We start from the raw sequence: 57671 nt of genomic DNA on the forward strand, positions 1-57671 counted from the left end.
ATCTGGTGCAAACCGACACCATTAAGAACAGCCTGACGCTCGGCTCGCATATTCTGAAAAAGATTAAGCCGGTGCATAAGCTGCACAGCCGCAATACAGAACAGGCGGCCTTTGTGGTGCTGAAGTCACCTTCCATTCCCTCGGTGCTGGTCGAAACATCGTTCATTACCAACCCAAATGAAGAAAAGCTACTCGGCACAACCGCTTTCCGCCAGAAGATCGCCAACGCTATTGCTTCCGGTATTATTAGTTATTTCCACTGGTTCGATAACCAGAAAGCGCATTCGAAGAGACGTTAATGAAACCCGATGTACAGCAGGTCAAAGCCTTCCTTCTTCAGCTGCAGGATGCCATTTGCGCCAACCTCTCCGCCGTTGACGGCAAGGATTTTGTCGAAGATAGCTGGCAGCGCGAAGGCGGCGGCGGCGGACGCAGCCGGGTTTTACGCGACGGCGGCGTCTTTGAGCAGGCCGGGGTTAACTTCTCTCACGTCCACGGCGATGCGATGCCTGCATCGGCAACCGCCCACCGCCCGGAGCTCGCCGGGCGCAGCTTTGAAGCGATGGGCGTTTCGCTGGTGGTGCATCCGCGCAACCCCTATGTGCCGACCAGCCACGCCAACGTCCGCTTTTTCATTGCCGAGAAGCCCGGCGCCGACCCGGTGTGGTGGTTCGGCGGCGGGTTTGATTTAACGCCTTATTACGGATTTGAAGAAGACGCCATCCACTGGCATCGTACCGCCCGCGATTTGTGCCTGCCGTTCGGCGACGAGGTCTATCCGCGCTATAAAAAGTGGTGCGATGACTACTTCTACCTCAAGCACCGTAACGAACAGCGCGGCATTGGCGGCCTCTTCTTCGATGATTTAAATACCCCGGACTTTGACCACTGCTTCGCCTTTATGCAGGCGGTGGGCAACGGCTTTACTGACGCCTATCTGCCAATCGTTGAGCGCCGAAAAACCACGCCTTATGGCGAACGCGAGCGCGATTTCCAGCTTTATCGCCGCGGGCGCTATGTGGAATTCAATCTGGTGTGGGATCGCGGCACGCTGTTCGGCCTGCAGACCGGCGGGCGTACGGAGTCTATTCTGATGTCGATGCCGCCGCTGGTGCGCTGGGAATACAACTTCCACCCGCAGGAAGGCAGCCCGGAAGCCGCGCTGAGCGAGTTCATCAAAGTGAAAGAGTGGATCTGAATTTAGCCACCTGAGACAAAAAAGCCCCGGAATACCGGGGCTTAATTTTTTGCGTTTACAGCGGCTGGGTCTGCGCTTCCACGACCGCCAGCGCCACCATGTTGACGATACGGCGCACGGAGGCGATAGGCGTCAGAATATGCACCGGCTTAGCGATACCCATTAGTACCGGCCCGACGGTGACCCCTTCCGAACTGGAGACGCGCAGCAGGTTGTAGCTGATACGCGCGGCTTCCATATTCGGCATCACCAGAATATTGGCCGCCCCTTTCAGCGGGCTATCCGGCATACGGTCATTACGGATGCTTTCGACCAGCGCGGCATCGCCGTGCATTTCACCGTCAATCATCAGATCCGGCGCGCTCGCCTTCACCAGCTCCAGCGTTTTACGCATTTTGCTGGCCGACGGGCAATCGGCGGAACCGAAGTTGGAGTGCGACAGCAGCGCCACGCGCGGTTCGATACCAAAACGACGCACGCTTTCCGCCGCCATCAGGGTGATCTCCGCCAGCTCTTCCGGCGATGGATCGTGATTGACGTAGGTGTCGGCGATAAAGGTGTTACCGCTTGGCAGCAGCAGCGCGTTCATCGCCCCGGCGGTGCTGACGCCGTCGCGGAAGCCAAACAGCGGCTGTACCACGCGATAGTGCTCATGATAATCGCCGATGGTTCCGCAGATCATCGCATCCGCCTCACCGCGATGAACCATGATCGCGCCAATGACCGAGGTGTTGCTAATTACTGCCCGTTGCGCCTGCTCCTGGGTAATGCCGCGACGCTTCATCAGCTGATAGTACTCGCTCCAGTACTCTTTAAAGCGCGGATCGGATTCATTATTGACGATTTCAAAGTCCACGCCCGGTTTGATCTGCAGACCCAGTTTCTGGATGCGCATTTCAATCACGCTCGGACGACCGATGAGGATTGGCTTCGCCAGCCCCAGCGATACCAGCTCCTGCGTGGCGTGCAGCACGCGGGTCTCCTCACCTTCCGCCAGCACCACGCGCTTCGGCTCTTTGCGCGCCTGGGAGAAGATCGGCTTCATAAACAGGTTGGTTTTATAAACGAACTCGCTCAGCTTCTCGATGTAGGCATCGAAGTCGGCAATCGGCCGCGTCGCCACGCCGGATTCCATCGCCGCTTTGGCAACCGCTGGCGCGATCTTGACGATCAGGCGCGGATCGAACGGTTTCGGAATAATGTACTCTGGGCCAAAGCTGAGATCCTGGTCGCCATAGGCGGAAGCCACGACTTCGCTCTGTTCGGCATGCGCCAGCTCGGCGATAGCGTGAACCGCCGCCAGCTTCATCTCTTCGTTAATCGCCGTCGCGCCAACATCCAGCGCGCCGCGGAAAATGAACGGGAAGCACAGCACGTTGTTGACCTGGTTTGGATAGTCGGAACGGCCGGTACAAATAATCACATCGTCGCGCACTTCCTTCGCCAGCGGCGGCAGGATTTCCGGCTCCGGGTTCGCCAGCGCGAGGATCAGCGGCGAGCGCGCCATTTTCTTGACCATCTCCGGAGTCAGAACTTTCGGCCCGGAGCAGCCGAGGAAAATGTCCGCGCCATCGATGACATCGTCGAGGGTACGTTTCCCGTCGTCTTCCACCGCGTAGGCCGCTTTGGTTTCCGCCATGTTGGCTTCGCGATCTTTATAGATTACGCCTTTCGAGTCGCAGACCACGATATTGTGTTTCTGCATTCCCAGCGCCACCAGCAGGTTCATACAGGCGATTGCCGCCGCTCCCGCGCCGGAGACCACCATCCGCACATCGGAGAGATTCTTCTCAACCACCCGCAGACCGTTGAGAATTGCCGCGGTGCTGATAATCGCCGTGCCGTGCTGATCGTCGTGGAACACCGGAATATTCATGCGTTCACGCAGTTTCTGCTCAATATAGAAACATTCCGGCGCTTTAATATCTTCGAGGTTGATGCCGCCAAACGTCGGCTCCAGGGCGGCGACGACATTAATGAATTTGTCAGGATCCAACTCATCGACTTCAATATCAAACACATCGATGCCGGCGAATTTCTTAAACAGAACGCCCTTTCCTTCCATTACCGGTTTTCCGGCCAGCGCGCCGATATTGCCTAAACCGAGGACGGCGGTACCGTTGGAGACCACCGCTACGAGGTTGCCGCGAGCGGTGTATTTGTAAGCGGCCAAAGGATCCTTCTCAATTTCCAGGCACGGCGCGGCAACGCCCGGCGAATATGCCAGCGCCAGATCGCGTTGGGTCGCCAGGGGTTTGGTCGGCGACACCTGAATTTTCCCGGGCACCGGGAACTCGTGGAAATCGAGGGCGCTTTGTTTCAACTGCTCATCCATTTTATGGTTCCTTTCACGTATCGAATCGTAGGGGGTGAAGCGTGATGGCGAGCCGTCGGCCCGCCTTAAGGCGATGCTTAGTATCGCGCCTGACGGCGGTTTAAACTTTGAAGGCCGCCATACTCTTGCCATCACAAAGGTCTGGTTGTTATCAATTTATAATATTTATGTAACCTAGTTTCACGGTCAATGATAGCCCCGTCTGCTATGCTTTTTAGTTATGTACCTCATCACCATCTCTACCGCATAACGACAAGAACTCATGCAACTTATTGTTCCAGGAGTACTTTTTAATGAATCAGCTAGACAGTATCAAACAATTCACCACCGTGGTCGCCGACAGCGGCGACATTGAATCTATCCGCCACTATCAGCCGGAAGATGCCACCACCAACCCTTCGCTGCTATTAAAGGCTGCCGGATTGGATAACTACGCCGGGCTTATCGATGATGCCCTCGCCTGGGCCGCGAAACAGGGCGGCAACCGCGAGGCGCAGGTCGCTAATGCCTGCGATAAGCTGGCGGTCAATTTCGGCGCGGAAATACTCAAAAGCATTCCAGGGCGCGTCTCTACCGAAGTCGATGCCCGCCTCTCCTTCAATCGTGAAAAAAGTATTGAGAAAGCGCGCCACCTGGTCGCTCTCTATCAGGAAATGGGGATCGATAAGTCGCGGATCCTGATCAAACTGGCCTCCACCTGGGAGGGGATCCGCGCCGCGGAGGTGCTGGAAAAAGAAGGGATCCACTGCAACCTGACGCTGTTGTTCTCATTCGCCCAGGCTCGCGCCTGCGCCGAAGCCGGCGTGTTTCTGATTTCGCCCTTCGTCGGGCGTATTTACGACTGGTATCAGGCGCGTCAGCCGTTAGAGCCTTACGTGGTTGATGAAGACCCGGGGGTGAAATCGGTGCGCAATATCTACGACTATTTCAAACTCCATAAGTACAACACCATCGTGATGGGCGCCAGCTTCCGCCGTACCGAACAAATCCTCGCGCTGGTCGGCTGCGACCGCCTCACCATCTCCCCGGCCTTGTTACAAGAGCTGCAGGCCAGCGACGCGCCGGTAATACGTAAACTCATCCCCGCTCATCAGATACTTCCGCGCCCGGTTCCGCTAAGCGAAGCGGAATTCCGCTGGGAGCATAACCAGGATCCGATGGCGGTAGAAAAGCTGGCGGAAGGTATTCGCCAGTTCGCCGTCGATCAGCGCAAACTGGAAGATCTGCTAGCAGCCAAACTGTCATCCTTTGTCACGGAGTAAACGACTATGTCCCGAAGAGAGCTTGCTAACGCCATTCGCGCCCTGAGCATGGACGCCGTCCAGAAAGCCAACTCCGGCCACCCCGGCGCTCCGATGGGGATGGCGGATATTGCCGAAGTGCTGTGGAACGATTTTCTCAAGCACAACCCGACAAATCCGCACTGGTACGATCGCGATCGTTTCATTTTGTCTAACGGCCATGCTTCGATGCTGCTGTATAGCCTGCTGCATTTGACCGGCTACGATCTGCCGATGAATGAGCTGAAAAACTTCCGCCAGCTGCATTCGAAAACGCCGGGCCACCCGGAACATGGCTATACCCCCGGCGTGGAAACCACCACCGGGCCGCTCGGCCAGGGGCTGGCTAACGCCGTCGGGATGGCTATCGCCGAACGTACGCTGGCGGCGCAGTTTAACCGTCCCGGCCACGACATCGTCGATCACTACACCTGGGTGTTTATGGGCGATGGCTGTCTGATGGAGGGGATTTCACACGAGGCCAGTTCGCTGGCGGGCACCCTGGGATTAGGCAAGCTGATTGGGTTCTACGATCACAACGGTATCTCTATTGACGGCCACGTTGAAGGCTGGTTCACCGACGATACCGCCGAGCGCTTTCGCGCCTACCACTGGCACGTGATTGGCGATATCGACGGTCACGATCCGCAGGCGGTGAAGCAGGCAATCCAGCAAGCGCAGGCGGTAACAGACAAACCTTCGCTGATTATTTGCCGCACCATAATCGGTTTTGGTTCACCGAATAAAGCCGGTTCCGAAGAGTCGCACGGCGCGGCCTTGGGGGAAAAGGAGGTCGCGCTGGCCCGCGAACAGCTGGGCTGGAAATATCCGCCGTTTGAAATCCCGAAAGAAATTTATCAGGGCTGGGATGCGCGGCCGCGCGGCGAGAAAGCAGAACATGCGTGGAATGAAAAATTCGCTGCTTACCAGCAGCAGTATCCAGAACTGGCGGCTGAACTGAAACGCCGCATGGAAGGTGAGCTCCCGGCTGACTGGCAAAAAACGGCCCGCGATTATGTGGCGAAGCTACAGTCGGAACCGGCGAAAATAGCCAGCCGTAAGGCTTCGCAAAATGCGCTTAACGCCTACGGCCCGGATTTGCCTGAGCTGCTCGGCGGTTCCGCCGACCTGGCGCCCAGTAACCTGACGATCTGGTCCGGCTCGAAGTCGATCAAAGAGGATCAGGCGGGTAATTATATCCACTACGGCGTACGCGAATTCGGTATGACCGCGGTGGCTAACGGCATCGCCCTGCACGGCGGTTTTATTCCCTATACCTCGACCTTCCTGATGTTCGTCGAATACGCGCGTAACGCCGCACGCATGGCGGCGCTGATGAAGGCGCATCAGATTATGGTCTATACCCATGATTCAATCGGCCTTGGCGAAGATGGTCCAACGCACCAGGCGGTAGAGCAGCTGGCAAGCCTGCGCCTGACGCCCAATTTTAGTACCTGGCGGCCGTGCGATCAGGTGGAAACCGCCGTCGCCTGGCAGGCGGCCATCGAGCGCAATGACGGCCCTACCGCGTTAATCCTTTCGCGACAGAATCTGGCGCAAATGGCCCGTACGCCGGAACAGGTGCAGGAAATTGCGCGCGGCGGTTACGTTCTGAAGGATGCGGGCGGCAAGCCGGATCTCATCCTTATCGCCACCGGTTCGGAAGTCGAGATTACCGTTCAGGCGGCGGAGACGCTGCTGGCCAGCGGCGTAAACGTGCGGGTGGTGTCGCTGCCCTCCACCGACGTTTTCGATGCTCAGGATGAGGCCTGGCGCGAGTCGGTGCTGCCTTCCGATGTTAGCGCCCGCGTCGCTATCGAAGCCGGTATCGCCGACTACTGGTATAAATATGTCGGCCTGAAAGGCGCAATTGTTGGTATGACCCGCTACGGGGAATCGGCGCCCGCCGACAAGCTGTTCCCGTTCTTCGGCTTTACCGCTGAACATATTGTCGAAGTCAGCCGCAAAGTGCTTAACGGGTGATCCATAATGTGGGCCAGGCGTCTGGCCCCTGCCAGTTATCGCACTGCGGTTGCTGAGCGTAGCGGGTCAAATTAAACCGCTGGCCGTCATAGCGCCAGCGGGTTTGGATCCCGCAATCGCCCGGCGCGCGGCCTTTATCGAATGTCACCAGTTCATGACGCTGCTCATCGAAGCTGGCGTTAATCAGTTCTATATCTCGCGGCGCATTGCCGGGCGGCTGGAATGGCAGCGCCAGCCGCACCTGACGGGCAAGATGAGGCGTTTTGCGCGACACCAGCCACGCCAGCCAGACGGTGTTATACGCGCCCGCTTCACAACTGGTCATCAGCAGAACTTTCTCATCGGTTAGCGCGGTGACGCGGATTTCCCGGCGGAAAGGATCGAGCGAACAGGGGCTGGCGTTCATCCGCTCATTGCCGTAGTCGATCAGCTCATTAAGTTCGTCGCGGCTGAGCGGCGACTGCGCTACTTCCGCTTTACCCACGGTTCGCAACGCCGGTGCCGGCGGTACGCTGAGCGGCGGTTCTTCACCTTTGCCGACCCACGCGGTTTCGCTGCCGACCCGCTTTTGCCGATTATCAATAAATAGCAGCGCGGCCTTCAGGCCCTTCAATGAAATGCTTTGCAGACCGTTTTGCAGGGTAATCTCTTTCCCCTCCTGGGCCTGCTGCAGGAAAGCGTCGATACTGACGCTATCGCCGGTTTTAATCAGCTTATCGGCAATCTGCCAGTGTTTGCCGTCAAAATGCAGCGGTTTACCATCTAGCTGCAGCCGCGGGCCGATGGCCGCCAGCGCGGCGACCGGATTACCAACGCCGCCAAGTTCAATGCGCAAAGCGGCATCGGTGGCCGCTCCCGCGCTCCGGCTTAGGGTCATCACCAATCCATGATGCAGCCCGACATTACGCGTGACGCAATAATTTTGATTGTTGCAGGTGACAAGCCAATCTCCAAACAACTGCTGGGCTGGCGCCGCCCACGCCAACGACGTCGGCAGAAAACCGAAAAAAAGCAGTATTAAAACCCGATAAAGCATGAGCGGCACAATCCCGAAGTATGACTGACAGAGTGATTTCTAATTCATCATTATCATCAGCACTGGCGGGGTTTTGCTCAATCAGATTTATCAGAGATCCCGCGACATGAGGCCGGAATTTTGTAGGTATTGCAGCAGGATCACCGCTTTGCCATCCTGGATTTCACCGCTGGCGACCATTTCCAGCGCCCGGACGAACGGCAGTTCCAGCACCTCAATATCTTCATCATCTACGCCGCCGCCCCGGTTAGCGCGCTGCGCCTCGCTGTATTCGGCGATAAAAAAGTGAATCAGTTCGGTCACGCCGCCGGGCGACATATAGAGTTCGAAGACCTTGCGCGCCTCGCCGACCTGATAACCGGTCTCCTCGATCGCCTCCTTGCGGATGCATACCTCTGGCGCGTCGTTATCCAGCAGTCCGGCGCAGGTTTCAATCAGCATGCCATCCGGGTTGCCGTTAACCCAGGTGGCGACGCGGAACTGGCGCACCAGTACCACGCTTTGCTTGCCAGGGTTGTAAAGCAAAACCGTGGCGCCGTTGCCGCGATCGTACACTTCGCGTTTGTGACGCACGACGCTGCCGTCGCGGCGCGTCAACTCATAGGTCATGTTGCGCAGCACGAAGTAGTTTTCGGAGAGGATTTTATCTTTAATGACGTGGATATTAAGTGACATGCAAACTCCGCAGCGTGAAATAACCCGGCCATACTACGCCGCGGAGCCTGCTTTGTCGTTAGTGCGTCAGTGCGGAAGCGACGCCCAGGTAGTCCATGATCCCCTGCGCGGCATGCCGCCCTTCCGCCATCGCCGTCACCACCAAATCCGCGCCGCGCACCGCGTCGCCGCCGGCGAAGATCTTCTGATTACTGGTCTGGTAACGATAGCGGCTCTCCACGTTCGCCTTGATCCGCCCGCGGCTATCCAGCTGTACCCCCGCGGCTTCCAGCCACGGCATTGAATGCGGGTGGAAACCAAACGCCATAATGACCGCGTCGGCAGGCATCACAAATTCGCTGCCGGGGATCGGCGACGGGCTGCGGCGGCCCTGAGCGTCCGCTTCGCCAAGCTGGGTGCGCAGAAAACGCACGCCGCTGACCCGGCCATCCTCACCGAGCTCAAGGGTGATCGGCTGAACATTGAATTCAAAACTCGCCCCCTCTTCACGGGCATTTTTGACCTCTTTTTTCGACCCCGGCATATTGGCTTCATCACGACGATAGGCGCAGGTGACCTGTTGAGCGCCGTGGCGCAGCGCGGTACGCACGCAGTCCATCGCCGTATCGCCGCCCCCCAGCACGACCACCTTCAGCCCGGCGGTATCGATATAAGGTTCATCGGCCAGCGCCTCCAGCCCCATCACCTGTTTGGTGTTGGCAATAAGGAACGGTAGCGCCTCATACACGCCCGGCGCCTCCTCGTTAGGCAGATCGGCTTTCATTGAGCGATAGGTACCAGCGCCGACGAAAACCGCGTCATAGTCTGCAAGCAGTTGTGCGAGTTTGATGTCTTTACCCACCTCGCAGTTCAGCTCAAAGCGGATGCCCATCTGGCTGAAAATCTCGCGCCGACGGGCCAGCAATGATTTATCCAGCTTGAAAGGCGGGATGCCGAACGTCAGCAGGCCGCCGATTTCCGGGTGGCGATCGAACACCACCGGCGCCACGCCGCTACGCGCCAGAAGGTCGGCGCAGGCCAGGCCTGCAGGCCCGGCGCCGATAATCGCCACTCTCTTACCGCTGGCTTTTACCGCCGAAAGGTCCGGGCGCCAGCCGCCGGCCAGCGCCTGGTCGGAGATATAGCGTTCGATATTGCCGATCGTCACCGAGCCGCTCTCATCGCGCAGCGTGCAGGCCCCCTCGCACAGACGATCCTGCGGGCAGACACGACCGGTGATTTCTGGCAGGCAGTTGGTTTGATGGGAAAGCTCAACGGCGCTGGCGATGTCGCCGGCCTTTACCCGCTCGATCCACTGCGGAATATGGTTATGCAGCGGACAGGTCCACTCGCAGATGCTGCGATCGCCGCATTTCAGACAACGTTGCGTTTCCCGCTGCGCCTGCGCCGCGCTGAACGGCAAATAGATTTCGCCAAAGTGCTGTTTACGCGCATCAGCCGCCAGTTTATCCGCCTCGCCTCGGAGGGGCGTGGCCGCCATCTGGCTAGCCTTATCGTCGGCGGTTGACGCTAAAGCGGTCAAAGTCCGATGTTGCCAGGACGCCGCATCCGCACGCGCCGCCCGCAGCCGCCGCGCTTTCGCCATCTCGCTTAACGCGGAATCGTTCGCCATCTGTAACGCCTGCGCCGGACAATTCTGCACGCAGGCTGGCCCGGCTTCGCGACCATGGCATAAGTCGCATTTGTGCGCCGTCGCTCTGCCGTTTGGCGTGACGACGATTTGCATCACGCCAAAGGGACAGGCCACCACGCAGGATTTACAGCCGATACATTTTTCTTCCTGCACCAATACGCTGTCTTCCTGCCGGCTAATGGCGCCGTTAGGACAGCTACGCGCGCAGGGCGCGCCTTCACAGTGACGACAGGTTACCGCGTTACGCTGTTTCTGGTTTTTAATCACGGTAATGCGCGGCAAAAAGCGCTGTGGGGTCAAGACATGTTGTTCGCCATTATGCGCCATCACGCAGGCCACTTCGCAGCCCCTGCATCCGATGCATTTGCGACTATCGCTCATAATAAAGTGGTTCATACATCCTTCCGGCTTATCGCTAATAACCCCTCATTTAGTATGACTGTTTATTACCTGACATCATGACCGTGGGACAATGGTCGTTTGCCCAGAAATCGGCTTTTCTCACCAGAATCCGGTTTAGATCAAAAATATTGACCTGAATGAAATTTTGTTTCATTTAGCTGAGTAATAATAAGCGGCTTTGACGGAATGACAGAAAAGACGTGATAAGCGCATATAAATTCAGAGAGGAGCGGCAGACGTTTCTTTACGCTCTCATAAAAGACACATGATAAATTACACTATCTCCTTAATTTCTCCACGATTGCCTGCGGGGTTATCTATAAAGTATCACAGGCTGCGAAATAACAAAAAATGTACACAATGAGGTCCTGATTCCGATGGCGAATTTCTTTATCGATCGCCCCATCTTTGCCTGGGTTTTGGCTATTTTATTAGTCCTGACCGGCACGCTGGCAATTTTGTCGCTCCCCGTAGAACAATATCCGGATTTGGCGCCGCCTAACGTCCGAGTGACGGCCAATTATCCAGGCGCTTCGGCGCAAACGCTGGAGAATACCGTCACCCAGGTTATCGAACAGAATATGACCGGCCTTGATAACCTCATGTACATGTCATCGCAGAGTAGCGCCACCGGTCAGGCAACGGTTACCCTGAGCTTTACCGCCGGTACCGACCCGGATGAAGCCGTACAGCAGGTACAAAACCAGCTGCAATCGGCGATGCGTAAACTGCCGCAGGCGGTACAGAATCAGGGGGTCACGGTGCGCAAAACCGGCGACACCAACATTCTCACTCTCGCGTTTGTCTCTACCGACGGCAGCATGGATAAGCAGGATATTGCCGACTACGTCGCCAGTAACGTGCAGGATCCTCTAAGCCGCGTCAACGGCGTCGGCGATATCGACGCCTATGGTTCGCAGTACTCAATGCGTATCTGGCTCGATCCGGCGAAACTCAACAGCTATCAGATGACGGCGAAAGATGTAACTGACGCCATCGAATCGCAGAACGCGCAAATTGCCGTCGGCCAGTTGGGCGGTACGCCATCTGTTGATAACCAGGCGCTGAACGCCACCATCAACTCACAATCGCTGCTACAAACACCGCAGCAGTTCCGCGATATTACCCTGCGCGTTAATCAGGATGGTTCGGAAGTCACGCTGGGCGACGTCGCCAGCGTCGAAATGGGCGCAGAAAAATATGATTATCTGAGCCGCTATAATCGTCAGGCCGCTTCGGGGCTGGGGATTAAGCTCGCCTCGGGTGCCAACGAAATGGCCACCGCCGAGCGCGTTATCGCCCGTCTTAATGAACTGTCGCAATATTTCCCGCACGGACTGCAGTATAAAGTCGCCTACGAGACCACCTCTTTTGTAAAAGCCTCGATTACCGATGTGGTGAAAACGCTGCTGGAGGCGATTCTGCTGGTGTTCCTGGTCATGTATTTGTTCTTGCAGAACTTCCGCGCGACCCTGATCCCGACCATCGCCGTGCCGGTGGTATTGATGGGCACCTTCGCCGTGCTCTACGCCTGCGGCTACAGTATTAACACCCTGACGATGTTCGCGACGGTGCTGGCTATCGGCCTGCTGGTCGATGACGCCATCGTCGTCGTCGAAAACGTCGAGCGCATTATGAGCGAAGAAGGTCTTTCGCCGCGCGAAGCGACGCGAAAATCGATGAAGCAGATCCAGGGGGCGCTGGTCGGTATCGCCATGGTCCTTTCGGCGGTATTCGTCCCTATGGCCTTCTTCGGCGGCACCACCGGCGCCATTTACCGCCAGTTCTCCATCACCATCGTTTCAGCAATGGTGCTGTCGGTGCTGGTGGCGATGATCCTCACCCCGGCGCTCTGCGCCACGCTGTTAAAACCGATTCACAAAGGCGAGGAGCATGGTCAAAAAGGGTTCTTCGGCTGGTTTAACCGCACCTTCAACCGCAGCGCCAGCCGCTATGAAACTTTCGTGGGCAAAATTCTCCATCGCTCGCTGCGCTGGATTTTGATTTACGTCCTGCTGCTCGGCGGCATGGTGCTGCTGTTCCTGCATCTGCCGACTTCGTTCCTGCCGCTGGAAGACCGCGGTATGTTCACCACCTCGATACAGCTCCCGAGCGGCTCCACCCAACAGCAGACGCTGAAAGTGGTGCAAAAAGCGGAAGATTATTTCCTCAATAACGAGAAGAGTAACGTCGAGTCGGTGTTTGCTACCGTCGGCTCCGGCCCCGGCGGCAACGGCCAGAACGTCGCACGTATGTTTGTCCGCCTGAAAGACTGGGACCAGCGCGACCCAAAAACCGGCTCCTCGTTCGCTATCATTGAGCGTGCGACCAAAGCCTTCAATAGAATTAAAGAAGCGCGCGTGTTTGCCAGCAGCCCACCGGCCATCAGCGGCCTTGGCAGCTCCGCGGGCTTCGATATGGAGCTGGAAGATCACGCCGGCAACGGCCACGAGGCGCTGATGTCGGCGCGCGACAAACTGCTGGAGCTGGCGGCGAACAACGACCAGCTCACCCGCGTACGCCACAACGGCCTGGACGACAGTCCGCAGCTACAGGTTGATATCGACCAGCGTAAAGCCCAGGCGCTGGGGGTCTCCATTGATGATATTAACGATACGCTGCAGACCGCCTGGGGTTCGAGCTACGTGAACGACTTTATGGATCGCGGACGCGTGAAGAAGGTCTACGTCCAGGCGGCGGCGAAATATCGCATGCTGCCGGACGATATCAATTTGTGGTATGTGCGTAACAGTAGCGGCACCATGGTACCGTTCTCCGCCTTCGCCACCTCGCGTTGGGAAACGGGTTCGCCGCGCCTCGAACGTTACAATGGCTACTCAGCGGTCGAGATCGTTGGCGAAGCTGCGCCTGGCGTCAGCACCGGAACCGCCATGACCATTATGGAAGAGTTAGCCAAACAACTCCCGAACGGTTTCGGCCTGGAATGGACGGCGATGTCCTATCAGGAGCGTTTGTCTGGCGCTCAGGCGCCTGCCCTGTATGCCATTTCTCTGCTGGTGGTCTTCCTGTGTCTGGCGGCGCTATATGAAAGCTGGTCGGTACCGTTCTCGGTGATGCTGGTGGTGCCGCTGGGGGTTATCGGCGCGCTGCTGGCGACCTGGATGCGCGGCCTGGAAAACGATGTCTACTTCCAGGTAGGTCTGTTGACGGTCATCGGCCTGTCGGCCAAGAACGCCATCCTGATTGTTGAGTTCGCCAACGAGCTGAACCAGAAAGGCGAAGATCTGCTGACCGCCACCCTATCGGCCTGCCGCCAGCGTCTACGCCCGATACTGATGACCTCACTGGCGTTTATCTTTGGCGTGCTACCAATGGCCACCAGTACCGGCGCGGGCTCCGGCAGCCAGCACGCTGTTGGTACCGGCGTCATGGGCGGCATGATCTCCGCCACCGTGCTGGCCATCTTCTTTGTACCGCTGTTCTTCGTGTTGGTACGCCGCCGCTTCCCGCTGAAAGAGAGGCCGGAATAAACCGTCAAATAACAGAAAAGGCGACTGTCACAGTCGCCTTTTTCATGGGTCAAACATTGTCTTCAGTACCGACAAAGCCAGATTTTATTTACGCAGCATATCTTCGATAAAATCTTTCCAGTTCCCCAGTTCATGTTCAATCATAATAGCCTCTCTTATTATTATGGCGATTTTAGATAAATTCCCCGCTCAGGAGAAGTTCGTCCGACCTATCGCTCTAATCGCTTTTCTTGTCACCGCAAGCCTTGAATACTCTGGCTTGCGGCTACCATAAGCCGGTTCATGTAAATTTAATGTGACATAGAGCAACATTACGCAACATTTTGTTAATATCAGAATTCCTGTAATTCATTATCTTAGTCTGTCGCGAAAAAGAACAAATTTTAATCAGACAAGGCTGAAAAGTTATATTTATCCAGCCGATTCACGTATTATTTAACAAAGCTTATATATTCGGAAAAAACTGAGAAACATATTCTTTTAACGTGAAGGTTTAATTATGTTGACCATGTATGGCATCAAAAACTGCGACACCATTAAAAAGGCCCGCCGCTGGCTGGAAGCCCATCAGATAGACTATCGCTTCCATGATTATCGTGTTGACGGACTGGACCGCGAATTGCTGAATACCTTTATTGCCGAATTAGGCTGGGAAGCGCTGCTTAACACCCGCGGCACCACCTGGCGCAAACTCGATGAATCGGTCCGCACTGGGATCGATAATGCCGATGCGGCGGCGGCGTTGATGCTGGAAATGCCGGCAATTATCAAACGCCCATTGCTCTGCGCGCCCGGTCAGCCTATGCTGCTGGGCTTTAGCGAAGCAAACTACGAAAAATTTATTAACGAGGTGTAGTCTATGTCTTGCCCGGTCATTGAGCTGGCTCAGCAGCTTATTCGCCGCCCTTCCCTTAGCCCCAATGATGCGGGATGCCAGGCGTTAATGATTGAACGCCTGCGGGCGATCGGCTTTACCGTTGAAGCGATGGACTTCGGCGATACGCAAAATTTCTGGGCCTGGCGCGGACAGGGTGAAACGCTGGCCTTTGCCGGCCATACCGATGTGGTGCCGGCCGGCGACGCCGACCGCTGGATCAACCCGCCGTTTGAACCAACTATTCGCGATGGCATGCTGTTTGGCCGCGGCGCGGCGGATATGAAAGGATCGCTGGCGGCAATGGTTGTCGCCGCCGAGCGCTTTGTCGCGCAGTATCCGGATCATAAAGGACGCCTGGCGTTTCTCATCACCTCTGATGAAGAAGCCAGCGCCACCCATGGCACGGTAAAAGTGGTCGAAACGCTGATGGCGCGTAACGAGCGCCTTGATTACTGCCTGGTCGGCGAACCTTCAAGTACCGAAGTGGTCGGCGATGTCGTGAAAAACGGCCGCCGCGGTTCACTCACCTGTAACCTGACGATTCATGGTGTCCAGGGCCACGTCGCTTATCCGCACCTCGCCGATAACCCGGTGCACCGCGCCGCGCCGATGCTGGCGGAGCTGGTGGCTATCGAATGGGATAAAGGCAACGAATACTTCCCGCCGACCAGCATGCAAATCGCCAACGTGCAGGCTGGCACCGGCAGTAACAACGTCATCCCTGGCGATATGTTCGTTCAGTTCAACTTCCGTTTCAGCACCGAGCTGACCGATGAGATGATCAAAGCACGCATCATCGCGCTGTTGGAAAAATATCAGCTGCGCTATACCGTCGAATGGTGGCTTTCCGGCCAGCCGTTCCTGACCGGTCGCGGCAATCTTGTCGATGCGGTCGTGAACGCCATTGAGCACTATAATGAAGTAAAACCGCAGTTGCTAACCACCGGCGGTACCTCTGACGGACGCTTTATCGCCCGCATGGGCGCGCAGGTGGTGGAACTGGGCCCGGTGAACGCGACCATTCACAAAATTAATGAATGCGTCAATGCCGCCGACCTGCAGCTGCTGGCGCGGATGTATCAACGCATCATGGAACAACTGGTCGCCTGACGACAATAACGATTACCCTGCAGCGCCGCTGCGGGGTAAAAAGAGGACACAGCATGGAATGGCTTATCAACCACTGGTGGATTCTGGTGTTGGTATTTTTAGTCGGCGTGATGATCAACGTGATTAAAGATCTTAATCGCGTCGACCCGAAAAAATATCTCGACAACAAACCGGATCTGCCGCCGCATCGCGACTTCAATAGCAAGTGGGATGACGACGACGACTGGCCGAACAAAGACCAGCCGAAGAAGTAAATCTGCGTTCCCCGTCATCACGCGGGCTGGATGCATTCCCGGGTAGCGGCTGACGCCTTACCCGGGCTACGGCCCGTACCATTGCGAGCTGAAGTTCTCAATTTTACCTCTGTACCCGTGGCTACTGAAACTGCTGGTGTTGGTGGCCTCAAAATTCCCCGGTGGCGCTGCCGCTTACCGGGGCTACAGCGCTGTGCGATTTGGTAGCCCGGAGAAGACGCAACGCGCCGCGTCCGGGAAAACCCTTAAAAAAGTTGTAAACCGATAACAGTATCTACCTATACCAGCCGACGTTGTGCCGCGGGGCCATTACAGCATTTCGATTATATCGTCATCTTTCGGCGTACCGCCGCTCAACGCTTCATCAAAATAGTGCTTCGGTACGGTGTAACGCAGCCGATCGAGGGCAAACTGCATGCTCCGGTCATCAATGGCATGTCCGAGATCTTCAACGATATCCAGCGTGACATCTCCACCCAGCTCCTGCAGCCGCTCCTGCGCGGAGACCGCCCACGCCAGATCGATCACCCGATCCTCGCCGCCGTGGATCAGATGCACGGTGGTTTGCGTGGTCGCCGTTTGCGGCAGCGTCGCGTAACGGCCGTTAAAGGCAATTACCCGCGACGCCAGTCCTGGCTCGGCTTTAATACTCTCGAGGGACATAATCGCCCCCTGCGAAAAACCGATCAGCGCCGTCGCCTGCGCACCCAAACCGCTCTGTTTTTGCCAGTAGCGTACCGTTTCAATAAAGGTCGGCATAATGGCATCAATGCGCTGCTGACGATTCTCTTCCGTCACGCCTTGTACCGAAAACCACTGGCGCGCCGGCGCCGGACCGCAGGGTTCCGCGCCACCGATACTGACAATGAGCGCGTTGGGAAACAGCGGCGCAAACCAGCTACCTATTTGCCCCATCGAAACCGGATTATCGCCCACGCCATGAAACAGCAGCAGCAACTGTTGCGCAGGCGTCGCCGGGCTCTGAACAATAAAGTGATCGTGTTTCATGGTTATCTCCTGATGTCTCAGATAAACAGGAATCGGGCTCCTGATTGATGCAAGGCAGTTTACGCCGCGCAGAGAATATGACCATGCCATTTAACTGAATGAGTTAGTTAAAAAAATTGCAGCTTCCTGACCCACTCTTCCAGCCGCTGCGCGCGGGCAGGATCGAGTCCCGCCATGGCCGCAGCCGCCTCTTCCCGCAGTCGCGCCAGTAGCGCCTTGCGACCGGATAAACCGAGGTCCACGCATAGCGCTGCTTCATCCTGCTGCGCTAAGCGCGCGCGTAGCGCCACTAACGGCAACGGCGTCGCCTGCAGAAGCCGGTTCAGACTCCCGACCGCCGTCAACAGCGGACGATGCGCAAAGGCAAAACCGGCGACCTCCAGCCAGTCCTCCTCATTAAGCATAGCTGTTTCATCCATCGTCACCGGGGCGCGTTCATCACGCCACTGACTCAGCCAGCGTTCATCCCGCGCCAGCCGTTGATGTTCGCGCCAGGCCAGTTGCCGCCCCTCTTCGCTGAGCGGATAGAGCGCCATCGCCGTATAGCAGCCGCTGCTCGCCTCGCGATGCGTGCCCATGCGCACCAGCAGAAACCCGCAGCGCTGCCAGAAGCGCCATAGTTCAGGGGTAAAACCAAAGCTGACGGAGAGATAGTCACAGCCGTGCGTCTGCTTGACGGCATGGGCGATTAAACGCTGCCCCAACCCTTCGCGCTGGCGCGCTGGATGGACTGCAATACGACTGACGCGCCTGCCGGTCAGCGTCGCCGCCAGCGGGCTACCGCCGTGCGCGGCCAATGATTGGGCGACAAGATTGCCGCGCGGGCGGCGATATCCGGCCCAGACGGCGCGGCTAAGCTCAGGTTCGAGACCGCCCTCTTCCACCAGCCACACCGCGCCAGCGACGCCATCCGCGCAGCGAGCCACGGTGAAGTGCTGGCCTGGCGCATCCATCATCCTGCGCAAATCCAGCGGCGAAGTGCGGTAATGCGCGCCGGAAAGCAGTTGATAAGCCTCTGATGGGCGCGTGGGCTGTTCGCGCCAGGCATCCTGGCTTAACGTCTCCAGCTGCGGTTCCCCATGCGGCGCCAGCAGAAACGCCTCATCGTTAAATAACAATAACCGGTCGATAACCGACTCCAGCGGGCAACCCGGCGCCCAGCGAATCGGCGACGACAGGTTATACCGCCGTAGCGTTGGGAAACCGGCGCAGAACTTCAATAAGAAGCCGCGACCGGTACCCTCATAGCCCTGAACCGTCGTCGTTAACAGCGTATGGGGAAAACGCGCCGTCAGCTGGCGCAGCGTCGGTGCCGGGATAGCGGCGGCCTCATCGACCACCAGCCAGTCGGCTTTCGCATCGCTTGCCAGCAGCGCATCGGGCGCCATAAAGCATATCTTTTGTCCCGCAAAAGCGGCGATGACTTCCGTCGCGTCGCGCGTCGGCGCGGTGACGATGGCGGAGCCGGTGAGCTGATGAATCAACATTCCCGCCAGCGCGGATTTGCCGCGCCCGCGCCCGGCGGTAACGGCGGCAATTTCCGGGGGCGATGACAGTAGCGAAGTGAGAATGGCGGCCTGTTCGGCCTGCGGGTAGCCATCGGCAGCGTGCCAGTCTCTGCGCGGAGCGGCCTCCGGCAACCGTAAGCCGTAGCCCTGTCGCCACAGTGCGACCTCAGGATCCGCGGTGAAGAGCTGGAGACAACGGTGGACAAAGTTAGGGGTGGCGATTAGTTCAGACGTATCGCTCCAGCGCAGCGAATCGCCATCCGCCTGCTCAGGCCAGCGGGCAAAATCCGGCGCCAGCAGCACTAACAAGCTGCCGGCGCGCAGCGTGCCGGCAAGCGCGGCAAAAGCCGCCACGTCAAAACCGTGGCGAGCGTCGAAAAAGGCATGCTGAAATTCGCGCCCGAGCAGCGTTTTCAGCGCGCCCGGCGCCGCGCAGGGTGCCAACTGTGACGACGGGCCGACCCACAGTCCGTCGCCCTCCAGCCGCGCTCGCAAATCCAGGGCTTGCGTCAGGCACCAGCACTCGTCACCGCTGAGCACCAGCAGGCGACGAATGCCCTCGCGCGCCATCCGCGCGGTCAGGTCAAGCAGTGCTTTCATCGGCGAACGTTAGCGAAGCGCGCTGCCGAAGGTATTACACTGCGCAGGATCCCCGCTATCAAAACCGCGTTTGAACCAGGTATAGCGCTGCTGGGAAGTCCCATGGGTGAAGCTGTCCGGCACTACGCGGCCCTGGCTTTGTTCCTGCAGACGATCGTCGCCGATGGCCTCAGCGGCATTGAGTGCTTCCTGCAGATCGCCGGTTTCCATCACATCCTGCTTCTGCATGTTATTGCCCCAGACGCCCGCAAAGCAGTCTGCCTGCAGCTCCATTTTCACCGACAGGCGGTTCACTTCGGTCTGCGAAGCCTGCTGCTGCATCTGACGGACCTTAGGTTCGATGCCGAGCAGTTTCTGCACATGATGGCCGACTTCGTGCGCAATCACGTAGCCTTGCGCAAAGTCGCCGTCAGCGCCGAGTTTGTTTTTCATCTCGTCATAGAATGACAGGTCGATATAGACCGTGCTGTCCGCCGGGCAGTAGAACGGCCCCATCACCGATTGGCCGGTACCGCAACCGGTACGGGTCGCGCCGCGATACATCACCAGCTTCGGCTGAACGTATTGCCGCCCCATCTTTTCGAAAATAGGCCCCCAGGTGTCTTCGGTGGTTGCCAGAATAACGGAGGTGAACTTCGCCGCTTCGTCATCCTTCGGGCTGATGGAACGCTGGGTAGAAGTCTGCTGCTGCGGCATCGGTTCGCCGGTCAGCATGCCGGTTAAATCCACGCCATAATAACCCGCCACCAGAACGATAATCAGCAGGACGATGCCGCCTTTACCGCTTGGAATGCGGAAACCGCCACCACCGCCGCCCAGCGGCGAACCTGAATCACTACGTCTGTCTTCCACATTGTCGCTTTCACGACGCCCTTGCCAGCGCATAAGCACCTCTATTCCATCATGTTACGAATATGAGAGATCGTAGGCGGTTCAGCGGAGGATTACCACAGGAAACAACGAATAAGAGCGCCGGAAGAGACGATTTCTTCCGGCGCGGAGGAGATTAGTCGAGCTTGACGCCCAGACGGTGGGCCACTTCTTCGTAAGCTTCGATCAGGCCGCCGAGACTCTGGCGGAAGCGATCTTTGTCCATTTTATCGAGGGTGTTTTTATCCCACAGACGGCTACCGTCCGGAGAAAATTCATCGCCAAGCACCACTTCGCCTTTGAACAGGCCGAACTCCAGCTTGAAGTCGACCAGAATCAGACCGGCATCATCAAACAGCTTGCTGAGTACGTCATTCGCTTTGTAGCTGAGCTCTTTCATGCGCGCCAGGTTTTCTTTATTCACCCAGCCGAACGTCTCGCAGTAGGATTCGTTGACCATCGGGTCGTGCATGGCGTCGTTTTTCAGGAACAGATCGAACAACGGCGGAGTCAGTTCGATACCTTCTTCAATACCCAGGCGTTTCACCAGCGAGCCCGCCGCGCGGTTACGAATCACGCATTCAACCGGCACCATATCCAGCCTCTTCACCAGGCATTCAGTATCGGAAAGCAGCGCTTCCATTTGGGTCGGGATACCGGCTTCTTCCAGCTTGCTCATAATGAAATGGTTGAATTTGTTATTCACCATACCTTTACGATCGAACTGCTCGATGCGGGCGCCATCCCCTGCTGACGTATCGTTACGGAATTCAAGTACCAGCAGATCCGGGTTTTCGGTGCTGTATACCGTTTTCGCTTTGCCACGATACAACTCAGCTTGCTTTTTCATCTTTCACCACTCCAGTGATATTAAGCCAAAAAATTACGTTTCCGCCCGTAGGCAAAATCAGGCAATTTACCGGACTTTGCGGCCACGCACACGTTTGCGTCACTATACATGAAAAAGGGCCGGATTGCTCCAGCCCTTTTTATTACTTGTTAAATGCGGCCTGGAATACGGCTACCAGGGCGTCATTTTGCGACTGCGTCAGAGTGTGGCCTTTCGGGTCGATAAACTGCAGGCTACTGCGGTTATCGAGATCGCCGACCTGCAGTTTATAGTCGCCAGAGACCAGCTGTGGGTCACTGGCGCCCAGTTCCTGCCAGCTGCTGTCAGACAGCGGCTTGTAAGTTACCGCCATGCTGCCCTGGGAGCGAGTGCTGTCGGTCACCTTCATGCCCACTTTTTCAAGCGTGGCCGGCAGTTTCTGCCATACCATGTTGAATGGCGCGCGCACCACCAGCATCGGCAAGCCGGTGTCATCCGCCGCGCTCTGCACGTCGAAGGTCGCGCCAGCGCTTCTCTGCGCCGCGTTCTGCGCATTGGTGGCGTTAGAATCAAGACCGGAAGAGATAACGTTCAGCATCGAGGTGCTGTAGCGCTGCAGAGAAGCTGGGTCAGACACGGGCTTGCCCGCCTGCTCCAGGTTCACCAACTTCACTACCACCGCCTGCTGATAGCCCTGCGGCTTAACGGAGATTTGATAACGGCCACGATACTGCTGGTCTTCATCAAGGCGGTTCCACTCTACCCAATCGGTATTCAGCGTCTGGCCTGCATCGTCACGCTTGGTGATGGTGTAGTTTTTCGCCTGGATGATGCTGACAACCTGCGCCCATAAAGAACCGCTGCGGCTATTTTCAACCATCAAGGTGGAGGTGTCGCCGTTAAACTGGGTACGCGCGCCGCTGACCAGAGCTAACGCCTGAGCCGGTGGACGAATGTCCAGCGCTTTGCCTACCGCGCCGGTGCTGGAAGCAACCGGAATGTTGTAGTCGCCAGTCTGCAGCGGCAGGATCATCCCCGCCGGGGCGTGAAGTTCACTGAGCGGCGCGGCATCTAAATAAGCCTCGTCGCCGCTAACCTGACGCTTATAGCGCGAGTCAGAACTACAGGCCGCGAGGAGTAAAACCAGCGAAACACCCGCAACCTTCGCCAGGCGCGACTTCTGTACTGAGTAAGCCATCAAATCTCCCTAAACTCTACAGCAAACCGGCATGCTTCAGCGCTGCGGTAACCGCTTTCGTACCCGCTTCGGTAATCGGCGTCATCGGCAGGCGCAGCGTGTCGGTCGCTACAAGTCCCAACGCCTTACAAGCCCATTTGACTGGGATCGGGTTGGGTTCGACAAATAATTTTGTATGCAGCGGCATCAGACGCTGGTTAATCGCGCGAGCTTCCGCGAATTGCCCCGCCATCGCCAGTCGGCACATGTCCGCCATTTCACGCGCAGCAACGTTCGCCGTGACGGAAATGACGCCGACGCCGCCGAGCTGGATAAAGTCCATGCCGGTCGCGTCATCGCCGCTCAGCAGAATAAAGTCATCTGAAACCAGCTCTTTGATCTGGTGAACACGACTTAAGTTCCCTGTTGCTTCCTTAATACCGACAATATTTTTAATTTCCGCCAGGCGACCGACGGTTTCCGGCAGCATATCGCAACCGGTACGGGACGGCACATTATACAGAATTTGCGGCAGGTCAGTATGTTCAGCGATAGCTTTAAAGTGTTGGAACAGGCCTTCCTGGGTCGGACGGTTATAATAAGGAGTGACCGTCAGGCAGCCGACAACGCCGCTATCGTTAAAACGCTTGGTCAGGCTAATCGCCTCTGCGGTTGCATTTGCACCGGTACCTGCAATGACCGGAATGCGGCCATCGGCCAGCTCGAGGGTCATCATTACGACGTCGCCATGCTCTTCATGGCTTAACGTGGCGGATTCGCCGGTAGTCCCTACAGAAACAATCGCCGAGGTTCCGTTGGCGACATGGTAATCAATCAGTTTTTTCAGGCTTGACCGGCAGACATTACCGTTATCATCCATCGGCGTGACAAGCGCTACAATACTTCCCGTGAACATGGGCCATCCTCAGAGCAGAAGTGGGACAAGATTCTCAATGTTACGTTTGGTGCCGCAATAAAAGCAAGAGACCCAACGCCATCTGGGATGTTGTACGCCGGTTTTTTTTATGCTTTCCTAATGTTACCTCACCTTTTTAAAGGAAGAACAGGTTTGACAGCCTCATTACAACACTATCTGGTGATTACCGCTCTGGGCGCAGACCGCCCCGGCATCGTAAACACAATCACTCGCCACGTCAGCAGCTGCGGCTGCAACATTGAAGACAGCCGGTTGGCCATGCTCGGCGACGAGTTCACGTTTATAATGCTGCTTTCCGGCTCGTGGAACGCGATTAACCTGATCGAATCAACGCTGCCGTTAAAAGGAGCCGAGCTGGATTTGCTGATCGTAATGAAGCGCACCTCCGCCCGGCCGCCGCAGGCGATGCCGAATACGGTTTGGATCCAGGTAGAGGTGCCGGACTCGCCGCATATTATTGAGCGCTTTACCGCGCTGTGCGACACGTGGAATATGAATATCGCCGAACTCGTCTCCCGAACTCAACCGGGAGAAGATAAAGACGCCGCTCAGCTATTTATTCAAATCACCGCGCACAGTCCTGCCTCGCAAAACACGACAAATATCGAGCAAGCGTTCAAAGCACTATGTACAGAACTGAGCGCACAAGGCAGTATTAACATCGTTAATTATTCACAGCATGATGAACAGGATGGAGTTTAACCAATGACCCCACTGAAAGCCGGTGATATCGCACCGAAATTTAGCTTACCGGACCAGGACGGCGAGGAAGTAAATTTAACCGACTTCCAGGGACAGCGTGTTCTGGTTTATTTTTACCCGAAAGCCATGACCCCAGGCTGCACCGTACAAGCGTGCGGTTTACGCGATAATATGGACGACCTGAAAAAAGCGGGCGTCGAAGTACTGGGTATCAGCACTGATAAACCAGAAAAGCTGTCTCGTTTTGCCGAAAAAGAGCTGCTGAACTTTACGCTGCTGTCTGATGAAGATCATCAGGTCTGCGAACAGTTCGGCGTCTGGGGCGAAAAATCATTTATGGGGAAAACCTACGACGGCATTCACCGTATTAGCTTCCTCATTGATGCTGACGGCAAGATTGAACATGTGTTTGATAACTTCAAAACCAGCAATCACCACGATGTCGTGCTGAACTGGCTGAAAGAAAACGCATAACCTCTAAATGAAAAACGCCGGGGGATAAAAAATCGCCCGGCGTTTTTTTTAGCTCAATTAGCGCGTCACTCGTCTTCGATAGCCATTCCATCTGGCCAGGCATGCATTACCGCCTTGATAAGCGTCGCCAGCGGAATCGCGAAGAAAACGCCCCAGAAGCCCCACAGCCCGCCAAAAATCACCACCGACAGAATGATCACCAGCGGATGTAAATTCACCGCCTCCGAGAACAGCACCGGCACCAGCAGGTTGCCGTCCAGCCCCTGAATAATCAGGTATACGGCAAACAGGCTCCAGAACTCAGTACCCGCGCCGAACTGGAACAACGCCACGCCGATCACCGGAATAGTGACCACAAAAGCGCCGATATAGGGGATTAACACCGAGAATCCCACCAGTACTGCCAGCAGCAGCGAGTAGTTAAGACCGAAGAGAATGAAGCCTATCCAGGTAGCGACGCCGACGACAATCATCTCCAGCACCTTACCGCGGATATAGTTGGTAATCTGCTGGTTCATCTCCTTCCACACCTGCCCCGCCAGGCCGCGATTACGCGGCAATACCCGGCGTACGGCATTCAGCATCTGCTGTTTGTCTTTCAGCAGGAAGAAGACCATCAGCGGAACCAGGACCAGATAAACCGCCAGGGTCAGCAGGCCCACCAGGGAGGCGAGTGAATACTTCACCACCGAATCCCCCACGGTCAACATGCGAGTGCGCACGTTTTCCGCCATCGCATCGATGATGCCGGCATCCACCAATGCCGGATAGCGACGCGGCAGCGTGGCGGCGAAATCGGAAAGCTTATTAAGCATGCCAGGCATATCGCGGATGAGATAAATGCCCTGTTGCCAGGCCACCGGCATCACCACAAAGGCCATCAGCAGCAAGATACCGACAAATAGCACCAGCACCAGCGAGGTGGCCCAGGTTCGCGACAGGCCGATACGCTCCAGGCGAACGGTCGGCCACTCCAGCAGATAGGCCAACACGATGGCGACCAGAAGCGGCGCCAGCAGGCCGCTGAAAAAGAACATAATGCCGAAGCCGGCCAGCAGAATAACCAGCAGCGCTATCGCTTCCGGGTCGCTGAAACGACGACGATACCACTGCATTAACATCTCAAGCATAAACCCTTCCCTGAAGCGCAAATCGCCACAATCCGGGGAATTGTATCTAAGTGTCACAAAAAAGACTTCGCTTTTTATTGGCTATGACACAAACCTGCACAACTGTGCGAATATCATATTTTCAACGCCATCAACCACAGCTAAACTCGCAGAATCTGCGGCACGGGAACATTGGGCCGCGCAACCGGTCAAACTGGCACACCCACATTACAGGACAGAGGTTATGTTCAGGCAGTTAAAGAAAACGCTGGTGGCCGCCGCCGTCGCGTCGCTGACGCTGGGGACGATATTACCTGCCGCCGCTGACTCGGCGGATACGCTGCCGGATATGGGCACCTCGGCAGGAAGCACGCTTTCCATCGGTCAGGAAATGCAGATGGGGGATTACTACGTGCGCCAGCTGCGCGGCAGCGCGCCGCTGATTAACGACCCACTGCTGGTGCAATACATTAACGGGCTGGGTATGCGCCTGGTCGCCCATGCTAACTCCGTGCGTACGCCGTTCCACTTTTATCTGATTAATAACGATCAGATTAACGCCTTCGCCTTCTTCGGCGGCAACGTGGTGTTGCACTCGGCGCTGTTCCGCTATTCCGATAACGAAAGCGAGCTCGCCTCGGTGATGGCGCACGAAATCTCCCACGTTACCCAGCGCCATCTGGCGCGCGCGATGGAAGACCAAAAACGTAGCGCGCCGCTAACCTGGGTGGGCGCGCTGGGCTCAATTCTGCTGGCGATGGCCAGCCCGCAGGCGGGGATGGCGGCATTAACCGGCACCCTTGCCGGCACCCAGCAGGGGATGATTAGTTTCACCCGTCAGAATGAAGAAGAAGCTGACCGCATCGGTATTCAGGTACTGCAGCGTTCCGGTTTCGATCCGCAGGCAATGCCGGCGTTTATGGGTAAATTACTCGACGAATCCCGCTATTCCAGCCGCCCGCCGGAAATGCTGCTTACTCACCCGCTGCCGGAAAGCCGTCTGGCCGACGCCCGTAACCGCGCCAATCAGATGCGTCCGGTGGTGGTCCAGTCGTCGGCGGATTTCTATCTCGCCAAGGCCCGTACGCTCGGGATGTACAATTCCGGGGAAAATAAGCTCGGCAGCGATCTGCTTGACGCCTGGTCGAAAGGCAATATCCGCGAGCAGCACGCCGCGCTGTATGGCCGCGCGCTATTGGCCATGGAGAGCAATAACTACGATCAGGCGCGCAAAACGCTACAGCCGCTACTCAGCGCCGATCCGCAAAATCCCTGGTATCTTGACCTTGCCACCGATATCGATCTTGGACAGAAAAAGACCACTGACGCGATTAACCGCTTGAAAAACGCCAAAGAGATCCGCACCGATCCGGTCCTGCAGCTGAACCTGGCCAACGCCTATCTGCAGGGCGGGCAGCCGGCGGAAGCCGCTACCATTCTCAATCGCTACACCTTTAATAATAAAGATGACGGCAACGGTTGGGACCTGCTGGCGCAGGCGGAAGGCGCCCTGGGTCATCGCGACCAGGAGCTGGCGGCGCGGGCCGAAGGCATGGCGCTGGCCGGTAGGCTTGACCAGGCCATCTCGTTGCTGAGCAGCGCCAGTTCGCAAGTGAAATTGGGCAGTTTGCAGCAGGCGCGCTACGACGCTCGCATCGACCAGCTGCGCCAGCTGCAGGAAAGATTCCGCCCCTATCAGAAAATGTAAGGAGACCACATGTCTGACGCGGTAAAAATTTACCACAACCCGCGCTGCTCGAAGAGCCGCGACACGCTCAGCCTGCTGAAAGCCAACGGCATCGACCCTGAAGTGGTGCTGTATCTGGAGACACCGCCGGATGCCGTGACGCTGCGCCAGCTGTTGAAAATGCTCAATATGAGCAGCGCCCGTGAACTGATGCGCCAGAAAGAAGATCTGTATAAGTCGCTCAATCTCGCCGACCCACAGCTCAGCGAAGAGGCGTTGATTAAGGCCATGGTCGAGAACCCGAAACTTATCGAACGGCCCATCGTGGTCAGCCACGGCCAGGCGCGTATCGGCCGCCCGCCGGAACAGGTGCTGGAAATCGTCAGCTAACCCCTACGCGCCGCCGGTGTTGCCCGCGGCGCGATTTTTTTCGTGGCCGCTTCCAGAAAAAACAGGCCAATCCCCTCGCCTCGCGCAGTAGTGCTACTGTCCGTCCATCACCTGAATCCACTGGACGGATTGCCAATGAATAAAGCTATTTCCACGCCGCATGACGCAGTATTTAAAACCTATCTTTCCCATTCGGATACCGCGCGCGATTTTCTCCAGTTGTATCTTCCTGAAGCACTAAAGGAGATCTGCGATCTGCGTACGCTACATTTAGAATCGGGTAATTTTGTCGAAGAAGATCTCAGACCTTACTACTCAGATATTCTCTACTCGCTGCAAACCACCGCGGGCGACGGCTATATTTACGCGCTGATCGAACATCAAAGCAGCCCCGACCGACATATGGCCTTTCGCCTGATGCGCTACGCCGTCGCCGTCATGCAGCGCCACCTTGATGCCGGACACGAAAAACTCCCCCTGGTGATCCCGGTTCTTTTCTATCACGGCCTGGTGACGCCCTATCCGTTTTCTATGCGCTGGCTGGATGAGTTTGCCGCGCCGGAGCTGGCGACCACGCTCTACCACGGCGAATTTCCACTGGCGGATATCACCGTCATACCGGATGATGAAATCGCCACTCATCAACGTATTGCAACGCTGGAATTACTGCAAAAACATATTCGACAACGCGATCTGGCGCAGTTACTCGACAAGCTGGGCGAATTATTATTGACTGGATTAGCCACGCAAACACAGGTGCAGGCGCTAATGCACTACCTGGTGCTCGCGGGAAATAGCCGCGAACCGATAAAGTTTATTCGTGAGCTGGCGCGCCGGACGCCGCAACATAAGGAGACGCTGATGACTATTGCAGAATATCTCGAGCAGCAAGGCCTGGAGCGCGGTCTGCTTCAGGGCCGGCAAGAAGGTCGGCAAGAAGAAGCAAAACGTATCGCCGCCGCGATGTTACGTAGCGGCCTCGCCCCCGCGCTGGTGGCGCAGCTAACCGGCCTGGCAGAGCAGGAGTTGGCGTCGCTTTCGGCCTAAAGCTTCAGGATCTCTTTAACGAATGGGATCGTCAGTTTTCGTTGGGCGGTAATCGACGCGTGATCCAGCTGATCGAGCGTCATAAACAGCGAGCGCATTTCTCTATCCAGCCGCTTGAGCAGGAAACGGCAGACGTCTTCCGGCATCTCGAAACCGCGTAATCTGGCGCGCAGCTGCAGCGCCTGCAGCTTATCTTCATCCGACAGCGGTTGCAGCTTGTAGATTTGGCCCCAGTCAAGGCGCGAGGCGAGATCCGGCAGGCCGAGATGCAGCTGCCGCGGCGGGCAATCGCCGGTGATCAGCAGGCGAGTTTTACCTGATTCGAGAATACGGTTATAGAGATTAAAGATAGCCATCTCCCAGGGCTCATCCCCCGCCACGCACTCGATGTTATCGATACACACCAGCGCCAGTTGCTCCATGCCGTCCAGCACTTCCGGCACGAACCACGTGCGCTTATCCAACGGCACGTAGCCGACGGCATCGCCACGCTGGGATAGCTCAGCGCAGGCGGCATGCAAAAGGTGGCTACGCCCCGCGCCTTCGCGTGACCAGATATAGATGTATCCGCTGTGTTCCTGCCGCAGTACGTTCTGCAGAGCGGCAAGTAGGGAAGGATTATCACCCGGCCAGAAACTCGCGAACGTTTCGTCGTCAGGAAGATAGAGTGGCAAAGAGAGCTGTGCCGGAGCGTTCAGATGGACCTCAACATAGGCTTACAGAAAAACGCGAAGAGTTTAACACAGTTTTAGGTCCGGAGAGAACCGGGCAGGATCGCTGCCCGGTATCAGGATCGTTATTTCGCTTCTTCGCTATCCGCGGCGTCCAGCACCACTTCTTCCGGACGCAGGACGCTGATCAGTTTAAAGATCAGGCTCAGGCAGATACCGACGATCGTCGCCAGCGCCATGCCTTTCAGCTCCGCCGCGCCAATATGCACCTTGGCGCCGCTCACGCCGATGATCAGAATAACTGAGGTCAGAATCAGGTTCTGCGCTTTGCTGTAATCGACTTTTGATTCGATCAGCACGCGGATACCGGATGCGCCGATCACCCCGTACAGCAGCAGAGAAACGCCGCCCATCACCGGTACCGGGATAATCTGAATCGCCGCCGCCAGCTTGCCGACGCAGGAGAGCAGAATCGCGATAATCGCCGCGCCGCCAATAACCCAGGTACTGTATACGCGGGTAATCGCCATCACGCCGATATTTTCACCGTAGGTGGTGTTTGGCGTCGAGCCAAAGAAACCGGAGACAATCGTCGACAGCCCGTTGGCGAACATCGAGCGGTGCAGACCCGGATCGCGGATCAGGTCGCGCTTAACAATATTGGCGGTCACCACCAGGTGCCCCACGTGCTCGGCAATGACCACCAGCGCGGCAGGCAGAATGGTGAAAATGGCAAACCACTCAAAGCGCGGGGTGTAGAAGGTCGGCAATGCGAACCAGTGCGCTTCGGCGATAGGCGTCGTATCGACTACGCCCATCACGAAGGAGAGCGCATAGCCCACCAGCACGCCGATAAGAATCGGGATAATCGCCAGGAAACCGCGGAACAGTACGGAACCAAAAACCGTCACCGCCAGCGTTACCATCGAAATAATAATGGTTTTGCTGTCGGGAGCTTGACCGTCAGCCGGCAGCAGCCCGGCCATATTCGCCGCCACGCCCGCCAGTTCCAGGCCGATAACCGCCACGATGGCGCCCATCGCCGCCGGCGGGAACATCACATCCAGCCAGCCGGTACCGGCTTTTTTGACAATAAAGGAGACGATGCAGAACAGGACGCCGCACATAATGAAGCCGCCGAGCGCCACTTCATAACCCAGCGGCAACAACAGTAACACCGGGGAGATAAAGGCGAAGCTCGACCCCAGATAGGCCGGAATTTTGCCTTTACAGATAAAGAGGTACAACAGCGTACCGATGCCGTTAAACAGCAGTACGGTAGCCGGGTTAATGTGGAACAGGATTGGCACCAGAACCGTTGCGCCAAACATGGCGAACAGATGTTGCAAACTAAGCGGGATTGTCTGTAAAAGCGGCGGTCTTTCACTCACCCCGATTGCACGGCGCGTCATAATGTTGTCCTCTGAGAGTCGTTTGTTATTTGTTGTGGGCGTGATTTATTCAAAAAAAAGCCGACTCTCAAAGTCGGCTTTTTATCACTTCATCATTTATTTGGTACCGAAAATCTTATCGCCGGCATCGCCGAGGCCCGGAATAATGTATCCGTGCTCGTTGAGGCCCTGGTCGACGGACGCGGTGTACAGCTCGACGTCAGGATGCGCTTTCTCCAGCGCGGCAATGCCTTCCGGCGCCGCCACCAGCACCAGCACCTTAATGCTCGAGCAGCCCGCTTTTTTCAGCAGGTCGATAGTCGCGATCATCGAACCGCCGGTTGCCAGCATCGGGTCAACCACCAGCGCCATACGCTCGTCAATGTTAGAAACCAGCTTCTGGAAATAAGGAACCGGCTCCAGCGTTTCTTCATCACGGTAGATACCCACGACGCTGATACGCGCGCTCGGCACGTGCTCCAGCACGCCTTCCATCATCCCCAGACCGGCACGCAGGATAGGCACCACGGTAATTTTCTTACCTTTGATCTGCTCAACTTCGACCGGACCGTTCCAGCCTTCGATGGTGACACGCTCGGTAGCGAGATCGGCGGTTGCTTCGTAGGTCAGTAAGCTACCAACCTCTGAGGCGAGTTCACGGAAGCGTTTAGTACTGATGTCATGCTCACGCATCAGGCCCAGCTTGTGTTTGACGAGTGGATGTTTCACTTCCACGATCTTCATTCTCTTTCTCCTCTGAGGGGCAGCCACAAAAAAAATCGCGGGATTATACCGCTTTTTGCGGATTGCGCCATACCCATCTTGCTTGACGTATATCAAACAAAGTGATTTATGGATTGTTACACATTATAAAACAAACAAAAAAAGCCGGAGGTTCCCCTTCGGCTTTTATATCTGGCAACGCTACGCTTGTTGGCAACTACAGGTTTTCGCCGTTACTGGCAATAACCTGCTGATACCAGGCAAAAGATTTTTTCCGGCTGCGGGCCAACGTACCGCGACCTTCGTTATCTTTATCAACAAAGATAAATCCATAGCGCTTTTTCATCTCCCCGGTACCGGCGGAGACCAGGTCGATGCAGCCCCACGGGGTATACCCCATCAGGTCGACGCCATCTTCCACCACCGCTTTTTTCATTTCGGCAATATGGGCGCTGAGATAATCGATACGATACTGGTCGTCCACGCTGCCGTCCGCTTCACGCACGTCAATGGCGCCAAAGCCGTTTTCAACGATAAACAGCGGCAGTTGATAATGATCCCAGAACCAGTTGAGCGAGTAGCGCAGGCCAACCGGGTCAATCTGCCAGCCCCAATCCGATTTCTTCACGTACGGGTTGGAGACCAGGCTGGTGCTTTCGTCGTAATCCAGGTGCGGATTATCGTCAGTCGCTTTGGTGGCGAAGGACATATAGTAGCTAAAACCAATATAGTCGACACAGCCCTCTTGTAATGCCCGGCGGTCGGCGTCGGTAATATCCAGCGTAAAACCGCGGCGCGCGAAGTAGTTGAGCAGATGTTGCGGATAGCGACCGCGTACATGCACATCGGTAAACCAGTAACGACGATGCATGGCGTTCATCGCCATCATCATGTCGTCCGGCGCGCAGGTGAGCGGATAGATAGGACACATCGCGATCATACAGCCAATCTGCAGCCCCGGATTAATCTCGCGTGCCGCCTTTACCGCCAGCGCACTGGCGACTAGTTCATAATGGGCGGCCTGGAACATCACCGGTTCACGGTCTTCGCCGGGCTGATACTTCAGGCCCGAGTTGGTAAAGGGGGCGAAATCTTCATGGAAGTTGGCCTGGTTGTTGATCTCGTTAAAGGTCATCCAGTACTTCACTTTGTGCTGATAGCGGGTAAACACTACCTTCGCGAAGCGGACAAAGAAATCAATGAGTTTACGGTTGCTCCAGCCGCCGTATTCAGTCACCAGGTGGTAAGGCATCTCAAAATGGGAGAGCGTGATCACCGGTTCGATACCATATTTCAGGCACTCGTCGAACAGATCGTCATAGAATTGCAGGCCCGCTTCATTGGGCTCCAGTTCATCACCCAGCGGAAAAATGCGCGTCCAGGCAATTGAAGTACGGAAACACTTAAATCCCAGTTCGGCAAACAGCGCTACGTCTTCTTTATAACGATGATAAAAATCAATTGCCTCATGGTTGGGATAGTTATGACCAGGCAGTACGCCGTCGGTGATCGTACGCGGCACCCCGTGGGCGCCTGCGGTCATCACGTCAGCAACGCTAACCCCCTTCCCTCCTTCTTGCCAGCCGCCCTCAAGCTGATGCGCCGCTACCGCGCCGCCCCACAGAAAACCTTCTTTGAATCCGGACATATACTCTCCCTATAGACGATCGTTATGCGCTTTTCACCAAACAGAAACCGGTTTCATTGGCATAATGATCATTCATTAAAGGCGAGGCAAGCAGAAGACTGTACCCGGTTTCATTTTCGTGAACAGTATCAAATTTGCTCATCTGTAAGCCGTTTTAAATCGAGTGTAAAGCAGGCTCGCAAACGTTTGCTTTCCCTGTTAGAATTGCGCCGATTTTTCTTGCTACCGCAAACGCGTGGAGACTTCGCAGTGACCGATAAAACCTCTCTCAGCTATAAAGATGCCGGCGTGGATATTGATGCAGGCAACGCTCTCGTCGACCGTATTAAGGGCGTGGTGAAGAAAACCCGTCGCCCGGAAGTGATGGGCGGACTGGGCGGATTCGGCGCGCTGTGCGCTCTGCCGCAGAAATACCGCGAACCGGTACTGGTCTCCGGCACCGACGGCGTCGGCACCAAGCTGCGTCTGGCGATGGACCTTAAACGTCACGACACTATCGGTATCGATCTGGTCGCCATGTGCGTTAATGACCTGGTGGTTCAGGGCGCCGAGCCGCTATTTTTCCTTGACTACTACGCGACCGGTAAACTGGACGTAGACACCGCGGCAAGCGTCATCAACGGCATCGCCGAAGGCTGCTTACAGTCCGGCTGCGCGCTGGTTGGCGGCGAAACGGCAGAGATGCCGGGTATGTACCATGGTGAAGATTATGACGTGGCCGGTTTCTGCGTCGGCGTGGTAGAAAAATCAGAAATCATCGACGGCAGCAAAGTGGCTGACGGCGACGTACTGGTCGCGCTTGCCTCCAGCGGCCCGCACTCTAACGGCTACTCGCTGGTACGTAAGATTATCGAAGTCAGCGGCGTTGACCCACAGACCACCGACCTCAACGGCAAACCGCTGGCCGACCACCTGCTGGCGCCGACCCGTATTTATGTCAAATCGATTCTGAATCTGATTGCCAATGTCGACGTCCACGCTATCGCCCACCTGACCGGCGGCGGCTTCTGGGAAAATATCCCGCGCGTACTGCCGGACAACACCCAGGCAGTGATCGACGAGTCATCCTGGCAGTGGCCGGAAGTCTTCAACTGGCTGCAAACCGCCGGTAATGTCAGCAGCCACGAAATGTACCGCACCTTTAACTGCGGCGTCGGCATGCTGGTCGCGCTCCCGGCAGCCGAGGCGGATAAAGCTATCGCCCTGCTGAACGAGCAGGGTGAAAACGCGTGGAAAATCGGTTATATCAAGGCATCCGATGCCGAACAACGTGTGGTCATTGAATGAAAAACATTGTGGTGCTGATTTCCGGTAACGGCAGTAATTTACAGGCGATTATTGATGCCTGCGCCCGGAAGCAAATCAACGGCACCCTGCGTGCGGTATTCAGCAATAAGGCCGAAGCATTCGGCCTTGAGCGCGCCCGCGAGGCCGGTATTCCGGCCTTTGCGCTCTCGCCGAAAGCGTTTGATAGCCGCGAGGCCTTCGACCGCGAGCTGATGCAGCAAATCGACGCCTTTCAACCGGATTTGGTGGTGCTGGCAGGCTATATGCGCATCCTTAGCCCAGCGTTTGTTGACCACTATCAGGGGCGCTTGCTGAATATCCATCCTTCTCTGCTGCCGAAATATCCAGGGCTGCATACTCATCGCCAGGCGCTGGAAAACGGTGATGAGGAACATGGCACCTCGGTGCATTTCGTCACCGACGAGCTCGACGGCGGGCCGGTGATCTTACAGGCTCGGGTACCGGTATTTCCGGAAGACAGCGAAGATGACGTTACCGCCCGCGTTCAGGCGCAGGAGCACGATATCTACCCGCTGGTGGTGAGCTGGTTTGTTGATGGTCGCCTGCGTATGGAAGCTAACTCTGCGTGGCTGGATAATCGCAAGCTGCCGCCGCAGGGCTATGCCGCTGAAGAATAACTTGTTCTGGCCCCGGAGCAATCGCCGGGGCAACTTCCTCTCTTGTTTCCTCGCTAATTATCTCCGTTTTCCAGACATAGCGCGTTAGGGTTCCAGGCTGCCGGTAATGGGGTCGGGCGCTGATAATCAAATTCGCGCAGTGTCAGACCCGCTACGCCGTTAGCATACAGTACCGGCAAACCGCCGGGATAAGGCTCGACACCCCAAACGCGGCCGCTTTGCGGATTCAAACACCAGGCGTTATCAATCCCCATCCCGGTCGGCGACATCGGATTGCACGGCGGGCGGATATCATAAAGCCCCTGCTCCGCTGCCAGGTTCAGCTTCTGGGTTAGCTGCACGCCGTCAAACAGAATGCGCCGGATCTGACCTGGCGTTTCACTATGCAGGTTTATCGCGCCTTCGCACTCGCCAACCAGCCCGCGGAACTGGATCTGTGATATTTCGCCGGGTTCAATCGCCGGATCGCGACGGCGCGCGGAAAGGAAAACAGGGTCCGCCTCGCCCCAATGACAGGCCGGCGCGCTCACGCAATCAAAAGCAATGCTGCTAAAAATCATCCGCCGTATCCGCCCGCCGTCGCGGGATATCAGGCCAATGCCGCGATTGGAGTCAAAGATAGTGCAGTTACTCACCAGCACATCTTCAATATCCCGCCAGGTTTCAGTACCAATTTTAAAGGCGCAGCTTTTCGAGCGCAGCGTGCAGTTAACGATGGTTACCTGACGCAACGGTCGCTGGATGCGCTCAGGTTTATCGGTGGTTTTCAAACAGATGGCATCATCCGCCGCGCTGAAATAGCTATTGGCGATATGGACCTGCTGGCAGCTGTCAATATCCAGCGCATCGGTATTAGCCATCGTCAAATCATTGTCGACGGTAACGCCGTCAACCACCACGCCCGTGCAGGAGACCAGATGGATTGTCCACATCGGGGCGTGTCGTACGGTGATATTTTCCAGCCGGACGCGACGGCAATTCTCCAGCAAAATGATCCGCGGGCGCGCCCTGGCTGGCGTGCGGTAGCCCATGGCATCAACGCCACGGGAGAACCAGCCGTCAGCGCTGCCGTAAATCTCGCCGCCGCCGCAGATGGTAATATTCTGTGCATCCACAGCATACAGAAAGGCCCGATCTGAAGATTCCGCCCGGCTCAGCGCCGTCGCCTGAGCAAAGTCATCATAGTTTTCGCTAACGATAAGCTCGGCCCCCGGCGACAGCCACAGACAGGTGTTCGACCCTATCCGCAAACCGCCAAGCGCGTACCTGCCGCAATCAACTACCAACTGGCCGCCGCCTGCCTGCGCCAGTTCGTCCAGCGCCTGTTGAAAAAGTTCGGTATCCGGCGTCACGCCATCCGCATGGGGATGGCGCTGCGAAAGATAAATGTTCATAGCATGTCCTGGAAATCAACGTATTGGCTATCTCACCATCTCTCTCGCCCTCAGCGTAGGGTCGAAATCACTACCGCGGAAATATCTGCGTACCCTTTCACATTCCCCGTCACGCTCAGAGGAAAAACGTGAGATAACGCGCATAATTTACCGGCGAAAAAAATGAAAACAGGGCCGTTATCACAGTTATTGCCCTCTTAAACCGCAGCATATGTGAGCAGCATCACGGGATTTATTTCATTTTGTCGCCATTTGGCATGCTGCTCGCAGAACGGTACGAAAAACCGACTGTCGGGATTCTCGCCCCCCTCCCCCTCTTTTACTGTGCAACCTCGCATTCCTTACCAAAGAGATACGCTCATGACGAGGACAGTGACCCCGCAACGAGAAGTCAAAACCCGCAACATCCTCTGCTGGGGGATGGGCGATATTTTCGGCAGCGGCGCGATGACCATCACCGGCCTGTGGCTGCTCTACTTTTATATCGAAGTCGCCGGGCTCTCACCCGCCGCCGCGGCCTCTATTTTCGCCATCGCCAAGATTTGGGACGGCATCACGGATCCGGTGATGGGCTACATTACCGACAACATTCGCACCCGTTGGGGACGGCGACGGATCTTCTTCATTCTCGGCGCGCCGCTATCGCTCTGTTTCGCTCTGATGTGGATAAGTGGTTTTGGCTACGCCTGGTACCTTGGTACCTATCTACTATTCAGCACCGTCTTCACCCTGCTGATGGTGCCTTACGATACGCTGCCTGCAGAGATGACCACCCGCTATGATTTGCGCTCGAAAATGTCCGGCGCGCGAATGTTATTCGCTCAGGCGACAGCCTTTCTCGCGGCGCTGATCCCCGGGCAAATCATGGCCAACGTCGCCGATAAATCGCAGGCGTTTCTCTATATCGGCATTATCTTCGCCCTGCTTTTTGCCTTGCCGTGGATCTTCGTCTGGCGCGGTACGTGGGAGCGCGACAACCTCCCGCCGCCGCAGACGCAGCAAGGTTTAGGCAAAACGCTGCGTTCGCTGTATCGGGAAATGGCCTCGACCTTCCGTCTGCGGACCTTCCGTATTCATATCATGATGTACGTCGGCGGCGCGGTGGCGCTGGATATTTTCGGCTCTCTGTTTATGCACTATATGACCTACGTGCTACGTGTCGGCACCTCGCTGGCTTCGCAGGCCATGAGTCTGATGACGCTGTTTCAGTTCTTCGCGATCCCTTTATTTACCTGGCTTTGCATCCGCGTCGGCAACGGCAACGCCTATAAGGTGGCCATCGCGCTGATCCTCTGCGCGCTACTGTGGTTCAGCCAATTGACCGCTTCTTTCAGCCATCTTTCCTGGCTGCTGCTCGGCGGCGCAATCGTGATGGGGATCGCCCGCGGCGGCACCTATCTCATCCCATGGAATGTCTACAATTTCCTGCCCGATATCGATGAAGCCTACACCGGCGTGCGGCGTGAAGGGATCTACGCAGGGGTGATGATGCTGACGCGCAAATTCTCCCAGGCGCTGGCGCTGTTTATCGTCGGCCTGGCGCTGGAAGCCTTTGGATTCACCAAAGGCGCCGAAACGCAGAATACCGCCGCGCTGAATGGCATCTGGTGGGTATTCCTCGTTGGCCCCGGCCTGCTGGCCCTACTGGCGATGTATGGCGCGTTTCGTTTTCGCTTGAGCCAGCCGCGACATCAAATCCTGATTAGCGAACTGGAGCGTCTGCGCGCCGGTGGTCATCCACAGGATGCCAGCCCGCTGGCACGCGAAACCATCGAGCTATTGACCGGCCATCCACATCGCAACGATCGCTGGCAACGCGCCGCCGTTTCTTCTCAAGGAAATCACTATGTCGCAGAAAAACAACCGTCCTGAATTACAGTCACTCATCGAAGCGCTAATCGGCAACTTAACCGCGATTACCGACGATAGCGGCCAGTATTTGCAACGGCTGGCGGATGGCCGGGTGGTTGACACCAAAGGTTGGGACGGCTGGGAGTGGACGCATGGCATCGCCCTGTTTGGCCTGTTTCGCTACCAGCAACTGACAGGATCGCTTCGGGCTCGTGAACTTATTGACGGCTGGTTTAGCGCCCGCTTCGCCGAGGGCACGCCGGAAAAAAACATCAATACCGCTTGCCCGTTTTTAACCCTGGCGCTGCGCTATCAACAGACGCCTCGCAGCGACTGGCGCGCCTACCTGGAAAGCTGGGGAGACGCTATATATCGCCAGATGCCGCGTACCGATGAAGGCTGCCTGCAGCACGTCACCTATGAGGCTCCCCATCATCAACAAATCTGGGACGATACGCTAATGATGGCGGTGCTGCCGCTGGCGATGCTCGGCAAAATGTTTGGTAAATCGCGCTGGCTAGAAGAGGCGAAATTTCAGTTTTTGCAGCACCTGCATTATTTAAGCGACCGCCAAAGCGGCCTGTGGTTTCACGGCTGGCATTTCAACGGCAGACACCATTTCGCCGGCGCGCTGTGGGCTCGCGGCAATAGCTGGATAACGCTGGCGATACCGGAGCTACTGGAGATGCTCGATCTCGACGAGCACGACGCCTTTTACCGCCAGTTGCAAAATACTCTGCAGATTCAGGTCAGCGCCCTTGCCCGCTGCCAGGCCGAAAACGGCCTATGGCCGACGCTGCTCAACGAGCCGGATAGTTATCTGGAAGCCTCTGCGACGGCGGGATTTGCCGCGGGTATTTTCAAGGCGGTGCGCCTCGGCTACCTCGACGACGCGTTTCTGCCGGTCGCCGAGCGGGCCTGCCGGGGGATAATCGAACATATCTCGCCGCAAGGAGAGTTAACGCAGGTGTCGTTTGGCACAGCGATGGGCAAGGACCTCGACCACTATCGTAATATCCCCCTGACCGCCATGCCCTACGGCCAGGCAATGGCGATACTGTGCCTGGTTGAAGCCCTACGTCGCACCCTTTAATGCAGTTACCTGAGCGCCGCCAGTTCGGTGCTCAGGCTATCCGCCAGATTACGTGCTCGTACAGGATCGAACATCACGTAAAACGCCGGCGAGGCCTCGCCAATCTGCTGACAAAGCGTTTCCATTTCCGATGCGCAGCGATATAACGCCTGCACGTTGATATGGCAAATTTCCCGCATGCTCCAGCTGTTTTCCACCTCTCGGGCATAGTGCAGGGTAAAGAAGGCCTTTTGCGCATGGGTAAATAACTGACAATAGAGCGGCAGTCCCTGCCACTCTTCACGCCACCGAAGCGCCAGCGCGGCGGGAAAATCCGCGGTGAGAGCGAACGCTTGCGCCGCTATTCCCAACTGCTGCGCGCTGGCTGCGACTTCATCTTTTTCTTGCGCGATTTGCGTGAGATTCGCCATCGACTTCTGCGGGTCATCGCGGGTGAAGTGGATATCCTGCGCCGAACCGGGTAACCAGTGGCTACGCGCCAGTTGTCCGTAAAGGCTCCACACCGCCTGGCCGTAGCTTTCAGGCAATTGGCTATGGCGATGGAAAACGTGGTCACGCACATATATTGACTGGTAGAGCGTCTGCGTGGCCTGTTCAAGCAGCAACTGGAACTGCTGCGCGACATCGGCTGACGGACACCAGCCGTAACGTTGCACCAGCCATTGCACCAGTAACTGCTGCTGATTTTTTACCGCCCCTTCGCCCAGCAACTGACTACAGGCGAAGAGGTTGCATTCGCTTAGCGTCGCAGGGATCCAGTGATTATCGATACTTTCCCAACTGGTTTTACAAATAGCGCCGGTAATGCGCGGATTGCGGCTCTGGCACCACAACAGCCGCCCCTGCAGCTCATCAATACGTAAAAATGGCATGACCCCCCATCCCACTTCCTCTCCGGCAAGATCGATATCGATCCACACATCCCGCGTCTGCACCGCCAACAGCGCCGGATTATTCGGGAAAGCAGGCCAGAAACGTTCCGGCGTGAGTTTTATCGATACCGAAACCGCAGGCGGCAGCGGTTCAATCGCATCCAGTACGACGCTGAGATCGTCATTGCTGGCGGGGAAAACTCGCAGTACCAGATGCTTATTTTGCGCGGCTACCGCCTGACTCAGGGCATTAAAGCAGCGACGATAGAGCATCAAGCTTTGCGCCGGCTGGCGAAGACCGTCGCTTTGCCTGACCCACTGCGGGCGAGAGATCGGCAGTAAACCGTCGGTACTGGAGAGTGCAATAATCAAACCGGTGAGCGCCGGCACGCTTTGGCACACGGCGCGGATTTTGTCGGTTAACCAGCGGCTCCAGAAATCGACATCAAAACGCACCCCGCGCGGGGTATCCAGCAGTTCCGGATGCGCTAATAACAGTTCGGTGGGAAAGCTAAGTTCTTTCGCCTGCAGATAAAATCGCAACCCCTGCTCACGACAGCGCAACGCCAGGCGATTGAGATAGATACAGCGCGCTCGTTGTTGGCTCGACAAGCGGTCGTTATAGTCAAAAGGCGTATACCCCTGTGGCGCAACCAGCTTGCCAAATAGCTCGGCCTGCCCCACCACCACGGTATTAAAATCATGCTCAATTGCGTATTCAATCAACCGGCAGGCCGACGGCCAGTGCCAGATGTCCTGATTATTGAGCTCCAGCGCCCGCGTTTCCCACATCGTTTCGCCCTCCATTTCGCCCCTGACTGAACATAACGTAAGCAAACAAACGCGTCCGCTTTTTCCTGACATCCGATTGAAAGAAAACTGTCATATTGCTTTGACATAGTTGGACATTCAATGGCAAAGCTCGCCATAATGAAAAAGCGACGTCAATGATCCGGAGTGTGAGTTGTAATGGGCCAGGAAAAGCTATACATCGAAAAAGAACTCAGCTGGTTGTCCTTTAACGAGCGCGTACTTCAGGAAGCGGCGGACAAGAGTAACCCGCTTATCGAGCGCATGCGCTTCTTAGGAATTTACTCCAATAACCTTGATGAGTTTTACAAAGTGCGCTTCGCTGAACTTAAGCGACGCATTCTTATCAGTGAAGAACAAGGTAGTACCGCCCATTCACGTCATCTGTTAGGTAAAATCCAGGCCCGCGTGCTCAAGGCCGATCAGGAATTTGATGGTCTTTATAATGAACTGCTGCTGGAAATGGCGCGTAATCAGATCTTCCTGATTAACGAACGCCAGCTGTCCGTTAATCAGCAGTCCTGGCTGCGCAACTACTTCAAACAGTATCTTCGCCAGCATATTTCGCCGATTCTGATCAATCGCGAAACGGATCTGGTTCAATTCCTGAAAGATGATTACACCTATCTGGCGGTGGAGATTATCCGCGGCGATACCATTAACTACGCGCTGCTGGAAATTCCATCCGATAAGGTGCCGCGCTTTGTGAACCTGCCGCCGGAAACGCCGCGACGCCGCAAACCAATGATTCTGCTGGATAACATTCTGCGTTACTGCCTGGATGATATCTTCAAGGGTTTCTTTGACTACGATGCCCTTAATGCATACTCGATGAAAATGACCCGTGATGCCGAGTACGATCTGGTACACGAAATGGAATCGAGCCTGATGGAACTGATGTCCTCGAGCCTGAAGCAGCGCTTAACCGCCGAGCCGGTACGTTTTGTCTACCAGCGCGATATGCCGGACGCGATGGTTGAAATGCTGCGCGATAAGCTCTCCATCTCCAACTACGATTCAATGCTGCCGGGCGGGCGTTATCACAACTTTAAAGACTTTATCGGTTTCCCGAATGTTGGCAAGGCCAACCTGGTCAACAAACCGATGCCGCGCCTGCGCCACCTGTGGTTCGATAAATTCCGCAACGGCTTTGACGCCATCCGCGAACGCGACGTACTGCTCTACTATCCGTATCATACCTTCGAGCACGTGCTTGAACTGCTGCGTCAGGCCTCGTTCGATCCAAGCGTGTTGGCAATCAAAATCAATATTTACCGCGTCGCTAAGGATTCACGGATTATCGATTCGATGATCCACGCCGCCCACAATGGTAAAAAAGTGACCGTGGTGGTTGAACTGCAGGCGCGCTTCGATGAAGAGGCCAATATTCATTGGGCTAAACGTCTGACTGAAGCCGGCGTACACGTTATCTTCTCGGCGCCGGGGCTGAAGATCCACGCCAAACTATTCCTCATTTCACGTAAAGAAGGCGATGAGGTAGTACGTTATGCACATATCGGCACCGGCAACTTCAACGAGAAAACCGCTCGTATCTACACCGACTATTCATTACTCACTGCCGACGCGCGCATCACCAATGAAGTCCGTCGCGTATTTAACTTTATCGAAAACCCTTACCGACCCGTCAGCTTCGACTACCTGCTCGTATCGCCGCAGAACTCGCGTCGTCTGCTGTATGAAATGATCGATCGCGAAATCGCCAATGCGCAGAATGGGCAACCGTCCGGAATTACGCTTAAATTAAATAACCTGGTCGATAAAGGGCTGGTGGACAGACTCTACGCCGCCTCCAGCACCGGCGTACCGGTGAACCTGCTCATCCGCGGCATGTGCTCGCTGATCCCGGGTCTTGAGGGGATTAGCGAAAATATTCGCGTTATTAGTATCGTTGACCGTTTCCTTGAGCACGACAGGGTCTATTGTTTTGAAAACGGCGGTGATAAACAGGTGTGGTTATCCTCCGCCGACTGGATGACGCGCAATATCGACTATCGTATCGAAGTGGCCGTACCGCTGCTGGACCCGCGTCTGAAGCAACGCGTACTGGATATTCTCGATATCCTGTTCAACGATACCGTAAAAGCGCGCTATCTTGATAAAGAACTGAGTAATCGCTACGTGCCGCGCGGCAATCGTCGCAAAGTACGCGCACAGATGGCGATTTACGATTATCTCAAATCACTCGAACAACCCGATTAACCTATGCCAATAAACGAAAAAACACCTCGGCCGCAGGAGTTCGCTGCGGTCGACCTTGGTTCGAACAGTTTTCATATGGTGATCGCCCGTGTCGTCGACGGGGCAATGCAGATCATCGGTCGCCTGAAGCAGCGCGTCCACCTGGCCGATGGCCTGGATGAAAACTCGGTGTTGAGCGAAGAAGCGATTACTCGCGGACTGAACTGCCTGTCGTTGTTTGCTGAACGTCTGCAGGGGTTCTCCCCTTCCAGCGTTTGTATCGTCGGGACGCATACCCTGCGCCAGGCGGCTAACGCGGCGGATTTTCTCAAACGAGCGGAAAAAGTCATTCCTTATCCCATCGAGATAATCTCCGGTAACGAAGAAGCGCGTCTTATTTTTATGGGCGTTGAACACACGCAACCGGAACGCGGACGTAAGCTGGTTATCGACATCGGCGGCGGTTCGACTGAGCTCGTTATCGGCGAAGATTTCGAGCCCCGCCTGGTGGAAAGCCGACGTATGGGCTGCGTAAGCTTCTCGCAGGCCTATTTCGCCGGCGGCGTTATCAATAAAGAAAACTTCCAGCGCGCGCGCCTGGCGGCGGTGCAGAAACTGGAAACGCTGGCCTGGCAATTCCGTATTCAGGGGTGGAACGTGGCGCTGGGCGCCTCTGGCACCATCAAAGCAGCGCACGAAGTGCTGGTCGCGATGGGTGAAAAGGACGGATTCATTACCCCAGAACGCCTTGAAATGCTGGTCAGTGAACTGCTGAAGAATAAAAACTTCGATTCATTAAGCCTGCCGGGATTGTCGGAAGACCGTAAAGCGGTATTCGCGCCCGGTCTGGCCATTTTGTGCGGGGTATTCGACGCGCTGGCGATCAAAGAGCTGCGCCTGTCCGACGGCGCGCTGCGCGAAGGCGTGCTGTACGAGATGGAAGGTCGCTTCCGCCACCAGGATATTCGCAGCCGTACGGCCCAGAGCCTCGCAAACCAGTACAATATCGATCGCGAGCAGGCGCGCCGGGTACTGGAGACCACCACTCAGATGCTCGAGCAGTGGCAGGAACAAAACCCGAAACTGGCGAATCCGCATCTGTCCGCCCTGCTGAAGTGGGCGGTAATGCTACATGAAGTGGGGCTGAACATTAACCACAGCGGCATGCATCGCCACTCCGCCTATATCCTGCAAAATAGCGATCTACCGGGCTTTAATCAGGAGCAGCAGATGCTGATGGCTACGCTGGTGCGCTATCACCGCAAAGCTATCAAGCTTGATGATCTGCCGCGTTTTACCTTGTTTAAGAAAAAACAATTCTTGCCGCTGATCCAACTGCTGCGTCTGGGCGTATTGCTGAACAATCAGCGTCAGGCGACGACTACGCCGCCAAAACTGACATTGAAGACGGAAGCCAATCACTGGACATTAATTTTCCCCCACGACTGGTTTAGCCAGAACGCGTTAGTGCTACTGGATCTGGAGAAAGAGCAAGAATACTGGGAAGGCGTGCCGGAATGGCTGCTGAAAATTACTGAAGAAGAAGCGTAAAGCTGGATTCTTTCACTAAAAACGGCCGGGCCATACGCCCGGCCGTTTTTTATGCGACGTCAGCCGCACACGCCAGCTGTTCTATCGGAACCGGCATCCCAATGTCATAGCCCTGCATATAATCAATCCCCAGTGAAATCACCGCCTGGCGGATCTCCGGCGATTCCACATATTCCGCCACTACCTGCATGTTTTTGATTTGCGCTAACCGGCAAATCGACGCTACGACCTGATAATCCAGGCTACTGGTGACCAGATTACGGATAAAGCTACCGTCAATTTTCAGCATGTCGACGTTAAGCGTTTTCAGCCGCGCATAGCTGGCATAGCCGGTGCCAAAATCATCAATCGCCACCCGGCATCCCAATTCCTGCAACCGCGCGAGCGTTTGTTGCGCCTGCTCCGGATTACTGAGCGAGTGGTTTTCCGTTAGTTCAAAAATAAGCTGCCACGGCTCGATATTATAATGATGCAGCATTTCCTCGACTTCATCCGGGAAACGGCTGCGGCTGACCGAGACTGGCGACAGATTGATGGCCAGACGCATGCCTGGCAACGTATGGCGATTATCGTTCATAAAAGCCAGCGTATTGTCGATAACCCAGCTGTCGATGCGCGAAGCCAGGCCAAATTCGTGCGCCGCGGACAAAAAATTATCCGGCGCAACCAGCTCGCCCTGCTCGCCAACCATGCGTAACAGGACTTCATGATAGCTATCGCCGCGCATGCCGACAATTGGCTGCGCCATCAGCCGAAAGCGATTCTGCTCCAGCGCCTGCAGGATCTGGTTCATCATGGACACGCGTTCTTTTAGCCCCTGTTGAACGTGAACGGCGCCGCGGCGCTGCACGTTTTCCGGCTGTCCGCTGGTTAACGACATGTCGGCAATATTATTCAGTTCACCGAGCAGTAAATACAGATGCTTGACCGGAGAGCGCACGTTGCAATAGCTGATCCCGACGGGCGGCTGCAGCGGAATACCATCCCAAATGAAACGGAACTGCTTAATCCGCTCATCCAGCATCACAATGCGTTTTTGATGATCGTCGCTATTCAGGCGTACCACAAGGTCATGGCCCGAAAGATGACAGACCATTTCGTTTGGCTGCAGTAGGTGACTCAAATACTCCGACAGCTGCTGCTTATACTGAATTCGCAGCATCACGCCGTAGTGCCGCCCGAGCAGCTCCAACTCTGGCATGCGTAAAAAGCACAGTACCGACCAGGTCGAGTGGTTTAGCGCCCGGCTCAGGGCGCGCAAATTTGGCATATGAACGACCGGGTCGAGAAAGGCCATTCTGCGAACCCGACGGTGGATCATCCGCTGCTGCGTCGCCAGCATTGCCATATAAGCGATAATAAAAGAGAAAACCAGGTAGCTGGAGGAGGTAATCGCCAGCTGGTTATTGTAGATGGGGGAAAATGGCAAGTAGCTGTAATGAAAATGGATGACCAGAATTAATATCGGCGGCCACACCAGGGAAATAAAACGATAACCAAAGCGCATCGCTCCCCATAACATGACCGGCATAAGTAATGACAATGTATAATTTGTGCTAAATATCGTGCTGTTGACATTTAACGGCATGAATAATAAAGCCAGTATTATTAACAATGCTATTGCCCAGACAATAATTTCCAGCGGTTTTATTTTTTGGTCGATTTGTAAACGCACCTGGGATATAAAGCCGCGTAAATGCAAAGGATTACGAATAACGCGCAGCAAAAAATAGCACAGCGGCACGCCGGTCAGACAACCGACCATCAGCGCCTGAAAAGTGATTAACGATCGTAAACTAAATGGCGTCGTCCCAACCAGCTCCGCCGCGCGCGGATGCAGACCCAGATACTCCGCAAGTTGCGAGATAATGAGAAAAATCACCGAAGGCAGCAGCATTTGCCAGAACAATCGATGCGGCATCAGGGCAACATTGCCGTGGGAAATCTGCTGGCGGCGCGGAACGAAAATACGATATCCGCCCCAGCACAGCACCGCGGGGATCAAAAAATGAAATAACACGCCGATGGCCTGCTCAAAGGTCATGCCGCGCGTAATGGTCAGCAGCAAGCCGATAACAATGCCAGGCAATGCCGCCCAGCCAAAAAATAGCATCAGGCTTAATACTAGCGCCAGCGGAAGGTAATACAGGAAGACGGTATGACCGTTAAGATTCGCGAATGTATTTGCAGCGCGCGCTAATGGCAACAACAACGTAGGTAAGACGAGCGGTAGTGCCCACCATTTATCCTGATATCGTTTGTATAGTTTAATAATACTCATAGATGCTCGACAGATTACCCCAACTCCTGCGGAGTATATTCAGACAGGCATCCAACCCGACCAGGCTAACCGCGAAAGTAATAACGATGCGGAACAGATGGTCGATTTTAGTGAGCAACAGAATCAAGCAATTGACGCAAATCAATAAACTATTTAGCTAATATTAATAAAACTTATTTTTTTGCGACCTTGTGCAACAACCAAAATCCGTGTAAATACGATGTTCATCTTATATAACATTAAGTAATGTTTTAGCTCTACGATTTTTACACCGCCGACAATTGACCCCACCGCTATACTATGACTTAATAGCCCCATTGCCCGTCTTCGGGTATACTTCAAGGAACCTTTTGTGAGTCAGGCACCCAGTATGCGTAAACGACATCGATTTAACCGTCGCATGACCCGTATCGTACTACTTATCAGTTTTCTCTTCTTCTTTGGACGCTTTGTCTACTCCTCTATCGGCGCCTGGTACCATCATCAGGGCAAGCAAGAGTCGCAGCAATCGACCATCACCATTGATGCTCCCGCGACGCCAACCACTCCAGCCCAGGAATAACGCCTACGGCCAATGTAACGGCTCTTTCGAGAACCCGCGCCCTTCCGCTTTATCTTTCTGTGACAGGGTAAGCAACTGCAGCAAAAATTGACATTCACCCGTCGCGGCGTTCTTTTAACGTTGCTGATTGACTCGACTTCATGGCGTGTTCGCTAATCGTCAGGCATCGTTTTTAATCCAGACCATATGCCCAACCGACATCAAACATCATTACGGACATAAAAAAACCCTCTGTAAACAGAGGGTTTCGTTCAACTATCAGCAGGAATTATTCCCACTCAATTATTTACAGAACTCGTAACCAATTGACTGAAAACAAATTTATAAAACGATAAATTCTCCATACCGTTTTATATACCGTCACCGGGGAACAGTACCCTGTTTCGTCAGTTCATCGTACTGCCTTTCGCAGACCCTTCCTGCTTCTGCTGCCCGGTCAGCGTATTCTGCCAGTTGTCGGTTTCGTTCGAGAGATTTTTCGAACACGTCGGCAAGCAAAATTCCGGTGTCTGCGGCTGACGACCCAGCGCCGACAGTGGCGTTATACTGCCTGAGCTGCTCACGGATGGCAACGAGCTGCTGCTGCAACCTGCCAGCGCGAGCGGCAGCATCAAGAGCATCATTGCGCGCCTGGTCGATCCTCTGCTGCGCTTCTCGTTCATTGGTTGCTTTCTCCTGTTCGTCATGTTGACGGGCTTTCTCATCTTCTGCTTTTCGGTCTGCCTTCGCCTGCGCGTACCCGGCGACGTATTGCCTGTCACCGTGAACATTCCAGGCTACCATGCCGCCGAACACCAGAGCAGCAAGCATCACCACGATAAGCAACTGTTTCCAGTACGCTTTGACTAACACCCAGATCATACCGCCAGCACCTTACTGGCAGTGATGTACCGCGTGCGCCGGTCGTCGATGCCGTTCTTCCCGCCATTGATGATTTGCGTTACGCGCACCAGGTCTCCGGTGTATTTCATGCAGCCTTTGGTGGCGAAGAACCACGCCGCGCTGCGGGCTGCATACTCATCCTGCGCCAGCAGTTCTGGCTGCTGCACCAGATCCACCTTCAGGCCATTGCCGCAGTCCCGGTAGTTGTTCAGGCCAGTGATCTGGATAAGTCCGCGCCCGCGGTAAAACCAGCCATCGGTTGGACCGTTGTTACCCATGCGTTTGCTATACACCAGGTTGGCGATCGCGCGCTGGCGCTCCAGTGGTAAAGATGGTTCGCCTTGCCGGCGACCAAGAGAGTTTGCCTGACCCTGCGTTAGCCGACCGGCGCGGACAAAATCTGCAAGGCCGGCCACGCTGTAATTGAAACTCTCGACCAGCCGGGTAAAGCCAGTACTTTCATGACCGGTCTGGGCAATAAACATTGCCTGATCATCAGGCTTACTGATGCCAAACTCTTGCATGGCTGCAACAATGTGCGAATGCCAGCGTGTCGCCAGCGCCATATTAATACCAGCAGCTTTCTGGAATTGGTTAATGTCCATGTTGGGACCTCGATATTTTGAATATTTGCACGACGTTGCCGCGAGTTTTCAGAACTGCAGCCAGCATCACAGCATTGATAACGACCTCAGAAAGATCTGCGGTCATGGGGAAGTGATAGAGGAGTGAGTAAACAGCACGCACCGGGATACTGGCGGCCGACACAATCAGGAAGTAGGCAATCCATCCACCCCATCGGCGGTGGCGCGATCCGTTGCGTTGGAAAAACATCACCCTGGCCGCAATTCCTGCGCATATAAGGGCATTGGTTATTAGCAACAGATCATGACCTGTCATCGTCTTTTCCTCCCGGAATTAAATCACGTGGATTATCAGAACGGTGATACAGCCATATGCCAACCCGAACCGCCACGATAGACGCAACGAACGCGCCGGCGGAATACACGATTCCTCTTTCAAAAGAGTCCGGCGTGATTTTCGGTATCATGCTGGCAAGCCCGATAAGGATTGAAGCTGTTGGTTTGTAGAAGAGAAGCCCGCAGAGGAAACTGACAAGTGACAGCAAAACGCGGCGCCTGACAGGATATTCAACCGCCGAGGTAACAAAAATTACCGCCCCTGCCAGCGAACCAAGCGCCACCTCAGGCGGAACGCCAGCGATAACTGCCGCTAGCGCTCCATAGCTAAGCCCCTGATTTATTGTGTCAGCGGTTAGCGATGCAGACATGGTGACCACCGTTTATTGTGCATGATGTATCTCCTATAGTTGTTAGGCTCATCATACACAATAATCCGAATCTGAATAAATGGTAATAATTTATGTTGCTACATTACCTCTTTCATCACCTCTCAAAAACTGAGTTAGATCTTCAGTTGTTATGACGTGAGATCTATCCTCCGTGCCTAATACATAATTCCATACAGTATCAAGGTCTAGAGCGCTTATGTTTTCAATTGCAAACATGGCTGTATCTTCACTGTCATATTTACCTGCAAGGTAATGATTACCATTTTTAATTATAAAAATATTGTTAACTTTAATGATATTCATAATCGCCTCGCTTAATAACCTTTAGTCCAGGTAAAAGAAGAGTTTGAAGCGCAGAAAAATTGCTGCCCCAATGAACTTGCGTCATCACCAATACGCTCAGTCACCAACCCCTTGTGATAATAAATCGCATTTGGATAATGCCATGCCGTTACATTTGCGCACTTGCATTGCCTTGTGATATATCCTCTATTGTTTATATCCTGGTGATTAAACGAACCAATTGTAACTCTATAAAGCTCAATTGCAGCTCTCGATGCAGCATTAACCGAACCAATGTATCCGCCATTAAAAATAGCTCTACTCTGGAATGCTCCGGTAACGGTTCCTTTAATATCACATTCATTGAATGTTGTAGGTGACATCGTTTCGCCGATCGTACTTTGCCCACTGTACCCTGATGGTGTTTGTGTAGATGCAATAGTATATGTAGATGGGAATCTACACTTGTTAAACTCAATATTTCCAAGAATGGTATTTGAAAACGTCATAGAGTTTATGTCAATGTTATCAAAACTAAGATTAGCAGCATTAAAGTTTGGTACGATACTATTTAAAAATCCTCCAATAAATTTTGTCTTCAGTGATGGATGGAGAGTCCCACTAACAAACGGTGCCCTAACGGTATTGTTAATAGTATCCGCCGAATCAAAAAACCAACTGTTACAGCGAACCTCATCAAAGTTGGAATATCTACCAAACGAACTTGTTATATATGACGTAGTTAGTGAGCAAGAATTCACCTTCCCAAAGTCAACATTTAGGACCACTGAAGGAATAGTCGCAGCCAAAGGACGGCCATCAGGTGCTGTTCCTGAAGTAACACAGTCATGTATCATTTGTGATAATGTAGTATTACCAACGTTTATGTAAAAATTGATGTAGTTTAATCCTGAAAGGATTCCTGAAGTTCCGTCATTACTTGTTGTAATATAAGTACGCTCAGCATGGATCGGGCCTATGAATGATCTAATACAAGCGATTGACAAACACTTATGATACGCTTGCTCTGATTGTATTCTTCCAAAATTCAGGCAGTTACTTGTATCCCCACCACTATATATTCCAAACTGATACGTGCTTTCATTACCGCAAAGTTCGCAAGATACACTAGTAAATGTACTATCCCACATGGCCTCGCCATAAAAACCAGCACCATTAAAGCCTGATATTCTTAAGTGCTCAAAGTTCAAAAGCGCGCCTTTGACATAAACTCCGTTTAAGGCTTCACTCCTGTTATTAGCCTCTAAAACAAGAATCCCGGAAATAGTTATAGCAGTTGCTCTACCGCTGCCATACGGTAAATCAGGATTACCAAATGTTAATGCATATTTTGCAGAAAATAGTGAACTGAATCCAGCTGGGTCGACAAAAATCTTACCGCTTGGATCTGCTATGATTTTCCTTACGCTTGAAAGGTCCAGGGTACCATTAATGAGCCATGGTCCATTTTTAAAAACCACTGTTTTATTAGCAGATGCAGAAATATAATTTCTTAAGTTCTGAGTTACATTAATAGTTGCACCAGGAACTGCGTTGAAATGCTCTGGCAACAACTGGTCTGTATCTCTTTTCCATCTTGCACCGCCAGCAGTTACGATAATACTGCCACCATCATCAAGGCTTGTGGTATCACTCTCATCATAAATAAAGTATCCACCACCAATTCCGCCGCCAGACGCGTATTCAGCGACATCAATTTTCTGAAGCTCCTTAGTGGGCTCAATAATCCGCAATGCAGCTATTGTTGGGCATCGGCCTATGTACTTCAAACCGTCTGCACTTTGCAGATCTAGAGCCGTTTGCTGTTCAACAGTTCCCGGGAAAATAGGTAAACTATCTCCGGTTGCAGAGTCATAAGCCTGTAATTTACCCTTCCTAAGGTTTGAAGATGGTAATTGCGTTAAAGTCTCTCCATCTCTGACATGTAATGTTCTCCTAAACAACATATCAGTATAGTCATTAGAACCTTGAGATTTGCTATCAACATATTTTTTAGTTGCAGCATCCTGGTCCTGAGAAGGATCACGAAGATTTTTTATCCTGTTATTTAACGCATCATAGTAGTTAGCTATGAATGTAGGCTTGCGCAGCGCCAGGCGAAGGAATCCGAAACACTGCTGTATCAGCATCGTCAGCTTGTCGAAAGCGTCTTCGTGGACTTCAGCAAAGAACTTACCCTGGTTGCGCAGATCCGTTTCCTGGGTTACGGGCAATTCGCGTGAAATAGAAATTTGCCATCCATTGGCTAGCGGTGACGCCAGCACTACCGCGCCGCCAGAATAACCGCCAGCACCAGTGACCGTGTAGTCAGTGTCAAGCGTGAGCACTGTGATGTTTTCGTTCAGGTCGGCTACCTGCACCATCAGATCACTCTTCTGGAAAATCCTGAACGTATATGGGAATGACGTGGTAACGCCGTTACCTGTGTAGTCGTTATGGTCGACTTCGGTTGAGACCGTCATGTAGAAATCTCCGATTGTCGCAGCGCCCGGCGCACCGCACTACCGTCATTCTATTACCTGTAAACCCCTATATGAATAAAACGTGCACTGCTGAATGGCATTATTACCTAAAGGGTAATTGAAACATCACTGGAAATGGTAGTAAGGTTTTGATATATGTATATACATACAGTGTTATTGTGGAGTTGTTGAGATGTCGCAGCGGTACCATCACCCTCTTGAAGAAGGTTTCACGGAGCGAATTCACACGCCTGCTGGCGTTCGCTCTCTGGTTGAGAGCTCGCATTTGATGGATTTACTCAGGGAGCTGGACAAAGACGGGCACGATGTCAGCGGCGCGCTTGCAGAACTTGTTGCGCTTATTAACTACGTTACAAGCTCTCAGATGTCGATGCGAGACCTCCAGACACATCTTGATTTCTGCGCGCTGCAACTGAGAAAGCAACTAAAATAAAAAATGCCGCTATGCGGCCTGTAGTTATACAAAATTTGAATGGCTAGCGACCAGGTGGAAGAAGAAAAAACTCAAGAAGAACTAAGCCCGCGCCGCGGGCTTTTTGTTGTGTGGCGTTGTGACATGTCACATTAATTTCCTTTTGCTCATTTCAAGAGACAATTCCGATAAGTTGTTTAACCGGTACTCTCTTTCTGCCGCTTCTAATTTTTCACGTTTCATAGCCAACAAGACGCACAAAACCCCAGAAACGAGCACTGTCAAAACAAGATAATCTCTTTGATTAATAAGAATTTCTGCAATGAAAATGACTGGCAATAAGGTCGCTATTACGCCATATAGAAACAGAATCCCCGTAACCCTATTCTTTTTTCTCTGGCAATCGGCATATATAAGTGCTGACTCTTTATATTTTTCCCTTAAAGAATCGTCGCTCATCTCTGAAATACCATTCATTTACCTACCGCCTTTCCTAAATCCGGTGCTCTACGTGGCGCTGTAGCGCCAGGCTCCCACCAGCTTGTTGTGCTAAATTCCCGCTGCGCGCGGTCCCTTACCCTGTCGTTGTAACCTGGGTTTGCCATCTCCTGAAGTTGTTGCAGGATCAGGTGATTGGTTATTGCTTTAGCATACCAGAGGTTGGCAAATGGAGTGATCATGCGCGCGGTTTTTAGCGCATCGGCACCGAAGGAAGTTTCTTCCCCCTGAAGCGCTTTCTGTGGGTTAGTGATTAGCAGCTTGGTTAACTGCTCAGCAAAACTTAATACCGGCCCACCGATGGTGGCTGCAATACTCGATCCATATTGCGTATGGTCCTGGAACAAGAAATCACCGTAGATGCCGAAAGAACCACCTTTCAGCAGAGCCTGCACCCAGGTTGTTGGCTTCGTCATATCCAGCGGGTCATTGCCAGTGAGCAAGCTATTCATCTGGTTTGCGAACATCCCGGCCAGGGTTGTGCCAGCAATATATGAGGCCAGGAATTTAATAGCTGGCACTGTATCAAGATCACGTGCGCGGTTAACCAACTGCCGGAAGCCAGCAAACGGAGTGGTCTTGAAGAGCATGAAGCTTTTTAATAATTGGCCGGCATCATCGCGGGCATAGGTATCCAGCCCCGTAGCCGTCGTCACTGCGCTGGTCATCTCACCGTGAGTGATGCCCAGTAATTTCTGTGCGGCTTCAGCACGGGCGTTGCGAACCATACGGGCGATGGTCTGCTCTGCTTCAGCATCAAATGCCTGTTTCATCTTTTTCAGGCGTTCTGGCGGCAATTCACCAAGTGCGGATAATGCCTCTTCGCTACCGGCGCGAACCTGGGCGATGCGGTCAGCCATAATATTGGCGATGGTCTCATCCGGAACGGCGTAAATTGCGTCAGGGGTCATGCCCATATGCCCGGCAGTTGTCATTGGCCGCAACTCTGCCGCTGCCATGATAGACCAGTCTTCATTGCTCCATCCTTTACTTGCCAGAATGGTTTTATCGGAACCTTTGACGTCATCCAGCGTTTTAAATTTGCGGGTCAATTCGCCGATGTTTTTGTACATCAGCAGGCCGAATGACGCTTTGTTTGCGCGGTCCATTGCAATCAGCCCTGACCACTTCAGTGTTTTCTCAGCAAACCAGCCGGTAATGCCGCGAGAGAGGTCGAAGCCACCCATCTTAGAAACGACAGCAGCATGAGAGTCAACCAGCAGGCCCAGCTCTGCGTTAGCCTTTTTGGCGTCCCCGCTGAACAGATTACGGATTGTATTTGCAGACAGCCGCATGCCATTGCGAGTAAACCCGAGAGCCTGTGCGTTGGCGCGCATAATGGCCTGATCGCTTGTCGCCGTCAGTACGCTGGTACCCAGCATAGCGCTGGTCATCAGGTTTCGAAGGCCGCCTACAGCAGACGTGAACACGCTGGATGAAGCTGCACCATTCAGCCCGGCCATCGAGTTGAACATACGCTCTACCATCTGGCGCTCATCGTTCATCTTGCCGACTTCCTCCCCGCCGGTTACCGCTCGCTGATAAATCCTGTCGAGAACCAGTGAAAAGTTGCGGGCAGCATCCGGGCCAAACGCTTTAACAACGCCAAGGTCACGTGATGACGACTGCAGGTGAGACATCATTACGCCAACTACAGGCTGCTGCGTGTAGCGCTCCATATAGGCGAAGTGGGATTGTGCGTCTTTAAATGCCATTACCCTGCTTTGCGATCCGCGGTTCTTAATACCGCCAGTACCCATAAAAGCGCCGGGCTCTATTTTATTGGCGCCATCGGTAGCCTTGGTTTCAAAAATGGCCTCCAGCGCCTGACGATACTCGATGTCATTCATCGGGCTACCGTCCGGATTGACGTAATTGCTGCGATCCTGCGTGTTGTAAACGTCATCAACCCAGGCCTGGCGGGCAAACTCAATCGGCGGCTGGCGGCCGGATAGCTGCGCTTTTGCACGCTCGGCTGCCGGAAGTGATGCCAGCCATTCATCGCGCCCAGCGTTGCGGATAAAATCCGCATCATCGACGTATGGCAAATGCCAGTCATCGCGCAGGCCAATGTCAAACCCGTTGTCGTTCATCTCCTGGCGGGCCCGGCTGGTGACATCATTCCAAACCTGTGCGATTTTCTTCGCCTGAGGGTTGCCAGTGTCTTCACCGTAAAGCTCCTTCAGGATCTGGAACTGTGCTGATTTAGCCGCCTGCTGGTCGAAGAGACTGCGGAAACGTTGCTCACCAAGCGCCTTACTCTGCTCAAAGAATTTGCGTACATCGTCACCGGCTTTGAGCAGCTCAGCGCTGAGTTGTCGTGACCAGTCCTGATATGCACCGGTTGCCAGTTCCTCGGCAGATGTAACGGCAATATCTTTACCATCCGATGTCCGCCTACCGGCAAAGATAAACTGCTGAAAATTAGCCGGTGTCTGTTGTTCTGGCGGGATATTGGCATCAAGGGTATCCGTTACCTTACTGATAGCTATCGCGTTCTGTGCGACGCGCTGGCGCTTCTTATAGACGTCATGCACAACGCGCTGGCGCACAAGGTCGGCAGCCTCCATATACGTTTGAGCATCAGGGATCCCGGACTTCCCTTCCCTGGCGTTTTTTCGATGAACGTCACGCACCGCCTCTTTAATGCGATCCTCGATATTTTTCAGCTCGTCAGCTTTAGGCTGGCGGCCAAGTGTTTGAGCAATGGCTTCAACACATGCCTGTTTCATTATGGATTCCTCAGGAAGCACGCCGCGGCAACGGAATACACTTTAGAGTCTGCCTGTACGGTTTTAATCTGCTCGTCAAATTCAGCAAGAACATCAGAAAGTTTTGTCGGTTGCCCTGTGTCAGGGTGCGCGATCGTCAAGTCAGGATTGGCAGTAGCCATATCGCGGGCCGCCATCAGGTCATAACTGTTTGATGAAATCGCCTGGCCGGTATCTGGATCCACACTGACCTGCCCGCCAGTTTCATCAGCCGCAGTAAAAGAGCTTTCAGGTCTCGGCGCCGGCGCTTCGCCTGTCAATTCAGCAGGCGTTTCATACCTGACACCATTTTCATCGAAAACCTGTTGCATTGCATTGTACTGCTCAGAAGCCGCGTCCAGCATGCCAGGACGCGCCGGCCCATCAAGGCCGCGCGCCATCATCCCGACGTTAACAGGTTGGCCGTCATTCAGTTGTCGGTACGCTTCATCCATTGCGGCCACATGGCTGTTTATGCTCTCGTTGCTGGCATGCAGCACCGGCGCCGATTCAAGATCGTAATACAGCCCCTCATTCAGGGTATGAGCCGCATCGATATCGCTTGGCTTAATGGTCGGGATATCTGGTGCTGAGCCAGATTCTGTAACAAGTGTCTGAGCATCAGACCGCATCGGCGCGCCTGGTGCATCAGTTACTGGTGCGGATTCCGTTGGCGTGGATGGCTCTGCAGTTGCCTCAGGAACACTCTGCACCTCTGCCGCCGTTATCGGCGCTTCAGTATCTGCCGGAGGTGGAGCATCAGCATTACGAGCAGCCAGGTGATGCGCGCCACCGAATGCGCCACCCAAAACTGCATCGACCAGCATCGCCTGCCCGTCGAAAACCCGGTATTGCTTCGCCATTTCGGTGTAGCCTTTTTCCTCCAGCGTGTCGCCGACTGAATACCGGTTGAGCCCACCAAATCCGGTATTGATAGCCACACCAGAGGCGATTCGCGTTGCCAGAGTGTTGCCGACGGCAGCAGGCAAAGCCATACCCGCAGCGTTGAACGAGCTTTGCTGCGCGGCCAGGTTGCGTGCTGTGTTCTCATCCACGCCTTTAGCACGGAAGTCCTGATACGACTGCTCATAAGTAGAGCCAAATGCCGTGGCGGCGCCAGCTGCAGGACCGCCTACGATTGTTGCACCAATGGCCGGGACAAACTGCCCGAGCCCGTACAGTACTTCCGCAGCCGTTCCCTGGCTTCCTGCGTCAGGTTTAACGTAACCGCGCGCCTGTTGCAGTTGCTTACCGATCGTGTCGTAGGTTTCATTCAGGGTTTTGTCAGCATCAGGGAACATCACCCTGAAGATATTCACCGTCGGCGCAACATCGGCGGTAAACGCTGGATCACTGATCAGGCGTTTGCTGAATCCGACAGCAGACTGCGCCAGTCCGATAGTGCCTTCAGCAACGCCACGTACCGGCGCAGCAATTGATCCCTGGAA

General features: G+C 54.7%; 48 protein-coding genes and 1 pseudogene (2 of these 49 only partly in view). 21 read left to right on the forward strand and 28 right to left on the reverse strand.

Annotated features, from left to right (window positions below):
* Nucleotides 1–299, forward strand: partial view of an N-acetylmuramoyl-L-alanine amidase AmiA gene (gene amiA, locus AC22LX_RS08725; protein ID WP_045392625.1) — the 3' end only. It extends 574 nt beyond the left edge of the window; 299 of the gene's 873 nt are visible here — the last part of the coding sequence; the start codon falls outside the window, past its left edge; the stop codon is at nt 297–299.
* Nucleotides 299–1198 (forward strand): oxygen-dependent coproporphyrinogen oxidase, encoded by a 900-nt coding sequence (gene hemF, locus AC22LX_RS08730; RefSeq protein ID WP_047078069.1) that lies wholly within the window; start codon nt 299–301, stop codon nt 1196–1198. The genes amiA and hemF overlap by 1 nt, the downstream gene beginning before the upstream one ends.
* A gap of 55 nt (nt 1199–1253) precedes the next feature.
* Here the strand turns inward: hemF and maeB are convergent, their stop codons facing one another.
* Entirely contained in the window at nt 1254–3533 is a 2280-nt protein-coding gene (maeB, locus tag AC22LX_RS08735; RefSeq protein ID WP_015365481.1) for an NADP-dependent oxaloacetate-decarboxylating malate dehydrogenase, read from the reverse strand.
* A gap of 293 nt (nt 3534–3826) precedes the next feature.
* On the opposite strand from maeB, the gene tal reads away from it, so the two are divergent.
* Both tal and tkt read left to right on the forward strand, forming a co-directional pair.
* The gene (gene tal, locus AC22LX_RS08740) at nt 3827–4795 is read left to right on the forward strand and encodes a transaldolase (protein ID WP_045392631.1); all 969 of its coding nucleotides are present in this window, start codon (nt 3827–3829) and stop codon (nt 4793–4795) included.
* A 6-nt stretch (nt 4796–4801) separates the two neighbouring features.
* Complete coding sequence (gene tkt / locus AC22LX_RS08745; RefSeq protein WP_047050995.1) at nt 4802–6796, forward strand: transketolase; 1995 nt, start codon at nt 4802–4804, stop codon at nt 6794–6796.
* Here the strand turns inward: tkt and AC22LX_RS08750 are convergent.
* From AC22LX_RS08750 to aegA, 3 genes and pseudogenes are all read right to left on the reverse strand, one after another.
* Complete coding sequence (locus tag AC22LX_RS08750; protein ID WP_042892993.1) at nt 6786–7832, reverse strand: DUF1176 domain-containing protein; 1047 nt, start codon at nt 7830–7832, stop codon at nt 6786–6788. The two genes, tkt and AC22LX_RS08750, sit on opposite strands and share 11 nt — an antisense overlap.
* A 77-nt stretch (nt 7833–7909) precedes the next feature.
* A pseudogene (gene nudK, locus AC22LX_RS08755) lies at nt 7910–8507 on the reverse strand (GDP-mannose pyrophosphatase NudK).
* Between the two features lie 58 nt (nt 8508–8565).
* Entirely contained in the window at nt 8566–10536 is a 1971-nt protein-coding gene (gene aegA, locus AC22LX_RS08760; protein WP_487333917.1) for a formate-dependent uric acid utilization protein AegA, read from the reverse strand.
* Between the two features lie 383 nt (nt 10537–10919).
* Here aegA and acrD point away from each other — a divergent pair, with 383 nt between their 5' ends.
* Nucleotides 10920–14033, forward strand: coding sequence for a multidrug efflux RND transporter permease AcrD (gene acrD, locus AC22LX_RS08765; RefSeq protein ID WP_045392642.1), 3114 nt, complete (start codon nt 10920–10922; stop codon nt 14031–14033).
* An 84-nt stretch (nt 14034–14117) separates the two neighbouring features.
* Here the strand turns inward: acrD and ypfM are convergent, their stop codons facing one another.
* On the reverse strand, nt 14118–14177 hold the full coding sequence (gene ypfM, locus AC22LX_RS08770; protein WP_087867655.1) for a protein YpfM: 60 nt from the start codon (nt 14175–14177) through the stop codon (nt 14118–14120).
* 355 nt (nt 14178–14532) lie between these two features.
* On the opposite strand from ypfM, the gene AC22LX_RS08775 reads away from it, so the two are divergent.
* The 3 genes from AC22LX_RS08775 to AC22LX_RS08785 are packed head-to-tail and all read left to right on the forward strand — an operon-like array spanning nt 14533 to nt 16274.
* Entirely contained in the window at nt 14533–14889 is a 357-nt protein-coding gene (locus tag AC22LX_RS08775; RefSeq protein ID WP_015703145.1) for an ArsC family reductase, read from the forward strand.
* A 3-nt stretch (nt 14890–14892) separates the two neighbouring features.
* Nucleotides 14893–16020, forward strand: a complete 1128-nt coding sequence (gene dapE, locus AC22LX_RS08780; protein WP_020078199.1) for a succinyl-diaminopimelate desuccinylase — start codon at nt 14893–14895, stop codon at nt 16018–16020.
* Between the two features lie 53 nt (nt 16021–16073).
* Nucleotides 16074–16274 carry a YpfN family protein gene (locus AC22LX_RS08785; RefSeq protein ID WP_015365470.1) on the forward strand — a complete coding sequence of 67 codons (201 nt, stop codon included), beginning with the start codon at nt 16074–16076 and terminating at the stop codon, nt 16272–16274.
* Between the two features lie 309 nt (nt 16275–16583).
* On the opposite strand, the gene ypfH is transcribed toward AC22LX_RS08785, so the two are convergent.
* The 6 genes from ypfH to dapA all read right to left on the reverse strand — a co-directional run bounded on the left by ypfH (nt 16584) and on the right by dapA (nt 23182).
* Nucleotides 16584–17282, reverse strand: coding sequence for an esterase (gene ypfH, locus AC22LX_RS08790; RefSeq protein WP_045379856.1), 699 nt, complete (start codon nt 17280–17282; stop codon nt 16584–16586).
* 107 nt (nt 17283–17389) lie between these two features.
* Entirely contained in the window at nt 17390–19390 is a 2001-nt protein-coding gene (locus tag AC22LX_RS08795) for a tRNA(Met) cytidine acetyltransferase TmcA (protein WP_487333918.1), read from the reverse strand.
* A gap of 9 nt (nt 19391–19399) precedes the next feature.
* Complete coding sequence (ypfJ, locus tag AC22LX_RS08800; RefSeq protein WP_045392648.1) at nt 19400–20275, reverse strand: KPN_02809 family neutral zinc metallopeptidase; 876 nt, start codon at nt 20273–20275, stop codon at nt 19400–19402.
* Nucleotides 20276–20396: 121 nt separating this feature from the next.
* A complete protein-coding gene (purC, locus tag AC22LX_RS08805) occupies nt 20397–21110 on the reverse strand; it encodes a phosphoribosylaminoimidazolesuccinocarboxamide synthase (protein WP_045392651.1) in 714 nt (237 codons plus the stop codon).
* Between the two features lie 142 nt (nt 21111–21252).
* Nucleotides 21253–22287, reverse strand: coding sequence for an outer membrane protein assembly factor BamC (gene bamC / locus AC22LX_RS08810; protein ID WP_045392654.1), 1035 nt, complete (start codon nt 22285–22287; stop codon nt 21253–21255).
* Between the two features lie 16 nt (nt 22288–22303).
* The gene (gene dapA / locus AC22LX_RS08815; RefSeq protein ID WP_015365464.1) at nt 22304–23182 is read right to left on the reverse strand and encodes a 4-hydroxy-tetrahydrodipicolinate synthase; all 879 of its coding nucleotides are present in this window, start codon (nt 23180–23182) and stop codon (nt 22304–22306) included.
* Nucleotides 23183–23335: 153 nt separating this feature from the next.
* Between dapA and AC22LX_RS08820 the strand changes: the two genes are divergently transcribed.
* Nucleotides 23336–23905 (forward strand): glycine cleavage system transcriptional repressor, encoded by a 570-nt coding sequence (locus AC22LX_RS08820; RefSeq protein ID WP_015365463.1) that lies wholly within the window; start codon nt 23336–23338, stop codon nt 23903–23905.
* A 3-nt stretch (nt 23906–23908) separates the two neighbouring features.
* Entirely contained in the window at nt 23909–24379 is a 471-nt protein-coding gene (gene bcp, locus AC22LX_RS08825) for a thioredoxin-dependent thiol peroxidase (RefSeq protein ID WP_015365462.1), read from the forward strand.
* A 65-nt stretch (nt 24380–24444) separates the two neighbouring features.
* Here bcp and AC22LX_RS08830 read toward each other — a convergent pair whose 3' ends face one another.
* A complete protein-coding gene (locus AC22LX_RS08830) occupies nt 24445–25509 on the reverse strand; it encodes an AI-2E family transporter (RefSeq protein WP_045392657.1) in 1065 nt (354 codons plus the stop codon).
* Between the two features lie 223 nt (nt 25510–25732).
* On the opposite strand from AC22LX_RS08830, the gene bepA reads away from it, so the two are divergent.
* From bepA to AC22LX_RS08845, 3 genes are all read left to right on the forward strand, one after another.
* Nucleotides 25733–27196, forward strand: a complete 1464-nt coding sequence (gene bepA / locus AC22LX_RS08835) for a beta-barrel assembly-enhancing protease (protein ID WP_047043473.1) — start codon at nt 25733–25735, stop codon at nt 27194–27196.
* Between the two features lie 9 nt (nt 27197–27205).
* Nucleotides 27206–27565, forward strand: a complete 360-nt coding sequence (arsC, locus tag AC22LX_RS08840) for an arsenate reductase (glutaredoxin) (protein WP_045392663.1) — start codon at nt 27206–27208, stop codon at nt 27563–27565.
* A gap of 135 nt (nt 27566–27700) precedes the next feature.
* On the forward strand, nt 27701–28612 hold the full coding sequence (locus tag AC22LX_RS08845; RefSeq protein ID WP_487333919.1) for an Rpn family recombination-promoting nuclease/putative transposase: 912 nt from the start codon (nt 27701–27703) through the stop codon (nt 28610–28612).
* On the opposite strand, the gene AC22LX_RS08850 is transcribed toward AC22LX_RS08845, so the two are convergent.
* From AC22LX_RS08850 to AC22LX_RS08865, 4 genes are all read right to left on the reverse strand, one after another.
* A complete protein-coding gene (locus AC22LX_RS08850; protein WP_026612247.1) occupies nt 28609–29310 on the reverse strand; it encodes a DnaA inactivator Hda in 702 nt (233 codons plus the stop codon). The genes AC22LX_RS08845 and AC22LX_RS08850 overlap by 4 nt on opposite strands.
* A gap of 98 nt (nt 29311–29408) precedes the next feature.
* The gene (gene uraA / locus AC22LX_RS08855) at nt 29409–30695 is read right to left on the reverse strand and encodes a uracil permease (protein WP_045379877.1); all 1287 of its coding nucleotides are present in this window, start codon (nt 30693–30695) and stop codon (nt 29409–29411) included.
* A gap of 96 nt (nt 30696–30791) precedes the next feature.
* Entirely contained in the window at nt 30792–31418 is a 627-nt protein-coding gene (gene upp, locus AC22LX_RS08860) for a uracil phosphoribosyltransferase (protein ID WP_015370402.1), read from the reverse strand.
* A 196-nt stretch (nt 31419–31614) separates the two neighbouring features.
* On the reverse strand, nt 31615–33045 hold the full coding sequence (locus tag AC22LX_RS08865; RefSeq protein WP_487333920.1) for a 6-phospho-beta-glucosidase: 1431 nt from the start codon (nt 33043–33045) through the stop codon (nt 31615–31617).
* Between the two features lie 249 nt (nt 33046–33294).
* Between AC22LX_RS08865 and purM the strand changes: the two genes are divergently transcribed.
* Together purM and purN are read left to right on the forward strand one after the other, a co-directional pair.
* Nucleotides 33295–34332: a phosphoribosylformylglycinamidine cyclo-ligase gene (gene purM / locus AC22LX_RS08870; RefSeq protein ID WP_045392672.1), complete on the forward strand. Its 1038-nt coding sequence runs from the start codon at nt 33295–33297 to the stop codon at nt 34330–34332.
* Nucleotides 34329–34970, forward strand: a complete 642-nt coding sequence (gene purN, locus AC22LX_RS08875; RefSeq protein ID WP_045392675.1) for a phosphoribosylglycinamide formyltransferase — start codon at nt 34329–34331, stop codon at nt 34968–34970. The genes purM and purN overlap by 4 nt, the downstream gene beginning before the upstream one ends.
* 53 nt (nt 34971–35023) lie before the next feature.
* Here the strand turns inward: purN and AC22LX_RS08880 are convergent, their stop codons facing one another.
* Nucleotides 35024–36364 carry a glycoside hydrolase family 28 protein gene (locus tag AC22LX_RS08880; protein WP_487333921.1) on the reverse strand — a complete coding sequence of 447 codons (1341 nt, stop codon included), beginning with the start codon at nt 36362–36364 and terminating at the stop codon, nt 35024–35026.
* A gap of 360 nt (nt 36365–36724) precedes the next feature.
* On the opposite strand from AC22LX_RS08880, the gene AC22LX_RS08885 reads away from it, so the two are divergent.
* Together AC22LX_RS08885 and bglB are read left to right on the forward strand one after the other, a co-directional pair.
* Nucleotides 36725–38236 (forward strand): MFS transporter, encoded by a 1512-nt coding sequence (locus AC22LX_RS08885; RefSeq protein ID WP_487333922.1) that lies wholly within the window; start codon nt 36725–36727, stop codon nt 38234–38236.
* Nucleotides 38211–39308 carry a beta-galactosidase BglB gene (gene bglB, locus AC22LX_RS08890; protein ID WP_063447468.1) on the forward strand — a complete coding sequence of 366 codons (1098 nt, stop codon included), beginning with the start codon at nt 38211–38213 and terminating at the stop codon, nt 39306–39308. The genes AC22LX_RS08885 and bglB overlap by 26 nt, the downstream gene beginning before the upstream one ends.
* 5 nt (nt 39309–39313) lie before the next feature.
* Here the strand turns inward: bglB and AC22LX_RS08895 are convergent, their stop codons facing one another.
* Nucleotides 39314–40972, reverse strand: a complete 1659-nt coding sequence (locus AC22LX_RS08895) for a hypothetical protein (RefSeq protein ID WP_487333964.1) — start codon at nt 40970–40972, stop codon at nt 39314–39316.
* 177 nt (nt 40973–41149) lie between these two features.
* On the opposite strand from AC22LX_RS08895, the gene ppk1 reads away from it, so the two are divergent.
* Both ppk1 and ppx read left to right on the forward strand, forming a co-directional pair.
* Nucleotides 41150–43210, forward strand: a complete 2061-nt coding sequence (gene ppk1 / locus AC22LX_RS08900) for a polyphosphate kinase 1 (RefSeq protein ID WP_047043447.1) — start codon at nt 41150–41152, stop codon at nt 43208–43210.
* A 3-nt stretch (nt 43211–43213) separates the two neighbouring features.
* Nucleotides 43214–44740: an exopolyphosphatase gene (ppx, locus tag AC22LX_RS08905; RefSeq protein WP_045392691.1), complete on the forward strand. Its 1527-nt coding sequence runs from the start codon at nt 43214–43216 to the stop codon at nt 44738–44740.
* Nucleotides 44741–44789: 49 nt separating this feature from the next.
* On the opposite strand, the gene AC22LX_RS08910 is transcribed toward ppx, so the two are convergent.
* Nucleotides 44790–47021, reverse strand: coding sequence for an EAL domain-containing protein (locus AC22LX_RS08910; protein ID WP_045392694.1), 2232 nt, complete (start codon nt 47019–47021; stop codon nt 44790–44792).
* Between the two features lie 370 nt (nt 47022–47391).
* Here AC22LX_RS08910 and AC22LX_RS08915 point away from each other — a divergent pair, with 370 nt between their 5' ends.
* Nucleotides 47392–47583 carry a YfgG family protein gene (locus tag AC22LX_RS08915; protein WP_045392697.1) on the forward strand — a complete coding sequence of 64 codons (192 nt, stop codon included), beginning with the start codon at nt 47392–47394 and terminating at the stop codon, nt 47581–47583.
* A gap of 360 nt (nt 47584–47943) precedes the next feature.
* On the opposite strand, the gene AC22LX_RS08920 is transcribed toward AC22LX_RS08915, so the two are convergent.
* From AC22LX_RS08920 to AC22LX_RS08945, 6 genes are all read right to left on the reverse strand, one after another.
* On the reverse strand, nt 47944–48444 hold the full coding sequence (locus AC22LX_RS08920) for a DUF2514 domain-containing protein (RefSeq protein WP_487333923.1): 501 nt from the start codon (nt 48442–48444) through the stop codon (nt 47944–47946).
* Nucleotides 48441–49070 (reverse strand): glycoside hydrolase family 19 protein, encoded by a 630-nt coding sequence (locus tag AC22LX_RS08925; RefSeq protein WP_487333924.1) that lies wholly within the window; start codon nt 49068–49070, stop codon nt 48441–48443. The genes AC22LX_RS08920 and AC22LX_RS08925 overlap by 4 nt, the downstream gene beginning before the upstream one ends.
* Nucleotides 49060–49365, reverse strand: a complete 306-nt coding sequence (locus AC22LX_RS08930) for a phage holin family protein (protein ID WP_047065072.1) — start codon at nt 49363–49365, stop codon at nt 49060–49062. The genes AC22LX_RS08925 and AC22LX_RS08930 overlap by 11 nt, the downstream gene beginning before the upstream one ends.
* Nucleotides 49352–49756: a putative holin gene (locus AC22LX_RS08935; RefSeq protein WP_047065071.1), complete on the reverse strand. Its 405-nt coding sequence runs from the start codon at nt 49754–49756 to the stop codon at nt 49352–49354. Before AC22LX_RS08935 ends, AC22LX_RS08930 begins: the two co-directional genes overlap by 14 nt.
* Before the next feature lie 90 nt (nt 49757–49846).
* Nucleotides 49847–50080, reverse strand: coding sequence for a hypothetical protein (locus AC22LX_RS08940; RefSeq protein ID WP_487333925.1), 234 nt, complete (start codon nt 50078–50080; stop codon nt 49847–49849).
* Between the two features lie 11 nt (nt 50081–50091).
* On the reverse strand, nt 50092–52542 hold the full coding sequence (locus tag AC22LX_RS08945; protein ID WP_487333926.1) for a hypothetical protein: 2451 nt from the start codon (nt 52540–52542) through the stop codon (nt 50092–50094).
* 193 nt (nt 52543–52735) lie between these two features.
* Here AC22LX_RS08945 and AC22LX_RS08950 point away from each other — a divergent pair, with 193 nt between their 5' ends.
* The gene (locus AC22LX_RS08950) at nt 52736–52996 is read left to right on the forward strand and encodes a hypothetical protein (RefSeq protein ID WP_047065070.1); all 261 of its coding nucleotides are present in this window, start codon (nt 52736–52738) and stop codon (nt 52994–52996) included.
* A gap of 126 nt (nt 52997–53122) precedes the next feature.
* Here the strand turns inward: AC22LX_RS08950 and AC22LX_RS08955 are convergent, their stop codons facing one another.
* The 3 genes in view from AC22LX_RS08955 to AC22LX_RS08965 are tightly spaced (each overlapping or abutting the next) and all read right to left on the reverse strand, a layout consistent with a single transcriptional unit that may run on beyond the window.
* Complete coding sequence (locus AC22LX_RS08955) at nt 53123–53452, reverse strand: hypothetical protein (RefSeq protein ID WP_487333927.1); 330 nt, start codon at nt 53450–53452, stop codon at nt 53123–53125.
* Nucleotides 53449–56205 (reverse strand): hypothetical protein, encoded by a 2757-nt coding sequence (locus AC22LX_RS08960; RefSeq protein ID WP_487333928.1) that lies wholly within the window; start codon nt 56203–56205, stop codon nt 53449–53451. The genes AC22LX_RS08955 and AC22LX_RS08960 overlap by 4 nt, the downstream gene beginning before the upstream one ends.
* Nucleotides 56205–57671, reverse strand: partial view of a hypothetical protein gene (locus tag AC22LX_RS08965; protein WP_487333929.1) — the 3' portion only. The gene runs 99 nt beyond the window's last position; the window shows 1467 of its 1566 coding nt (coding positions 100–1566); its start codon lies off the right edge, out of view; it ends in the stop codon at nt 56205–56207. Before AC22LX_RS08965 ends, AC22LX_RS08960 begins: the two co-directional genes overlap by 1 nt.

The organism is Klebsiella sp. PK01 (genome assembly GCF_057624675.1).

Coding starts and splice junctions, on each gene's coding strand:
- hemF (WP_047078069.1), top strand. CDS start 299: ATGAAACCCGATGTACAGCAGGTCAAAGCCTTCCTTCTTCAGCTGCAG.
- maeB (WP_015365481.1), bottom strand. CDS start 3,533: ATGGATGAGCAGTTGAAACAAAGCGCCCTCGATTTCCACGAGTTCCCG.
- tal (WP_045392631.1), top strand. CDS start 3,827: ATGAATCAGCTAGACAGTATCAAACAATTCACCACCGTGGTCGCCGAC.
- tkt (WP_047050995.1), top strand. CDS start 4,802: ATGTCCCGAAGAGAGCTTGCTAACGCCATTCGCGCCCTGAGCATGGAC.
- AC22LX_RS08750 (WP_042892993.1), bottom strand. CDS start 7,832: ATGCTTTATCGGGTTTTAATACTGCTTTTTTTCGGTTTTCTGCCGACG.
- aegA (WP_487333917.1), bottom strand. CDS start 10,536: ATGAACCACTTTATTATGAGCGATAGTCGCAAATGCATCGGATGCAGG.
- acrD (WP_045392642.1), top strand. CDS start 10,920: ATGGCGAATTTCTTTATCGATCGCCCCATCTTTGCCTGGGTTTTGGCT.
- AC22LX_RS08775 (WP_015703145.1), top strand. CDS start 14,533: ATGTTGACCATGTATGGCATCAAAAACTGCGACACCATTAAAAAGGCC.
- dapE (WP_020078199.1), top strand. CDS start 14,893: ATGTCTTGCCCGGTCATTGAGCTGGCTCAGCAGCTTATTCGCCGCCCT.
- AC22LX_RS08785 (WP_015365470.1), top strand. CDS start 16,074: ATGGAATGGCTTATCAACCACTGGTGGATTCTGGTGTTGGTATTTTTA.
- ypfH (WP_045379856.1), bottom strand. CDS start 17,282: ATGAAACACGATCACTTTATTGTTCAGAGCCCGGCGACGCCTGCGCAA.
- AC22LX_RS08795 (WP_487333918.1), bottom strand. CDS start 19,390: ATGAAAGCACTGCTTGACCTGACCGCGCGGATGGCGCGCGAGGGCATT.
- ypfJ (WP_045392648.1), bottom strand. CDS start 20,275: ATGCGCTGGCAAGGGCGTCGTGAAAGCGACAATGTGGAAGACAGACGT.
- purC (WP_045392651.1), bottom strand. CDS start 21,110: ATGAAAAAGCAAGCTGAGTTGTATCGTGGCAAAGCGAAAACGGTATAC.
- bamC (WP_045392654.1), bottom strand. CDS start 22,287: ATGGCTTACTCAGTACAGAAGTCGCGCCTGGCGAAGGTTGCGGGTGTT.
- dapA (WP_015365464.1), bottom strand. CDS start 23,182: ATGTTCACGGGAAGTATTGTAGCGCTTGTCACGCCGATGGATGATAAC.
- bcp (WP_015365462.1), top strand. CDS start 23,909: ATGACCCCACTGAAAGCCGGTGATATCGCACCGAAATTTAGCTTACCG.
- AC22LX_RS08830 (WP_045392657.1), bottom strand. CDS start 25,509: ATGCTTGAGATGTTAATGCAGTGGTATCGTCGTCGTTTCAGCGACCCG.
- bepA (WP_047043473.1), top strand. CDS start 25,733: ATGTTCAGGCAGTTAAAGAAAACGCTGGTGGCCGCCGCCGTCGCGTCG.
- arsC (WP_045392663.1), top strand. CDS start 27,206: ATGTCTGACGCGGTAAAAATTTACCACAACCCGCGCTGCTCGAAGAGC.
- AC22LX_RS08845 (WP_487333919.1), top strand. CDS start 27,701: ATGAATAAAGCTATTTCCACGCCGCATGACGCAGTATTTAAAACCTAT.
- uraA (WP_045379877.1), bottom strand. CDS start 30,695: ATGACGCGCCGTGCAATCGGGGTGAGTGAAAGACCGCCGCTTTTACAG.
- upp (WP_015370402.1), bottom strand. CDS start 31,418: ATGAAGATCGTGGAAGTGAAACATCCACTCGTCAAACACAAGCTGGGC.
- AC22LX_RS08865 (WP_487333920.1), bottom strand. CDS start 33,045: ATGTCCGGATTCAAAGAAGGTTTTCTGTGGGGCGGCGCGGTAGCGGCG.
- purN (WP_045392675.1), top strand. CDS start 34,329: ATGAAAAACATTGTGGTGCTGATTTCCGGTAACGGCAGTAATTTACAG.
- AC22LX_RS08880 (WP_487333921.1), bottom strand. CDS start 36,364: ATGAACATTTATCTTTCGCAGCGCCATCCCCATGCGGATGGCGTGACG.
- AC22LX_RS08885 (WP_487333922.1), top strand. CDS start 36,725: ATGACGAGGACAGTGACCCCGCAACGAGAAGTCAAAACCCGCAACATC.
- bglB (WP_063447468.1), top strand. CDS start 38,211: ATGTCGCAGAAAAACAACCGTCCTGAATTACAGTCACTCATCGAAGCG.
- AC22LX_RS08895 (WP_487333964.1), bottom strand. CDS start 40,972: ATGTGGGAAACGCGGGCGCTGGAGCTCAATAATCAGGACATCTGGCAC.
- ppk1 (WP_047043447.1), top strand. CDS start 41,150: ATGGGCCAGGAAAAGCTATACATCGAAAAAGAACTCAGCTGGTTGTCC.
- ppx (WP_045392691.1), top strand. CDS start 43,214: ATGCCAATAAACGAAAAAACACCTCGGCCGCAGGAGTTCGCTGCGGTC.
- AC22LX_RS08910 (WP_045392694.1), bottom strand. CDS start 47,021: ATGAGTATTATTAAACTATACAAACGATATCAGGATAAATGGTGGGCA.
- AC22LX_RS08915 (WP_045392697.1), top strand. CDS start 47,392: ATGCGTAAACGACATCGATTTAACCGTCGCATGACCCGTATCGTACTA.
- AC22LX_RS08920 (WP_487333923.1), bottom strand. CDS start 48,444: ATGATCTGGGTGTTAGTCAAAGCGTACTGGAAACAGTTGCTTATCGTG.
- AC22LX_RS08925 (WP_487333924.1), bottom strand. CDS start 49,070: ATGGACATTAACCAATTCCAGAAAGCTGCTGGTATTAATATGGCGCTG.
- AC22LX_RS08930 (WP_047065072.1), bottom strand. CDS start 49,365: ATGACAGGTCATGATCTGTTGCTAATAACCAATGCCCTTATATGCGCA.
- AC22LX_RS08935 (WP_047065071.1), bottom strand. CDS start 49,756: ATGTCTGCATCGCTAACCGCTGACACAATAAATCAGGGGCTTAGCTAT.
- AC22LX_RS08940 (WP_487333925.1), bottom strand. CDS start 50,080: ATGAATATCATTAAAGTTAACAATATTTTTATAATTAAAAATGGTAAT.
- AC22LX_RS08945 (WP_487333926.1), bottom strand. CDS start 52,542: ATGACGGTCTCAACCGAAGTCGACCATAACGACTACACAGGTAACGGC.
- AC22LX_RS08950 (WP_047065070.1), top strand. CDS start 52,736: ATGTCGCAGCGGTACCATCACCCTCTTGAAGAAGGTTTCACGGAGCGA.
- AC22LX_RS08955 (WP_487333927.1), bottom strand. CDS start 53,452: ATGAATGGTATTTCAGAGATGAGCGACGATTCTTTAAGGGAAAAATAT.
- AC22LX_RS08960 (WP_487333928.1), bottom strand. CDS start 56,205: ATGAAACAGGCATGTGTTGAAGCCATTGCTCAAACACTTGGCCGCCAG.